This window comes from Moritella sp. F3 (assembly GCF_015082335.1).
Lineage (GTDB): Bacteria > Pseudomonadota > Gammaproteobacteria > Enterobacterales > Moritellaceae > Moritella.
This window is the reverse complement of sequence record NZ_BLRL01000003.1, coordinates 230,686-288,356: the sequence shown is the minus strand read 5'-3', so window position 1 is coordinate 288,356 and position 57,671 is coordinate 230,686. Positions and strand designations below refer to the sequence as shown.

The 57,671-nt window shown below is 39.8% G+C and carries 56 protein-coding genes and 1 riboswitch (2 of these 57 only partly in view); of the genes, 24 read left to right on the top strand and 32 right to left on the bottom strand.

The window, feature by feature from the left end; genetic code table 11:
- Nucleotides 1-102, bottom strand: partial view of a LysR family transcriptional regulator gene (locus JFU56_RS07555; RefSeq protein ID WP_198436675.1) — the 5' portion only. 828 nt of this gene lie to the left of the window's left edge; the window shows 102 of its 930 coding nt (coding positions 1-102); its start codon is at nucleotides 100-102; its stop codon lies beyond the left edge, outside the window.
- 182 nt (nucleotides 103-284) lie between these two features.
- Here JFU56_RS07555 and metE point away from each other — a divergent pair, with 182 nt between their 5' ends.
- A complete protein-coding gene (metE, locus tag JFU56_RS07550; RefSeq protein WP_198436674.1) occupies nucleotides 285-2,573 on the top strand; it encodes a 5-methyltetrahydropteroyltriglutamate--homocysteine S-methyltransferase in 2,289 nt (762 codons plus the stop codon).
- Between the two features lie 149 nt (nucleotides 2,574-2,722).
- Here the strand turns inward: metE and JFU56_RS07545 are convergent, their stop codons facing one another.
- On the bottom strand, nucleotides 2,723-3,022 hold the full coding sequence (locus JFU56_RS07545; protein WP_019442874.1) for a Dabb family protein: 300 nt from the start codon (nucleotides 3,020-3,022) through the stop codon (nucleotides 2,723-2,725).
- A gap of 400 nt (nucleotides 3,023-3,422) precedes the next feature.
- On the opposite strand from JFU56_RS07545, the gene JFU56_RS07540 reads away from it, so the two are divergent.
- Together JFU56_RS07540 and JFU56_RS07535 are read left to right on the top strand one after the other, a co-directional pair.
- On the top strand, nucleotides 3,423-3,836 hold the full coding sequence (locus JFU56_RS07540) for a hypothetical protein (protein WP_198436673.1): 414 nt from the start codon (nucleotides 3,423-3,425) through the stop codon (nucleotides 3,834-3,836).
- Between the two features lie 230 nt (nucleotides 3,837-4,066).
- Nucleotides 4,067-4,561 carry a hypothetical protein gene (locus JFU56_RS07535; RefSeq protein ID WP_198436672.1) on the top strand — a complete coding sequence of 165 codons (495 nt, stop codon included), beginning with the start codon at nucleotides 4,067-4,069 and terminating at the stop codon, nucleotides 4,559-4,561.
- Between the two features lie 103 nt (nucleotides 4,562-4,664).
- Here the strand turns inward: JFU56_RS07535 and yejK are convergent, their stop codons facing one another.
- Nucleotides 4,665-5,699, bottom strand: a complete 1,035-nt coding sequence (yejK, locus tag JFU56_RS07530; protein ID WP_198436671.1) for a nucleoid-associated protein YejK — start codon at nucleotides 5,697-5,699, stop codon at nucleotides 4,665-4,667.
- 80 nt (nucleotides 5,700-5,779) lie between these two features.
- On the opposite strand from yejK, the gene JFU56_RS07525 reads away from it, so the two are divergent.
- Both JFU56_RS07525 and JFU56_RS07520 read left to right on the top strand, forming a co-directional pair.
- On the top strand, nucleotides 5,780-6,010 hold the full coding sequence (locus JFU56_RS07525; RefSeq protein WP_019442879.1) for a DUF1414 domain-containing protein: 231 nt from the start codon (nucleotides 5,780-5,782) through the stop codon (nucleotides 6,008-6,010).
- Between the two features lie 83 nt (nucleotides 6,011-6,093).
- Nucleotides 6,094-7,980, top strand: a complete 1,887-nt coding sequence (locus JFU56_RS07520; protein ID WP_206759242.1) for a DUF3413 domain-containing protein — start codon at nucleotides 6,094-6,096, stop codon at nucleotides 7,978-7,980.
- Between the two features lie 16 nt (nucleotides 7,981-7,996).
- Here JFU56_RS07520 and JFU56_RS07515 read toward each other — a convergent pair whose 3' ends face one another.
- The gene (locus JFU56_RS07515; protein WP_198436670.1) at nucleotides 7,997-8,674 is read right to left on the bottom strand and encodes a metallophosphoesterase; all 678 of its coding nucleotides are present in this window, start codon (nucleotides 8,672-8,674) and stop codon (nucleotides 7,997-7,999) included.
- Nucleotides 8,675-9,032: 358 nt separating this feature from the next.
- Here JFU56_RS07515 and JFU56_RS07510 point away from each other — a divergent pair, with 358 nt between their 5' ends.
- Nucleotides 9,033-10,820 carry a GMC oxidoreductase gene (locus tag JFU56_RS07510; protein ID WP_198436669.1) on the top strand — a complete coding sequence of 596 codons (1,788 nt, stop codon included), beginning with the start codon at nucleotides 9,033-9,035 and terminating at the stop codon, nucleotides 10,818-10,820.
- 17 nt (nucleotides 10,821-10,837) lie between these two features.
- Here the strand turns inward: JFU56_RS07510 and JFU56_RS07505 are convergent, their stop codons facing one another.
- Nucleotides 10,838-11,110 (bottom strand): GIY-YIG nuclease family protein, encoded by a 273-nt coding sequence (locus JFU56_RS07505; RefSeq protein WP_198436668.1) that lies wholly within the window; start codon nucleotides 11,108-11,110, stop codon nucleotides 10,838-10,840.
- A 206-nt stretch (nucleotides 11,111-11,316) separates the two neighbouring features.
- Between JFU56_RS07505 and dacB the strand changes: the two genes are divergently transcribed.
- Nucleotides 11,317-12,756 carry a D-alanyl-D-alanine carboxypeptidase/D-alanyl-D-alanine-endopeptidase gene (gene dacB, locus JFU56_RS07500; protein ID WP_242065905.1) on the top strand — a complete coding sequence of 480 codons (1,440 nt, stop codon included), beginning with the start codon at nucleotides 11,317-11,319 and terminating at the stop codon, nucleotides 12,754-12,756.
- A gap of 150 nt (nucleotides 12,757-12,906) precedes the next feature.
- Here the strand turns inward: dacB and JFU56_RS07495 are convergent, their stop codons facing one another.
- The 5 genes from JFU56_RS07495 to JFU56_RS07475 all read right to left on the bottom strand — a co-directional run bounded on the left by JFU56_RS07495 (nucleotide 12,907) and on the right by JFU56_RS07475 (nucleotide 18,472).
- Nucleotides 12,907-14,208 (bottom strand): inosine/guanosine kinase, encoded by a 1,302-nt coding sequence (locus JFU56_RS07495; protein ID WP_198436667.1) that lies wholly within the window; start codon nucleotides 14,206-14,208, stop codon nucleotides 12,907-12,909.
- A 143-nt stretch (nucleotides 14,209-14,351) separates the two neighbouring features.
- Nucleotides 14,352-14,687 carry a hypothetical protein gene (locus JFU56_RS07490; RefSeq protein WP_198436666.1) on the bottom strand — a complete coding sequence of 112 codons (336 nt, stop codon included), beginning with the start codon at nucleotides 14,685-14,687 and terminating at the stop codon, nucleotides 14,352-14,354.
- A 90-nt stretch (nucleotides 14,688-14,777) separates the two neighbouring features.
- Complete coding sequence (locus tag JFU56_RS07485) at nucleotides 14,778-15,935, bottom strand: fatty acid desaturase (protein WP_198436665.1); 1,158 nt, start codon at nucleotides 15,933-15,935, stop codon at nucleotides 14,778-14,780.
- Between the two features lie 309 nt (nucleotides 15,936-16,244).
- Nucleotides 16,245-17,273 (bottom strand): L-threonine 3-dehydrogenase, encoded by a 1,029-nt coding sequence (gene tdh, locus JFU56_RS07480; protein ID WP_198436868.1) that lies wholly within the window; start codon nucleotides 17,271-17,273, stop codon nucleotides 16,245-16,247.
- A gap of 5 nt (nucleotides 17,274-17,278) precedes the next feature.
- Complete coding sequence (locus tag JFU56_RS07475; protein ID WP_198436664.1) at nucleotides 17,279-18,472, bottom strand: glycine C-acetyltransferase; 1,194 nt, start codon at nucleotides 18,470-18,472, stop codon at nucleotides 17,279-17,281.
- A 160-nt stretch (nucleotides 18,473-18,632) separates the two neighbouring features.
- Here JFU56_RS07475 and JFU56_RS07470 point away from each other — a divergent pair, with 160 nt between their 5' ends.
- Entirely contained in the window at nucleotides 18,633-19,544 is a 912-nt protein-coding gene (locus JFU56_RS07470; protein ID WP_198436663.1) for a LysR family transcriptional regulator, read from the top strand.
- Nucleotides 19,545-19,613: 69 nt separating this feature from the next.
- On the opposite strand, the gene JFU56_RS07465 is transcribed toward JFU56_RS07470, so the two are convergent.
- The gene (locus JFU56_RS07465) at nucleotides 19,614-20,387 is read right to left on the bottom strand and encodes a glycine betaine ABC transporter substrate-binding protein (RefSeq protein WP_198436662.1); all 774 of its coding nucleotides are present in this window, start codon (nucleotides 20,385-20,387) and stop codon (nucleotides 19,614-19,616) included.
- A gap of 437 nt (nucleotides 20,388-20,824) precedes the next feature.
- Here JFU56_RS07465 and ylqF point away from each other — a divergent pair, with 437 nt between their 5' ends.
- Complete coding sequence (ylqF, locus tag JFU56_RS07460; RefSeq protein ID WP_198436661.1) at nucleotides 20,825-21,742, top strand: ribosome biogenesis GTPase YlqF; 918 nt, start codon at nucleotides 20,825-20,827, stop codon at nucleotides 21,740-21,742.
- An 83-nt stretch (nucleotides 21,743-21,825) separates the two neighbouring features.
- Here ylqF and JFU56_RS07455 read toward each other — a convergent pair whose 3' ends face one another.
- The gene (locus JFU56_RS07455; RefSeq protein WP_198436660.1) at nucleotides 21,826-22,320 is read right to left on the bottom strand and encodes a DUF3085 domain-containing protein; all 495 of its coding nucleotides are present in this window, start codon (nucleotides 22,318-22,320) and stop codon (nucleotides 21,826-21,828) included.
- 109 nt (nucleotides 22,321-22,429) lie between these two features.
- A complete protein-coding gene (gene aroG / locus JFU56_RS07450; protein WP_198436659.1) occupies nucleotides 22,430-23,491 on the bottom strand; it encodes a 3-deoxy-7-phosphoheptulonate synthase AroG in 1,062 nt (353 codons plus the stop codon).
- Between the two features lie 193 nt (nucleotides 23,492-23,684).
- Here aroG and JFU56_RS07445 point away from each other — a divergent pair, with 193 nt between their 5' ends.
- The 3 genes from JFU56_RS07445 to JFU56_RS07435 all read left to right on the top strand — a co-directional run bounded on the left by JFU56_RS07445 (nucleotide 23,685) and on the right by JFU56_RS07435 (nucleotide 25,898).
- Nucleotides 23,685-23,999, top strand: a complete 315-nt coding sequence (locus JFU56_RS07445; RefSeq protein ID WP_198436658.1) for an HI1450 family dsDNA-mimic protein — start codon at nucleotides 23,685-23,687, stop codon at nucleotides 23,997-23,999.
- Between the two features lie 89 nt (nucleotides 24,000-24,088).
- Nucleotides 24,089-25,417: an amino-acid N-acetyltransferase gene (argA, locus tag JFU56_RS07440; RefSeq protein ID WP_198436657.1), complete on the top strand. Its 1,329-nt coding sequence runs from the start codon at nucleotides 24,089-24,091 to the stop codon at nucleotides 25,415-25,417.
- A gap of 175 nt (nucleotides 25,418-25,592) precedes the next feature.
- On the top strand, nucleotides 25,593-25,898 hold the full coding sequence (locus tag JFU56_RS07435) for a hypothetical protein (RefSeq protein WP_198436656.1): 306 nt from the start codon (nucleotides 25,593-25,595) through the stop codon (nucleotides 25,896-25,898).
- Between the two features lie 3 nt (nucleotides 25,899-25,901).
- Here the strand turns inward: JFU56_RS07435 and hemH are convergent, their stop codons facing one another.
- From hemH to htpG, 3 genes are all read right to left on the bottom strand, one after another.
- Entirely contained in the window at nucleotides 25,902-26,885 is a 984-nt protein-coding gene (gene hemH, locus JFU56_RS07430; protein ID WP_198436655.1) for a ferrochelatase, read from the bottom strand.
- A gap of 161 nt (nucleotides 26,886-27,046) precedes the next feature.
- A complete protein-coding gene (adk, locus tag JFU56_RS07425; RefSeq protein ID WP_198436654.1) occupies nucleotides 27,047-27,691 on the bottom strand; it encodes an adenylate kinase in 645 nt (214 codons plus the stop codon).
- Nucleotides 27,692-27,867: 176 nt separating this feature from the next.
- On the bottom strand, nucleotides 27,868-29,778 hold the full coding sequence (htpG, locus tag JFU56_RS07420) for a molecular chaperone HtpG (protein ID WP_198436653.1): 1,911 nt from the start codon (nucleotides 29,776-29,778) through the stop codon (nucleotides 27,868-27,870).
- Nucleotides 29,779-30,039: 261 nt separating this feature from the next.
- On the opposite strand from htpG, the gene JFU56_RS07415 reads away from it, so the two are divergent.
- The gene (locus JFU56_RS07415; protein ID WP_198436652.1) at nucleotides 30,040-30,519 is read left to right on the top strand and encodes a glutathione peroxidase; all 480 of its coding nucleotides are present in this window, start codon (nucleotides 30,040-30,042) and stop codon (nucleotides 30,517-30,519) included.
- 86 nt (nucleotides 30,520-30,605) lie between these two features.
- Nucleotides 30,606-32,579 (top strand): exoribonuclease II, encoded by a 1,974-nt coding sequence (locus JFU56_RS07410; protein WP_198436651.1) that lies wholly within the window; start codon nucleotides 30,606-30,608, stop codon nucleotides 32,577-32,579.
- A 60-nt stretch (nucleotides 32,580-32,639) separates the two neighbouring features.
- Here the strand turns inward: JFU56_RS07410 and JFU56_RS07405 are convergent, their stop codons facing one another.
- Nucleotides 32,640-33,209, bottom strand: a complete 570-nt coding sequence (locus tag JFU56_RS07405) for a GTP cyclohydrolase (protein WP_198436650.1) — start codon at nucleotides 33,207-33,209, stop codon at nucleotides 32,640-32,642.
- Nucleotides 33,210-33,454: 245 nt separating this feature from the next.
- Nucleotides 33,455-34,105 (bottom strand): GTP cyclohydrolase I FolE, encoded by a 651-nt coding sequence (gene folE, locus JFU56_RS07400; RefSeq protein WP_198436649.1) that lies wholly within the window; start codon nucleotides 34,103-34,105, stop codon nucleotides 33,455-33,457.
- Nucleotides 34,106-34,289: 184 nt separating this feature from the next.
- Between folE and moeA the strand changes: the two genes are divergently transcribed.
- Together moeA and moeB are read left to right on the top strand one after the other, a co-directional pair.
- Nucleotides 34,290-35,522, top strand: coding sequence for a molybdopterin molybdotransferase MoeA (moeA, locus tag JFU56_RS07395; RefSeq protein ID WP_198436867.1), 1,233 nt, complete (start codon nucleotides 34,290-34,292; stop codon nucleotides 35,520-35,522).
- The gene (gene moeB / locus JFU56_RS07390; protein ID WP_198436648.1) at nucleotides 35,522-36,304 is read left to right on the top strand and encodes a molybdopterin-synthase adenylyltransferase MoeB; all 783 of its coding nucleotides are present in this window, start codon (nucleotides 35,522-35,524) and stop codon (nucleotides 36,302-36,304) included. The genes moeA and moeB overlap by 1 nt, the downstream gene beginning before the upstream one ends.
- A gap of 96 nt (nucleotides 36,305-36,400) precedes the next feature.
- Here moeB and JFU56_RS07385 read toward each other — a convergent pair whose 3' ends face one another.
- Nucleotides 36,401-37,216 (bottom strand): hypothetical protein, encoded by an 816-nt coding sequence (locus JFU56_RS07385; protein ID WP_198436647.1) that lies wholly within the window; start codon nucleotides 37,214-37,216, stop codon nucleotides 36,401-36,403.
- Nucleotides 37,217-37,753: 537 nt separating this feature from the next.
- Between JFU56_RS07385 and JFU56_RS07380 the strand changes: the two genes are divergently transcribed.
- Together JFU56_RS07380 and JFU56_RS07375 are read left to right on the top strand one after the other, a co-directional pair.
- The gene (locus JFU56_RS07380) at nucleotides 37,754-38,020 is read left to right on the top strand and encodes an acyl-CoA-binding protein (RefSeq protein WP_019439256.1); all 267 of its coding nucleotides are present in this window, start codon (nucleotides 37,754-37,756) and stop codon (nucleotides 38,018-38,020) included.
- Nucleotides 38,021-38,777: 757 nt separating this feature from the next.
- The gene (locus JFU56_RS07375) at nucleotides 38,778-38,987 is read left to right on the top strand and encodes a cold-shock protein (protein WP_006030497.1); all 210 of its coding nucleotides are present in this window, start codon (nucleotides 38,778-38,780) and stop codon (nucleotides 38,985-38,987) included.
- 171 nt (nucleotides 38,988-39,158) lie between these two features.
- On the opposite strand, the gene can is transcribed toward JFU56_RS07375, so the two are convergent.
- The 5 genes from can to JFU56_RS07350 all read right to left on the bottom strand — a co-directional run bounded on the left by can (nucleotide 39,159) and on the right by JFU56_RS07350 (nucleotide 44,852).
- A complete protein-coding gene (gene can / locus JFU56_RS07370; RefSeq protein ID WP_198436646.1) occupies nucleotides 39,159-39,782 on the bottom strand; it encodes a carbonate dehydratase in 624 nt (207 codons plus the stop codon).
- A gap of 217 nt (nucleotides 39,783-39,999) precedes the next feature.
- Nucleotides 40,000-41,193 carry a Na+/H+ antiporter NhaA gene (gene nhaA, locus JFU56_RS07365; protein ID WP_198436645.1) on the bottom strand — a complete coding sequence of 398 codons (1,194 nt, stop codon included), beginning with the start codon at nucleotides 41,191-41,193 and terminating at the stop codon, nucleotides 40,000-40,002.
- Nucleotides 41,194-41,754: 561 nt separating this feature from the next.
- On the bottom strand, nucleotides 41,755-42,474 hold the full coding sequence (pgl, locus tag JFU56_RS07360) for a 6-phosphogluconolactonase (protein WP_242065904.1): 720 nt from the start codon (nucleotides 42,472-42,474) through the stop codon (nucleotides 41,755-41,757).
- Nucleotides 42,475-42,570: 96 nt separating this feature from the next.
- Nucleotides 42,571-44,052, bottom strand: coding sequence for a glucose-6-phosphate dehydrogenase (gene zwf / locus JFU56_RS07355; RefSeq protein ID WP_198436644.1), 1,482 nt, complete (start codon nucleotides 44,050-44,052; stop codon nucleotides 42,571-42,573).
- A 296-nt stretch (nucleotides 44,053-44,348) separates the two neighbouring features.
- On the bottom strand, nucleotides 44,349-44,852 hold the full coding sequence (locus tag JFU56_RS07350) for a type II secretion system protein (protein ID WP_198436643.1): 504 nt from the start codon (nucleotides 44,850-44,852) through the stop codon (nucleotides 44,349-44,351).
- 177 nt (nucleotides 44,853-45,029) lie between these two features.
- Between JFU56_RS07350 and JFU56_RS07345 the strand changes: the two genes are divergently transcribed.
- Nucleotides 45,030-45,695 (top strand): glutathione S-transferase, encoded by a 666-nt coding sequence (locus JFU56_RS07345; RefSeq protein ID WP_198436642.1) that lies wholly within the window; start codon nucleotides 45,030-45,032, stop codon nucleotides 45,693-45,695.
- Between the two features lie 121 nt (nucleotides 45,696-45,816).
- Here JFU56_RS07345 and JFU56_RS07340 read toward each other — a convergent pair whose 3' ends face one another.
- The 5 genes from JFU56_RS07340 to JFU56_RS07320 form a co-directional block, all read right to left on the bottom strand.
- Nucleotides 45,817-46,230, bottom strand: a complete 414-nt coding sequence (locus JFU56_RS07340) for a hypothetical protein (protein ID WP_198436641.1) — start codon at nucleotides 46,228-46,230, stop codon at nucleotides 45,817-45,819.
- Nucleotides 46,231-46,397: 167 nt separating this feature from the next.
- On the bottom strand, nucleotides 46,398-47,165 hold the full coding sequence (gene udp, locus JFU56_RS07335; protein ID WP_198436640.1) for a uridine phosphorylase: 768 nt from the start codon (nucleotides 47,163-47,165) through the stop codon (nucleotides 46,398-46,400).
- A 190-nt stretch (nucleotides 47,166-47,355) separates the two neighbouring features.
- Nucleotides 47,356-48,633, bottom strand: coding sequence for a BamA/TamA family outer membrane protein (locus JFU56_RS07330; protein ID WP_198436639.1), 1,278 nt, complete (start codon nucleotides 48,631-48,633; stop codon nucleotides 47,356-47,358).
- Nucleotides 48,633-49,904, bottom strand: coding sequence for a DUF4056 domain-containing protein (locus JFU56_RS07325; protein WP_198436638.1), 1,272 nt, complete (start codon nucleotides 49,902-49,904; stop codon nucleotides 48,633-48,635). Before JFU56_RS07325 ends, JFU56_RS07330 begins: the two co-directional genes overlap by 1 nt.
- 1 nt (nucleotide 49,905) lies before the next feature.
- Nucleotides 49,906-50,907: a virulence protein gene (locus JFU56_RS07320; RefSeq protein WP_198436865.1), complete on the bottom strand. Its 1,002-nt coding sequence runs from the start codon at nucleotides 50,905-50,907 to the stop codon at nucleotides 49,906-49,908.
- Nucleotides 50,908-51,139: 232 nt separating this feature from the next.
- Between JFU56_RS07320 and JFU56_RS07315 the strand changes: the two genes are divergently transcribed.
- From JFU56_RS07315 to JFU56_RS07305, 3 genes are all read left to right on the top strand, one after another.
- Nucleotides 51,140-51,706, top strand: a complete 567-nt coding sequence (locus JFU56_RS07315; RefSeq protein ID WP_198436637.1) for a type II secretion system protein — start codon at nucleotides 51,140-51,142, stop codon at nucleotides 51,704-51,706.
- Nucleotides 51,707-51,826: 120 nt separating this feature from the next.
- Nucleotides 51,827-52,855: an endonuclease/exonuclease/phosphatase family protein gene (locus JFU56_RS07310; protein WP_198436636.1), complete on the top strand. Its 1,029-nt coding sequence runs from the start codon at nucleotides 51,827-51,829 to the stop codon at nucleotides 52,853-52,855.
- A 117-nt stretch (nucleotides 52,856-52,972) separates the two neighbouring features.
- Nucleotides 52,973-53,075: riboswitch (yybP-ykoY riboswitch) on the top strand.
- An 84-nt stretch (nucleotides 53,076-53,159) separates the two neighbouring features.
- A complete protein-coding gene (locus tag JFU56_RS07305) occupies nucleotides 53,160-54,182 on the top strand; it encodes a calcium/sodium antiporter (RefSeq protein WP_198436635.1) in 1,023 nt (340 codons plus the stop codon).
- Between the two features lie 123 nt (nucleotides 54,183-54,305).
- On the opposite strand, the gene JFU56_RS07300 is transcribed toward JFU56_RS07305, so the two are convergent.
- From JFU56_RS07300 to JFU56_RS07290, 3 genes are read right to left on the bottom strand one after another with little or no spacing between them, the layout of a single operon-like run.
- Nucleotides 54,306-55,727: a hypothetical protein gene (locus JFU56_RS07300; RefSeq protein WP_198436634.1), complete on the bottom strand. Its 1,422-nt coding sequence runs from the start codon at nucleotides 55,725-55,727 to the stop codon at nucleotides 54,306-54,308.
- A complete protein-coding gene (locus tag JFU56_RS07295; RefSeq protein ID WP_198436633.1) occupies nucleotides 55,724-56,134 on the bottom strand; it encodes a DUF2249 domain-containing protein in 411 nt (136 codons plus the stop codon). The genes JFU56_RS07300 and JFU56_RS07295 overlap by 4 nt, the downstream gene beginning before the upstream one ends.
- A complete protein-coding gene (locus JFU56_RS07290) occupies nucleotides 56,134-56,568 on the bottom strand; it encodes a hemerythrin domain-containing protein (RefSeq protein ID WP_198436632.1) in 435 nt (144 codons plus the stop codon). Before JFU56_RS07290 ends, JFU56_RS07295 begins: the two co-directional genes overlap by 1 nt.
- Nucleotides 56,569-56,742: 174 nt before the next feature.
- Here JFU56_RS07290 and JFU56_RS07285 point away from each other — a divergent pair, with 174 nt between their 5' ends.
- Nucleotides 56,743-57,558: a sterol desaturase family protein gene (locus JFU56_RS07285; RefSeq protein ID WP_198436631.1), complete on the top strand. Its 816-nt coding sequence runs from the start codon at nucleotides 56,743-56,745 to the stop codon at nucleotides 57,556-57,558.
- Between the two features lie 93 nt (nucleotides 57,559-57,651).
- On the top strand, nucleotides 57,652-57,671 hold the 5' end (the start) of the coding sequence (locus tag JFU56_RS07280; RefSeq protein ID WP_198436630.1) for a hypothetical protein. It continues 388 nt past the right edge of the window; the window shows 20 of its 408 coding nt (coding positions 1-20); it begins with the start codon at nucleotides 57,652-57,654; the stop codon falls past the right edge of the window.

Below are 57,671 nucleotides of genomic sequence, written 5' to 3'. Positions count from 1 at the left end.
TGACAGAGCTGATTGTGTCATGTAAAGACTTTCAGATGCTTCAACTAACGAGCCTGTTTTTTCTAATGCGATGATGGTTTTCAAATGCTTAACTTCGAGCATCGTTAATTTCCTTTTAAACTGATGACTAAATTCAGCATAAAGCCAACTTCAATTAATTTCAACTTAATCAGTAAAAATATGAATTTGATTCACGTGATATAATAGTCAATACTTTAGCCATCTAAACGGCTTTACGTTTAAGAGTATTTATAACACATCAAACAAATCAAATGGAGTTGCAAATGGCTAAATCACACATATTAGGATTCCCACGTATTGGCGCAGACCGTGAATTAAAAAAAGCAATTGAGTCATATTGGAAAGGTGACATCACTAAAACTGAATTAGAAAGCGTAGGTAAAACCTTACGATCAAAGCACTGGCAGCAACAAATTGATGCAGGTTTAGATTTCATCACTGTCGGCGATTTTGCTTGGTACGATCAAGTATTAGCATTATCAGCGACATTAGGTGTTATCCCTGCCCGTCATCAAGAAGAAACAATCACGCTTGATACACTATTTAATATGGCGCGTGGTTCAAGCCCTTGTTGTGGTCAACAAGCTGCAGCGTGCGAAATGACTAAATGGTTTGATACTAACTATCACTACCTTGTGCCTGAGCTTAACGAAGATCAACAGTTCGCATTAAGCTACAACCAATTAATTGAAGAGATCCAAGAAGCAAAAGCACTTGGCTTCCCAATTAAAGCAACTCTGTTAGGGCCGTTAAGCTATTTATCATTAAGCAAAACGAACAGTGACTTTGATAAATTAGCGCTGCTACCTCAGCTCGTTACAACTTATAAGCAATTGCTCGCTAATATCGCTGCGGAAGGCATTGAATGGCTGCAAATCGAAGAGCCAATTCTAGTTCAAGACCTAACAAGTGACTGGAAAAAAGCTTTTACTACCAGCTATGCTGAGCTATCGCAAGGCACTAATAAGCTATTACTCACGAGTTACTTTGGCGCACTCGGCGATAATGCTGAACTTACATTCTCATTACCGGTTAATGGTTTTCACATTGACTTATCTCGCGCACCACAGCAACTTGAAACAGCATTAGCATTACTGCCTGCTGACGCGATTTTATCTGCGGGTATCGTTAATGGCCGTAATATTTGGCGTAATGATTTAGCAACATCGGTAAGCTCACTACAACAAGCAAAAACACAGTTGGGTGAACGCTTATGGATTGCTTCATCATGCTCGCTACAACATAGCCCGGTTGATCTTGATAACGAAACCAAGCTTGATGCAGAATTAAAGTCTTGGTTAGCTTATGCAACACAAAAGTTAACTGAAATAAGCAGTATCAATGCAGTGCTAAGCGGTATTAACAGTGAAGCATTAGCTACGCAGTTCGAAAGATCAACAGCTGTTGTATCCTCGCGCGCAACATCAACACGCATTCATAATGCAGCTGTTAAAGCACGCGTTGCGGCAATCACAGACCAAGATGCACAGCGCCATAGCGAATTTACTAAACGTATTGTTAGCCAGCAGCAAGAATTGAATTTACCGCTTTTCCCAACAACGACGATTGGTTCATTTCCACAAACGAGTGATATTCGTCAAACGCGTAATCAATTTAAACAAAACGTAATTAGCCAAGATCAATACATCACCAAAATGCAAGCTGAGATCAAAGATGTGGTCACCCGCCAAGAAGCACTGGGACTTGACGTGCTAGTACATGGTGAGCCAGAACGTAATGACATGGTTGAATACTTTGGTGAATTGCTTGATGGTTTTGCATTTTCTAAAAACGGTTGGGTACAAAGCTATGGTACGCGTTGCGTTAAACCACCTATCATCTTTGGTGATATTTCTCGCCCTGCACCAATGACTGTCGCTTGGAGTAAGTATGCTCAAGCACAAACGAGTAAGTTAATGAAAGGCATGCTAACAGGCCCTGTGACAATCTTATGTTGGTCGTTTACGCGTGATGATATTAGCCGTGAAGAACAAACTAACCAAATTGCCTTAGCTATTCGTGATGAAGTCGTTGATTTAGAACAAGCTGGTATTAAAGTCATTCAGATTGATGAGCCCGCACTACGCGAAGGCCTACCGCTACGTAGCAGCGAGCAACAGGCTTATCTAGATTGGTCAACAAAAGCGTTCCGTATCAGTGCGTCAGGCGTAAGAGATAATACTCAGATCCATACTCACATGTGTTACTGCGAGTTTAACGAAATTATGCCTTCAATCGCGGCATTAGATGCCGATGTGATCACGATTGAAACGTCACGCTCTAATATGGAATTACTGTCAGCGTTTACTGACTTTAGCTACCCGAATGATATTGGTCCTGGTGTTTATGACATTCATTCACCAAATGTACCGAGTGTTGAGTGGATGACGCAGCTAATCACCAATGCCAGTGAATACATTGACGTTGCGCGTCTATGGGTTAATCCAGATTGCGGCCTTAAAACCCGCGGTTGGCAAGAAACAGAAGCAGCATTACAGAACATGGTTACCGCTGCACATAACTTGCGCGATACCTTTTCACACAAGGCTTAAGCCATAGCGCTAAGCTGTAACCTAAAACTATGACTTTAAGCTATAACCTTAAACTATAAAATGCAAAAAGGAGAGCAAGCGCTCTCCTTTTTATTTATATGTTTCTCACTTTCTACAGTCTTCGCTTATATTAATAGCAAAAAATTAGATTAATAATCTACCGCTGCACGCTGACTTGTGATGCTTTTCATCATAGGTAATACCGCTTGATGTGCAGGATGATCTTGATATACATCTAATGTAGCACGAGAGTCTAGATCTGCAATCAATACTAGATCGTAAGAGCCCGCACCTTGTAGAGAATCAATACCCACTTCCAAGTGTTGTAATCCTGGGATCTGACCATTAAGCGCTTCAAGTGCTTCTTTCGCTAATTTAGCATTTGTGCTTTTATCATTACCATTAGCAGTGTCTAGCAAAGTCCACATTACAATATGTTTGAACGCCATGATTGTTCTATCCTTTTTTAACAAATTAAAATTCACCCACATTATTAACCCGAACTATTCATCCAAATAAGGTGGGGATTTGAAGAAGCAAAAGTATAACTTTAAATAACCCATTTAGCAGGATGAATATCAATGTTTCACAAAATTTTCATATAAGCATCACAAATGTGCATTACACCAACCTTATATTTAGACTGAAATAGAACTTCTCTGCAAGCCTTGTAACTTGGTTTCCTAAAAGACCGTTTCCTATAATGCCTCCCTAACAAGCCATTTAACTTTTATTCAGATAATAATCATTTTTATTTTGCTCTGGAATGTGATTTCTAAATAAAAGCAATATGATTAACTCAACTGAAAAGAAACCTTAATCTACATACTTTCACTAGGAGTGATAACCATGGCTAACTTACTAAACCAAGTAGAAACTATCTACAATGTCGCAAAAGAAACAGCAAAAACATCTATCACTGCAGGTTTTGGTGTTTATGGCACAATCGTTGATGAAGCATCAAAGTCATCAGATAAAGCAACGCAACTTTTTGAATCTTTAGTTGAGCGCGGTACACAAGTTGAACCTCAAGTAAAAGAGCAAGTTTCAGCGCTTTTAGGTAAAAAAATCTCTTTAGAAACAATTGAAACTAAAGCGCAAAGCATTACTAGCCGTTTTACTGGTGTTCAAGGTCAAAAACTAAATGAAGTTGAAAGTAAAATTGACCTTCTTGCACAAATGATCAGCGAATTAAAAACTGAACCAGCAAAAGTTCAAAAAGTAGTTAAAGCTGCAACAGCAAAAGTAACTGCTGAAGCATAGTCATATTGCTATAGTCGTTTGACTATTAGCTGACTAAATAATTGATATAAGGGGGCTCAAAGCTCCCTTATATAACCCCTACGTAATAGCAAAAATCCCATAGTCCACTTCCATCTAATCTGCATTTTAGTTACCCCAAAACTGTTTTTCATTTGTATTTGCACTTTGCAATGTAAAAACTAGTATTAAGTAATATCAATACATCGTATATGAACCTGTAAGGACTAAGAATGAGCCAAGTCAGCTTAACTTATAACCCTGTTGAAGATCGCATGCTACTCATCGTTTCTAATAATATAAATCATCCTCAATGGTGGCTCACTCGGCACATGTGCAAAAAGTTATTAGAAATGCTTAACGCAGAATTAACCCTCCAATATGAGTTAGATAAAATCCAATCTTGTTACAAAGAAAATAAAACGAATCAAGAAGCATCATTTGCAGATAAGCACCAGCAAGCATTACATGATGCAGCTGGCAGGACTGAGATACAGAAAAAATCGACGCCAGCACAGCCTGATGCACTACTAACCACACGTATATCTTTAGATAAAAAGCCTGATAACCTAGTCGCTTTATATATTTACTCTCGAGAAAATCACGGTATTTGTCTTGATCTAGATAACAACGGCTTACATATCTTCTTAGATATGATGCTAAAAGTAGCGATAAAAGGGGAATGGGGGCTAAAGCAAGTTAAGTCTATCGAAAACAAATTAATCTAATAACGAAATGATTGAGGCAGTACTAAGAAAAGAATATTGGTGATAGCTATACAAGATTAACTACCACCAGATTTTATTGAAGCAGTAACGAATAAATGAATGATTATTCGCTATCGTCTTCCGAGTTACTACGGCGAGTCAACTGTTCACGTAAATTCGGCGGAATACCAACAATTGTAAGTGTATCAGTTTGTGCATTGTAGCTAATGCGTTCGCCCATCAATTTCTGATCAAAGCTAACACTTAAACCACCGCCCTGTCCGACATACTTCGTCAGTTTACGTACCGCACCACGATCAGCAGGGAAGCTATCTTCAAGCTCGTAAGCTTCAGATGCGTACTGATAAAAGTCACGAGATGAAACATCCGCTAAATGATCTGACAGATCTTTAACTTCAATTTCATTACCTTCTTTAATTTGCTCATTACAGTATTGTGCAACTTGCTCACGTGCTTGAATTGCCTCATCAGCGTCTAGCTCGGCAACATGACAGAATTCATCTACAGCGCGCATTAGACCTGCGTTTTGTATTTTAGCATCCATACCTTCTGTACAGCCTAGGAAGTCGAGGAAGAAGTCTGACACCTTACGACCAGCGCGGCCTTTGATGAAAGATAAGTAGCGCTTTGAATCGCTATTTTGTCGCCATTCAGTCAAATCGATTTTAGCGGCCAATTGCACTTTAGACAGTTCTAGGTAATGTGAACTGTTCAGATCAAGCTGCTCAGTCACCATCACACTGTCTTTATTTTCTAATAACGCGACGATCAGATAGTCTGAAGCCATCCAGTTATAATGTACAAATGCCAAAATACCTTGGGTCACAAAGTCATATTTTAATAATTCGCCAACTAATAAACTCGACGCAGCGCTTGAAAAATCAACAAAGTTACTCTCTTCATCGATAAATTTACGCAATTCGCTCTCAAAAGGTAAACGACTATTGTCTTCTTCTGCGCATTTAAAGTAACCAAATCCTTTTGCTGGCTTAGCGTTATAAATACGGTGTAATTCGCTCGCAAGCTCTTCAACAGGCTGTGAATTAGCTAGCTCTTCATTACGTGGGTAGCATTTAAGCTCACCTTCGGTGTTAAAGGCTAATGAATGTAGAATAATGTTATTTAATTTTAGCTGCATATATTTAAAGTATTAGAGTTAATGAATTCTGTGAGGTATTATAATCATCTTTGCCCATTCATACATTAAAAGATTAAATTATGCCTATAGTTTCTAAATACAAAAGTGATAAAGTTGAAAAAGTAATTGATGAAGTTATCGATGTACTAGAAAAACACGATGCACCCTTAGACCTTGGCTTAATGGTTCTTGGTAATGCAGCTGCGAACATCATCAACGCATCTTTATCACCAAAACAGCGCCAAGCGGTAGCAGAGAAATTTGCTAAAGCACTTGTTGCGTCAGTAAAGTCTAAAGATACATCACATTAATTAAAATGATAGGCAAGGATGCCTTGTCATTTATTTTTACTCATTACACTATTAAAGTACTATTAGAGACTGCAGTTTAACTTATGCTAGAAACAGGACATCATTACCGCGATCAAGTCTCCAAGATTATTAGTTGGGGCCACTGGTTTAGCTTAGCCAACATCTTACTGGCGATCTTACTTGCATCACGTTACCTTTTCATCGCCGAATGGCCTGAAACGATGCTCGGTCAAGCCTATTCTCTCATTAGCTTGCTTGGTCACTTCAGTTTTATCATTTTTATAATGTATCTTGTGGTGATCTTCCCGATCAGCTTTGTCATACCCTTTCCACGAGCACTGCGATTCCTCACCGTTATCTTTGCCACCGTGGGATTATCGTTATTAATTATCGATACCGAAATCTTTAAGCTGTATAATTTACACATAAACCCAATTATCTTTGAGATATTACTCGGTGAAAGTGAACAAACACTTAACTCAGACTGGCAGACTCTCTTTGCTTTCGTGCCGTTCTTATTCTTACTTGAGTTACTTATTTCAAGCTTGCTATGGCACAGGTTAAGACCGTTAAGTCGTTTTAAACTTGGCCCTATTATCGCTATTTTCTTTTTCTGCTGTTTCTTAACTGGTCACTTATTACATATGTGGGCGGATGCCGCAGTTTATCGCCCTATCACAGCGCAGAAAGCAAACTTCCCACTTGCCTACCCGATGACAGCAAGAACCTTCCTCGCTAAGTATGGCTGGTTAGATAAAGAAGCTTTCAATAAACGTGTCAGCGACACCAAAAAACAATCAGATTCACGTCTCGACTACCCTAAAAAACCATTAGACGTGAACGATGAAAAACAAGATTTGAACGTATTATTAATTAATATCAGTGCACTTAGAGCTGATATGCTTAATGATAGTGTCATGCCTGAAATGTCTAAACTGGCGCGAAAAGGCCAACGATTCAATAATCATTTCAGTATCAGTAACGGCAGTTTACTAGGTAATTTCGGCATTATGTATGGGTTGGCGCCACAATATTGGGATGATATCGAAATATCAGCAAAATCCCCTTTCATGCTCGATTATTTTGTTCAGGCTAACTACAACCTAGGTATCTTTAATACCGAAGATTTATCAAAACATAAACAAAAACAAACGACCTTCATTAATTTAGATAGTCCCCAAACAACTATCGTAGAAGGTACTGAAAACGATAAAGAGACGGTAACAGAAACCCGTAAATGGATAAGAGAGCAAGACACCACAACGCCTTGGTTTGCCTATGTTAGCTTAGAATCAGTGCAAAAAATGGATACACCAGCAGGTTTTCCAGCCCTGTTCTATCCTAACATTCAAGACTTGAACAGCCAGGCAAGCAATCGCCAAATCGCGTTATTTAATAGTTATCGAAACAGCGTGAGTTATGTAGACAAAGCAGTCGCTAAAATTGTTTATCAGTTAAAACAATCGAAGAAATATGATAATACCGTGATTATTTTTACTGCGAACCACGGTAATGAATTTAATGATTCAGAAGATCACTCATGGGGTTATGGTAGTAATTACTCCATCTATCAAACGCAAGTACCCTTATTTATAGTGTGGCCGGGTAAAAAGCCAAGTGTAATAGAACAAGACACTAACAGTACTGATTTGGTGCCGACTATTTTGACCAATCTAAACGCCGTCAATAATCCAATATCAGATTACAGTAACGGTATTGATTTATTCGCTGGTGAGTTTAAATCATGGCAACTACTCGGTGATAAGAATAACTTTGTGATACTACAACAAGACACCATCACCCAGTTCTCTTATCAAGGGCTATTCACTAGCCAAGGTAATCATAACGTGAGAAGTCGAGATGACTACAAACCGATGCCACGAGAATCAATGCTGGATACTCAGTTTAATCAAATTCTGACTGAGTTAAATTATTTTTATAAAGCAACACCAGCGCAAGACCAGAACTAAACATTAAAAGCCAAAGCTAAGCTATCACCATATACGCTTGTTGTGCGGACAAGACTGTTAATCGTCTTGTCCGCATCAATGTATCTATCCAGAGCTGATTTAAGTTCGTCGTTACCCGCGCACAATTAACATGCCCATGAACCACAAATTTAACCCCTGAGATATTAAATAGCTCCCCTTTCTTCACCTGTTGATATTGCTTTGTCGACCAAGCACTATCTTGTAATAACTCGATATCATCAATTGTTGCAGTTTGTAATGCAGACCAGTTATGCGGTGAATTGGCATGGCAAACACCAATAGGGCCAAATTGTGACTCAATAGTAAACGCAAAAGGACAATGTGCTTCAACCAACATTTTCAATCTGCGTTGCTCTACTAATGAGCACTGAAAAAACCACTCGCCACCAGCACTGCGATGAATACGAGCCAATTCGCTATCCTCATCAGCGAGTAGCATTTCTTCATGATTACCACGAACAGCGAAAAACCACGGTTCATGTAACAATGCTAAGCATGCTATAGAGTCACTTCCTCTATCAACAAGATCACCAACAGAAAACAAACGGTCACATTCAAAGTTAAACTGACATTGCGTTAAGGTTGTAAATAACAACTCATATTCACCATGAATATCGCCAACAAAGAAATCCTGCCCTTTATGATTAATTGGTATATTTTTATGTATTTGCATTTCATACCTCGTTAGACATATTTAACAATGTTTCACTTTTGTGATCTATTTCACGTGGGCATTCCAATAAGTTAACGCTAACACGGTTTAATTGATGAAAGCGTCGCTAAACGAGACAGCCTAGTAATTTTACGAGTATTCTTTAAGTAAGGGTTAATACATTATTAACAAATAATTACATCAACCTTCCGTCAGTTACCTAGAGTATGGTACATACAACGAAGGTAGCATTTTGATAACATATTTAAGTCATTAGCATTCATTAACCTAATGGACACATCACAGATACTCTAGAATAAATATAGTGCTGGAAGCACAATGTTGATGTGAAATTAACGGATTAGCAGTAGGAGTATACATGTCGAGTACTAACTTTGATTTTGACCAGATTATTATCGGATCTGGTTTTGGTGGTTCAGCCAGCGCATTGCGTTTGACAGAAAAAGGATTTCGAGTATTAGTATTAGAACGCGGTAAGCGTATTGAAACGAAGGAATTCTCACGCACCAGCTGGAATTTAAAACGCTTCATGTGGTTACCGCAATTGGGGTTAACAGGACCGTTTACCTTCACCGTAACACGTAAAATCAGCCTCGTTCACGGCAGTGCTGTTGGCGGAGGTTCACTCGTTTACGGTAATACCCACCTTATTCCAGAAGCGAGTATATTTGCCGACCCATCATGGACAGGGATGCACGATGACTGGCACGCACGCCTATCTCCTTATTACGCATTAGCACAACGCATGATTGGCGTACAAAAAAATCGTTACTTTGGTCCAGCCGATCTTATTTTAAAAGACGTCGCAACCGATATGGGACGTGAAGATACATTTAAAACAGTATACAGCGGCCTACTCTATCCAAAAGGTGAAGATAAAGTTTCACAAAATATTAATGTAGAACGCTTAGGTGAAGACCGTGGAGACCCCTACTTTAATGGTGACGGTCCCAAGCGTAATAGCTGTACCTATTGTGGTAACTGTATGTCAGGTTGTCGCCATAATGCCAAGAATAGCCTGGATAAGAACTACCTCTACTTTGCTGAACGTAATGGCGCAGAGATCCGCCCTGAGTCAAACGTGACCAAGATTGAACCCATTGCTGATGAAAATGGCATTAAAGATGGTAGCGCGGGTTATACCATCCATATCACCGAAGGCCTTGGGCTATTTAATAAGAAAAAGTACACACTCACAACGCGTGGTGTTGTTGTTTCAGGCGGTGTATTTGGTACTATGCCGTTATTACTAAGAATGCGAGACGTAGAAAAAACATTACCGAATCTAAGTCCTAATCTAGGTCAGAATGTACTAACAAATTCGGAAACACTGTTAACTGTTTCACACAATCGTTTAACCCAGCAAGAACAAAAAGAAGAAGTTTGGAATGGTACAGCTATCACCTCGATCTTCTCACCTGATGAGGAAACCAAAGTTGAGATTGTGCGTTATGCCAAAGGCAGTGATGCTGCATTCACCGGAGGCATGTCAGTACCTCTGACATCAAAGCAATCCGGGATCCCCCGCTCAGTGACTATGCTGGCGAACATTGCCAAGCAACCCATTAAAACCCTAAAAATGCTGAACCCGGTTGGTAAGGCCAAAGACACCATCATTTTATTAGTCATGCAAACGGCACAAAATAATATCCACATTGAGAGTAAACGCTCTTGGCACTCCCCTTTCACTCCAACTTGGATACCTGTCCAACATAAAGGTGACGAGAAGCTCAGGAATTACTTCCCGATCGCGCAGAAAGTCGCGGAACATTACATTAAGCATTCAGGCGGTGACGCAGGTAATCTCGCCTTAGAGGTCATTGCAGGCACTCCTATCACGGCGCATATGATGGGGGGCGCTCGTATGGGTAAGGACCCTGCAACGGCAGTGCTCGATGATTCAGGCCAGACTTATGGCTATAAGAATCTGCGTATTCTCGATGGTTCAATTATCGCGGGTAATTTAGGCGTGAATCCATCGCTGACAATCCTTGCATTAACTGAACATGCGATGGCACAAATCCCAGTATTTGATGCCGATAAAGCCGCTAAAATTAAACCAGTTAATTTCTCAGCTGCGCTCGATGGTAACCCTTCAACACTACAAACGGCCGGCGTACCAGAGATTTTAGCTAAAGCCGTTTAATATGCACTAACAAATAACTACAGACAAAGACTCGCAGAATTGACCAGCGCGAGTTTTTGTTTGCGTGGTAACTGCTTAATCGCATATTCACGTTTACTTGCTGTACTTCTATCAGGCTGGGTTTCTGTATAGGCTATACGTATTGGTTTAGCACGACGAAAGAATTTAGCGCCCGTACCATTACAATGTTGTTTGTAGCGTCTTTCCATGTCCGTTGTAATACCACAATATAAGCCCGCATCAGTTTCAATCAGATACACAATCCATAAACTCGATTCCGTTTTAGTCACAACCTCACCTTTGTATTACTATTACAATTTTTATTCGTATTACGACTATTACTATTTATAAATAATAATGTAAAGCAGAACAAACCAAGTACATCATACTCGTGTTGATAGCGAATATTTTAGTGTTATTTAATGATTCGCATTCTATTAGAGCACAATGTCCGCTAGAATAATCGTCCACATCGCTTTTAGTATTAAAAAATAATATGTTACGAATTTATCTTTACAGCCTTACTCTCTACTTTATTAGCATGACTGTTCATGCCGATGAACTAGCGCCTTTACAAGCACTTTTGCCTTCAGGTACCAACGTCGCTTATATGATTGGCCAGCCTTTCAGCGCCACCGAAGACATAACCAGCAACATCATTAGTCAGCAAAATACCGAGTTACTGCTCACGCCAGCTTCAACCCAAAAATTACTGACAGCATTGACCGCGAAGCTTTATCTCACCGATAAGTATACCTTCAATACCAGTTTACATGGTGCAATCAAGCAACAAAGTATCAGCGACACTGAATTCAATTTCACCGGTGATCCTACTTTCACCAGAGAAGATCTACGTGGCATGCTTAAGCAGCTCAAAGCCAAAGGTATTACGCGTATTAATGGCGACATCAGCCTTAATCAAAGTCGCTTTAATGGTTATAATTGGGGGAACGGCCAGGTCTGGAACGATCAAGCCGTTTGCTATGCGACTCAAGCGTCAGCCTTAGTTATCAATGGTAATTGCGTGTTGGGTAATCTAAAACGCTCGGCAGATCTTAAAAAAGCAACCATCTATATTCCTGATTACGAGCCATTAAGCTTAGTCAGTGAAGTCGACATAATGACCAAAGAACAGCAACAAGCACAGTTCTGTGATTTAGAGGTAACACGTCACCCAGGTAATAATTACACCTTGTTCGGCTGTATAACACCTTCTAAACGCAATTTACCCTTGTCCTTTGCTATATCAGAGCCTGCGACTTATTTTTCCGCCGTGCTTAAAGCAGAGCTAAGCCACGCCAAGATTAAATTTACCGGTAATATTGTTGAAAACCAGCAAACAATAACATCAGCACTGGTGCTTAATCATGAGTCCGTGCCATTAGCCACGATTATTACCGAAATGATGAAAGAGTCAGATAATCTAATCGCCGATATTTTATTTAAAACCATTGGCGCAGAGTACTTTCAGCAGCCAGGAAACTACCGTAATGGCGCTAAAGCCATGCATGAAATTCTAGCGGATAAAGGCATATCGCTAACCTCTAGCGTCATCGCTGATGGTTCAGGCTTATCGCGTCATAACTTAGTCTCTGCTGAAACAATGTTTAGTGTGCTTGCTTATACCATCAAACACGATGATAAATTACAGCTATTAGCCACGATGCCAATCGCTGGTGTGGATGGTACATTGCAATATCGTCGCGGGTTACTGACTAAACAGCTGACAGGTAATATCGTGGCGAAAACGGGATCGTTGAAAGGTTTATCCAACTTAGTCGGTATTGTAAAAACTCAGAAAAATCACATGGTACCATTTGTACTGATGGTCAGTGGTTATAACCCGCTACCACGCGATGCAGAACAACCGAGACAGGCTTCACCGATCACGCAATATTCAGCCGCCTTTTTTAATATGCTCGTCACCGAATACTAGCTTAGCTAAATTAAGTGAGGCTCGACACTGAATACGCGCTTTGTTCGAGTGAATTATGGGCATAAAAATGGCGAGCAACTAAACTGATTACCTGTTTAGTTACTCGCCATTTTTAGTATTTATAAGCGTGAATATCAATAGCTAAAACTATTAACTAGACCAATAGCCTTCATCTAATGAATCTTCACGTTCTGGTAAGCCTTTTAACAAACGTGGAGAGTGCTGTGCTAATACTTCGTAGCTAACACGGTTTGCATATTTACATAACTGTGACAGAGATGAGTAAGCCAGACAGCTCGCGGTGTGCTTATCAGAATTAGGCACGATATCACGATGATAAGAGTTAGCTAGCATATCATGCAAGATTGCAGATAAAGCACCATCACCAGCACCATTGGTATTTTTAATTTCAACTGGACCACCTAAGTACGGTGCAATGTGTGAATACATTTTTACCGGGTCAGTTGTATCAGCTAAACGCATTGGACGGCTGTATTCATAACGGTTAAATTCAGCGATAGTACCAGGCAATAATTGACCACTTGTTTCACGCTTGTTTTCTTCATCCGTGTAACCAGCCATATACAGGCCTTCAGCACCAGCAGTACATAGAACAAGATCACACCATTCTAATGCCGCATCAGCAGCAAGCAGTGGATCAGTAAAGCCTGTTAATGCTTCACCTTCATCTTCATTCATTGCAATGACAGTCACGTATTCGTTAATGAAATCCTGCCACCACTTCTCATTACCTTCAATAATGAAACGTGTACCTAAAGTAAGGATAATTGGAATGTTAAGCAGTTTAGCTTGATCGACCATGTGCATAGCCGCTTCTTTAATTGGATCATCGTCTGCACAACGTAACAAATAAGCAGAGATCAGTAAGCCAGAGCTTTTTTGTAGCTGATCAACAGGTAAATGCTCTTTGGTTAATTTATTCATTAAACCAGCATTAATACCGAAACTACGATCACCATCCGCAGAGATGAAAGTAAAACAGCGACCAATTGGGCCTTTTACAGGTTGCAGGTAATTAAGGTTTACTTTACTGCTGGTATTACATAAATATTGATACGCATAGCTGCCAATTTTGATCTGATCACACATAGTACCAAATAGTAGCGACTGTGATTCAGATAGGATCGCATAGTTATGTAAAGTGTTTGCAACAGTACCGCCAGCAAATTCACTTACAATAAGATCTCTTTGTTTTAACTCTGTATAGATTTGCTCGGCGATGTCATCACTGATCATCAGTGATTCACCTTTTCTTAAACCAAAGCGAGTTAAAAAAGCATCTTCGACATGTGCTTCAATATCAACGAGGGTCTGATCAATACCACATAATACAGGCTGAGCTACATTTGCAATGTTTGCTGGTTTGACAAATGGATTACCTGTATTTACAGGGAAATAATGCTTAGACTTACGTTGACCGGGAAATTTCATATTTGAACCAGCATGAGAAAATAAAGGGGGCTGATTTTACCAGTCTAATTCTGAAATACCAGCAAAACCAAATTAATGATCCAATTATTAACCACATTTTAGTCGAACGCGTAGATTTAACCGAAATAAATGGCAAAATCAGCTTAAGCCTGTCGGATCCTCACGATAAAATCACCGCCCATTTTATTGAGATCATGGCCACGAATGACAAAACTACTGCTCACGAGATCAAATGTGCACTCATGCCAAGCGCAGGTAAAATTGAGCATATAGTCGATCTGATTTAGATCTTCATTAGGGTCGAGGCGAATAGTCCCTTCACAATAACCAGCAAGTACAAAACTAACAAGCGTCTCGACATGGCACTGGTGTAATGGACTACCATATTCAACAAGGGCGAAAAAAGTGGCGTTACCGAAGTCATTGGTGGGTAAATCATGGGCAAGTAAATACTTGCGCATATCTTTATGGGTTATCAAAATATCCTCCCTAATTATCTTATGCCATCCATGGCATTAAAGAGACTGTATTAAGATTACAGTCTCTTATTACTGCTTACTATTGATGTACTAGTGAGCAAAACTAAGCTGCATGTTATTCCATACTTTACGTTGCTCGTGGAACGCTTCTCTAAGTTGGCTTAACTGTAATTTAGTATCTCGAATTTGTTGCTCAAATTGGATCTTATCTAATTTTTCATTTAGAGACTTTTTCTTCGATTCAAATAATACGACTTTGGCTTTATAAAAAGCGTTAAGTTTCTCACATAACACATCGTATTCTTGATTAAGGCGTAAAATAACTTCTTCAGAGTTAGGAAGATGTTTCACTTTATCCTGACGACGTTTCAATTCCATCTTCAGTTTAGCCTGTTCGATACGTGCTTCAGGTACAGTACGTAAATCAGTGGCCAAATTACACCAAGCTAAAACATTAATTAACCATTTAGTCGGATCATATTGATACCATTTAATACCATTACGGTAATCGGTTTCAAAAATATGATGATAGTTATGGTAGCCTTCGCCGTGAGTAAAGATAGCTAACAATGCATTATCACGCGCGGTATTACGATCTGTATAAGGCTGCGTACCCCACATATGTGCCCATGAATTGATGAAGAATGTAAAGTGATGGCTTAATACCAAACGTAAAACACCTAGCAATAACATACTCGCCCAGACGTCACCGTATAGTAGGCCTACTAAGATAGGTACACCAACGTTCATCGCAAACGCGAGTACGTTATAGTATTTATGCTGCCAAACTGCGATACCATCTTTTTGTAAATCACGTACATTGCTGTAATCGGTATAAATCATCGCATTGTATTCACGCAACATCCAACCAATATGTGAGAACCAAAAACCATGACTTGCTGAATACGGGTCTTTGTCGTCATGATCGACATGCTTGTGATGACGACGGTGATCTGAGCTCCAGTGAATCGCACTATTTTGTAATGCAAAGGCACCACCTAGTGCAAATATAAGACGGACAGACCAATGCGCTTTATAGGTACGGTGCGACCAAAGTCTGTGGTAACCACCTGTAATAGACAAACCACATACAAATATACCAACAATCATTGCTACAACTTCGAAAGTCTCAAAACCGTATGTGACCCCATACCAAGGTACTAAAGTGATAGCAGCAAGGAAGGTTGAAGCAAAAACGAATACATTTAACCAAATTAACGGTGGTTTTTTCATAATATGATCTTTCATAATACTATCTCTAAAGCCTGATGAAGTAGTTTCATTGAATAATAGCGCACAAGTGTAAGCTGAGTTGTTAATGAATGCAATCCAATGTTACGTGATTAGCGATTAAATCGACTATTTTATTTGCTTAAATTAGATATGGGACACGGATCACGTTTTAATTTAATGATATCGAGGGCTTGAAAGACGAGCATAAAAAAATCCAAGTGCTTTAGACACTTGGATTTTGGTAACCGAGAATAGTCATTCAATCGATCACAGTTTACTTAACGGAGCGACATTAGGGTTAAACCCCCTTAATCAATCTATTTGTTATTTTTCCCAATCAAGGATCACTTTACCTGACATGCCTGAACACATCATATCAAAACCATCCTGAAATTGATCAATAGGGAAATGATGCGTGATGATTGGCGTTAGGTCTAAGCCTGACTGAATTAATGCAGCCATTTTATACCAGGTTTCAAACATTTCACGGCCATAGATACCTTTAATCACTAACCCCTTAAAGATAACATTGCCCCACTCGATGCTCATGTCATTTGGTGGAATACCCAACATAGCAACTTTGCCGCCATGGTTCATCTTGTCTAGCATATCGCTAAATGCAGATGGTACACCTGACATTTCTAGGCCTACATCGAAGCCTTCTGTCATTTTAAGTTCATCCATCACATCTTTAAGTGACTCAGTTGCTACATTAACAGCACGCGTTACACCCATTTGACGGGCTAAATCGAGGCGGTATTCGTTGACATCGGTGATCACAACGTTACGTGCACCTACATGCTTACACACTGCAGCTGCCATGATACCGATAGGACCAGCACCGGTGATTAATACATCTTCACCAACAACATCGAATGATAAGGCGGTGTGTACAGCGTTACCAAACGGGTCAAAAATTGCCGCCATGTCATCAGAAATATCATCCGGTAGTTTGAATGCATTGAATGCTGGGATAACTAAGTATTCAGCAAATGCACCTTCACGGTTAACGCCAACACCCGTGGTATTACGGCATAAATGGGTACGGCCACCGCGACAGTTACGACAATGGCCACATGTAATATGCCCCTCACCTGACACTCGGTCACCGATTTCAAAACCGCGAACTTCTTGACCAATACCAACAATTTCACCCACATACTCATGGCCAACAACCATAGGTACTGGGATCGTTTTCTGTGCCCATTCATCCCAATTATAAATATGAACGTCGGTACCACAAATGGCTGTTTTTTTGATTTTAATCAGAATGTCATTATGGCCGACTTCAGGTTTATCAACCTCAGTCATCCAAATGCCTTTTTCTGATTTCAATTTAGCAAGCGCTTTAATTTTCATTATATAATACCTATATCTTTACCGACTTGGATGAATACATCTATCGCGTTATCTAGCTCTTCTCTGCTATGTGCAGCAGACATCTGAGTACGAATTCTCGCTTTACCGTTTGGTACAACAGGGAAAGAGAATCCAACCACGTAAATACCTTTTTCAAGTGCGCGTTCAGCAAAGTCCGCCGCCACTTTTGCATCGCCAAGCATGATTGGAATGATCGCGTGATCAGCACCGCCCATCGTAAAACCAGCATCTTCCATACGTAGACGGAAGTGAGCCGAGTTAGCCCATAAAGTATCGCGCAAGCCATCACTTTCTGCCAGTAAATCAAGCACACGAATAGACGCTGAAACAATAGCTGGCGCAACTGAATTAGAGAATAAATAAGGACGAGAGCGTTGACGAAGCCAGTCGATTACTTCTTTTTTACCCGCAGTGTAACCACCTGAAGCGCCACCCATTGCTTTACCCAAGGTACCGGTAATAATATCGATACGGTCAATGACATCATGATGTTCATGGGTACCACGGCCATTTGCCCCCATAAAGCCAACAGCGTGAGAATCATCGACCATGACCAAGGCACCGTATTTATCTGCTAAATCACAAATACCTGGTAAGTCGGCAACAACGCCATCCATAGAGAATACACCATCAGTAACAATTAACTTATGACGGGCACCGGCTTCAGTCGCTGCGATCAGCTGTGCTTCTAATTCTTGCATATCATTATTTGCATAACGGAAGCGCATCGCTTTACAAAGACGAACACCATCAATAATTGAAGCATGGTTTAGTGCATCAGAAATGATTGCATCTTCTTTACCAAGGATGGTTTCAAAAAGTCCAGTATTAGCATCAAAACACGAGGTATAAAGAATAGTGTCTTCCATTCCTAAGAAGGTTGATAACTTCTGTTCAAGTTCTTTATGCGAATCTTGAGTACCACAAATAAAACGCACAGAAGCCATACCAAAACCATGGGTATCCATACCTGATTTTGCTGCTTCAATAAGTGCTGGATGGTTCGCTAAACCTAAGTAGTTATTCGCGCAGAAGTTTAAAACATTTTCACCAGTAGAGATAGAAACAGCCGCTTTTTGGGCTGAAGTAATAACGCGTTCTTGTTTATACAGACCCGCTGCTTTTACTTCTTCGATTTGCTCACTGATCTGATTGTAGAATGTAGAAGTCATGTCAATATTCCTTTTCTAATGTTTATTAAAAACAACTTGTATTAATCAACCTGAACAAGTCATGAAATAATTTATCCGATGAAACTATTCTAATTGATCCCATATAAGACTATTATCCCTGTAAATGGAAAAGCATTAGTGAAACATAGGCACAAATAGAATGACAATATCGCATAAACTGATCGCCTTGTTACCTGACCTAGCAAGTTTTACTTTAGTTGTTCAGGAAGGCAGTTTTACTGCTGCGGCAAAAAAAATAAATGTCACCCCTTCCGCACTGAGTAAAACGATTAGTCGGCTTGAACAAGCCTTATCCGTTAAACTGTTTGAACGCACCACCAGAAAACTGCTCATTACCGACGCTGGAAAAAAGATTTACGATCAATGTGTACCTATGGTTAATGCGGCAAAACAAGCAGTTGAAATATCAAGTATCGAGCATACTCAACCCGCTGGTTCAATCACTGTTGCGGCACCCGAGGCATTTTTAAATGTCGTGTTACAGCCTTTTGTCATTCCGTTTTTAAAGCTGTATCCGCAGATCCAACTCAAGCTACGTGCGATTGATGGTGCAATCGATATTTTTGAACATGGTATCGATATTGCCTTTCTGCTGACGGATAAACCGGATGAAAATTTGGTGCTAAAAGAGATAGGTAAGACCTACTTAGTGCTGTGCGCAAGTCCTGATTACTTAAAAGAGAAAGGCATTCCTTCCCATCCAGAACAATTAACGGAACACGATTGTCTCTATTTAGCAGAAAATGAAACCGACCACATCTGGGATTTTGTTAAAGACGATGAATCTCACACAGTAACCGTTTCAGGTCGTTACGCCGTTAACCATTCTCAGATGCGCTTGAATGGCGTAATCAATGGCTTAGGCATCGGTATTTTCCCCGATTTCGTCGTGCAAGAAGCAATCAGCAAAGGTGATGTGACCGAGGTTCTCTGCGACTGGACGGTTAAGAGTAATTATCAGGGGATTATTGCGCTGCAGTATGCCCAAACCAAATATATGCCAACCAAGCTCAGAGTATTTATCGATTATGCAATGCAACACTTCCGTTAGCGCTATGGGGCATTTTTTTTCACTCATGACAGTATAGCAAAGAATGAAAATCCAACCTCAGATTTAATTCTACTGATCTAACCAATTTCGGGTGACGACATCTAACGTTTGCCCTTCACGACACACTTTAAAATCAAGTTCAGCAATAATTTCATTTGAAAAACGAAGTTCATCTAGCAGAGCAAGTTGGTCACTCGTGAATTTTTCAGCGCGATCTTGACGAAGAAGAAGTACAGCTCGGTCAACGATCCCCAATAAAGCTTTTGGCTCTATAATTTCTCGAATTGTAAATTTGTGGTGTAAAAACTGTGGTTTCCACAGGGGCACAACTAACCATTCGTTATTTGCGACCGCTTGTTCATAAGCAGTAAAACAATCCTCTTCAGTGCCTGTATGGAATTGATACCCAGCTTCATTCAAATGATACTGTTCCATCATTTCAATCGAGAAGCGAGTGATACCAGCACCAGAATTGATACCTTGTATATCTTTATTCATACGCTCGATAACATCAGGCTTGAGTAAGTCATCAACTTCAGAAACTGCCTCTTCAGGCACATAATCTGGCACGCCCCATAACGCATAGGGAGCATAGTGCAAGCCGAGTTCCAACAAGGGCTCAACTTTTTCTACATCCGCTTTGTAGATACCATGACTTGAGGGTAACCATGCAGAAGACAATATATCAACGTCGCCTGATTTAAGTCTTTGGAAATTCTCTTGATGTGGAGAGTAAATACGCTTCACTTCAAAGCCCATATCTACTAATACATGGCTAACCAAAGAAGCGGTGACACGATGGAAAGAAAGATCGGTTACACCGATAGTAATTATTTTTGACATAATAGTTCACTCGTTAAGAATAGATTTTCACTTGTTAAGTACGTTTATTTTATTAGTGATATCCAATCAGGTCTGATGGCTTGCAACGTGAACGATATTATAATCATTCGTATTAATTTGATAATTGGGTTAAATGTAAATTAACTATTCAGCTAGTACGAACAATAGGAATGACATAATACGATGAAAGGCCGTAGGTCATATTAAGGTGATAGCTTAAAATCCAAGCGTATTTACAGCCCTGAATTAAAATTACTTTAATAGAAATTTCAACCATTGCTGATCAAAATCACGATTTGAGTTAAACTAGCGACAATGATCAGACTATCGCAGGAAAAGTTTACTCACTGCTTTAGCAACCAACTTTCAGACCAGCGCATTCTGTACCGAATTACGTACGCATGTGACTGTATATTAAAATAAAAGGTTATATTTAAATGTCAATTCAGTGGTACCCGGGGCACATGCATAAAGCCCGTAAAGAGATAGCGGAAGTAATGCCGCAAATGGATCTCATTATCGAAGTGCTTGATGCGCGTATTCCTTATAGTAGTGAGAATCCTATGATCTCCGACTTACGTGGTGATACCCCTTGTATTAAGATTCTTAATAAAAGTGACCTTGCGGACCCGATTATTACAGCGCAATGGTTAGAATATCTAGAATTAGAAGAAGGCGTTAAAGCCTATGCCTTCACGACGCAAGAAGTCCATGAGATCAAAAAGATCCCAGCCCTAGCACGTCAATTAGTACCGAATAAAGAAGGTGCACACCAAGTCATTAAAGCGATGATCATGGGTATTCCAAATGTGGGAAAATCAACCACAATTAATATCCTTGCTAACCGTATTATTGCTAAGACAGGTAATGAGCCTGCAGTAACGAAACAGCAGCAGCGTATCAAATTAGACAACGGTATCGTATTGTCTGATACTCCTGGTATGTTATGGCCAAAAGTACAAAACCCACTTTCGGGCTACCGTTTAGCATCAACAGGCGCAATTAAAGATACTGCGATTGAATATGATGACATCGGTATGTATGCAGCTGAATATATGTGTAAAACATATCCAGACGCAATGCGTGAGCGTTACAAACTCGATAATCTAGACAAAACAGATTTAGAATTGTTAGAAGATATTGGCCGTGGTCGTGGTTGTTTAGGTCCAGGTGGTTTTGTTGATTTAAACAAAGCAGCAGCGATTTTAATCAATGAATTACGTACAGCTAAAATCTGCCGTTTAAGCTTAGAAACACCAGCAATGGCCGAAGCAGAAAAGAAAGCCGTTATCGAACGATTAGCGCTTGAAGGCGAGAAAGTGAAGAAACGTAAGCCAAAGAAAAAGCGTCGTTAATCTATTCTAGCTAAATCAATGCAAAAAAAAGAGCCTCTCGTTACTGTAACGAGAGGCTCTTTTTATTCTTTTCATTTAATTCTTTATTTGATGATTAGACGTACATCGTCATCGTCACCCAATTCAATAATGAACTGCTTCTTGTCTGCTTTAACAGAACGACTCACCCATTCCAGTGGAATAGTGATTGAGCCCATTTCGCCATCAAAAATATCATCTTGATTCATTTCGAAATCAGCATCGTTCTCTGGGTGGCAGCCTTGTGCGTAAGCGAGTGTGCCACGCTCAATTGGCGAGATATCACTTGAAACGTTGTTCATAATGAAAACGCCGTGCTCTGCCATCAAGGTTAATTGTGCTTTAAGTTTCTTAGGATTAAGTTGGTTAACATCTGGCCAGAAGTTAAGACCCTTACTTAATGCTTCAACTTCAGTGTTGCCATGTTCATCGACAACTTTAGACCCTTTGAACTTACTCGCGTCCCAAAGGTCATCATAAGTAGGAGTAAAAGTCTTTGCAGCAAGTGCTTCCGCTTCAATCGGCAAAACTTCATCAAGAGAAAATATAATTCGTTTCATTGTTGTCCGCTCTTTAATGACAAAAGCACAAACCAAAGTTTGTGCTTTATAATATGTTCAGACTATATACCTAAACAGCGTTACAATGCAAGTCAGCTAGTGTGCTTGCTTATTTACCAGCTCGACGTGTCGCAACAGCATCTGATAACTGTGCCATCATCGTTTCAGTGTCAGCCCAACCGATACAAGCATCAGTGATACTTTGACCGTAAGTTTCTACTTTGCCATTCACAAGATCTTGGCGACCTTCTACTAAATGACTTTCAACCATCACACCGAAGATGCCTTTATTACCAGCACTAATTTGACCAGCAACATCCGTTGAAACATCCATTTGTTTTTGGAATTTCTTTTCGCTGTTAGCATGGCTAAAGTCAATCATGATATTAACATCTTGCTTCGCCGCTTCTAATTGCGTTGTAATTGATGCTACATCGTCTGCAGAATAGTTTGTCGACTTATTACCACCACGTAGGATGATATGACAATCTGGGTTACCTGCTGTAGAAATAATTGCAGAGTGACCGAATTTAGTTACAGATAAGAAATGGTGCGGTGCATTAGCACTACCAATTGCATCAATCGCTACTTTAATTGTACCGTCTGTACCATTTTTAAAGCCGACAGGACATGACATGCCTGATGCTAATTCACGGTGAACTTGAGATTCAGTCGTACGTGCGCCGATTGCGCCCCAGCTCATTAGATCGCCAACATATTGTGGTGTGATCATATCTAGGAATTCACCCGCTGTTGGTAGACCCATTGCATTCACATCAAGCAATAGTTTACGTGCAATACGTACGCCATCATTTAACTGGAAGCTATCATCTAAATACGGGTCGTTGATTAAACCTTTCCAACCAACAGTTGTACGCGGTTTTTCAAAATAAACACGCATCACAATCTCAAGTGTATCTTTATACTTCTCACGTAATGCCACTAGACGCTCTGCATATTCTAATGCAGCCTCTGTGTCATGGATAGAACAAGGACCAACGATCACTAAAAGGCGATCATCTGCTTGCTTAAGAATTTGGCTAATGCTATTACGTGATTCAAATACTGTTTTAGTCACATCATCAGAAGCAGGGTACTTTTCTAACACTGCAATTGGCGGTAATAATTCTTTTACTTCACGGATTCTGACGTCGTCTGTTTGATAATGCATACTAATAATATTCCTTTATTTGCCCTTTGGCATTCATACTCTAATGTTATATTGTCCGCATTCAATGTAACGCCTATTTCATTCGGAATCAATTAGAAATCACATAAAAATACAGTGGATATTGTCAGACATATTTTTATCTGATCGAGATTAAGGTAAAATCCAGTAAAAATACCCTCAATTTGGACATTCTATGCTATTAAAAACTGAAGACGAGCTAATCGATTTTGCCTACGATACATTTTTAAACGGTGCGCAAAAGGAATTAGAGCCAGCAGATCAAATCTTATTTGCCATGCAATTCGAAGATCGTGGTGCTGTTGATATCGTTGATTTAAGTAACGATTGGCCAGCAACTGTCGCGATGGGTATCAATGACAATGACTATTGCGAATTACATATCGGTCTTGTTGATGACAACGAAGAGCTAAATGATGTATTCGGGCGTGTACTGGTAAAGAAAAAAGCAAACGATAACTTTATCCATATCCTATGGAAAAGCGAATAATCAATCTGCTGTGACTTGATTTCATCTTCGATTTAAGGAATATTAGCTTTCAGAGCTATTATTTAGAATAAGCATTTAAATCCAAGGAGATGGAATTGAGTCAACAAGATAATCAGTTAGTACGTTGGTTTCGGCAGTCTGCGCCTTATCTCAATGCGCACCGCGATAAAACAATCGTACTGACATTGGGCGGTGAAGCCATCGCGCATGCTAATTTCATTAATATCGTTAATGACATTGCCCTATTAAACATCCTTGGCATTCGCATCGTCTTGGTTTTTGGCGCTCGCCCACAAATTAACAACATACTCGCGCAGAATAATTGCGAAAGTCAGTTTCACAAACGCCAGCGCGTCACGGATGAGCAAGCCTTCCCGTTAATTAAACAAGTTATTGGTCAACTCCAATATGAAATTACTGCCGCATTTTCGATGGGGCTGGTCAATACGCAAATGCACGGCGTTAAAATCAATATCGTCAGTGGCAACTTCATTACAGCGCAACCGATGGGCGTTGATAACGGCGTCGATTTTTGCCATACCGGCCGCGTTCGCCGTGTTGATACTGATGCATTAGAATATCAACTCGCTCAAAATGCCATTACAGTCGTTCCACCACTCGGCTATTCAGTCACAGGGGAAAGTTTTAACCTCAGTGCGGAAGAAGTCGCGACTAAAATAGCCATCAAACTCAGCGCCCATAAGCTCATTAATTTTTGCTCTTCGCAAGGTGTGTTAGATTATAACGGTGAACTCATTTCTGAGATGTTCCCAGAGCAAGCACAAGAACGCTTAACTGAACTTGAAGCACAAGGTGGGATAAATAGTGGTACGGCGTCTTATTTACGCGCTGCGATTAATGCCTCTTTTGCTGGTGTAACCCGCTGTCATTTGGTTAGTTACAAAACCGATGGCTCATTACTACAAGAACTGTTTTCACGTGATGGTGTTGGTACTCAAATAGTACGCCAAAGCGCCGAGCAAACACGCCCAGCTAAGATTGAAGATGTGCCAGGTATTATGTTATTAACGCAACCCTTAATCGACCAGGGTATGTTAGTACAGCGCAGCAGAGAACAGTTGTTACGAGATATTGAACACTTTACTGTGGTAGAACGTGATGGCACCATTATTGGTTGTGCATCACTGTACTGTTTCTCGGGCAATATTGCCGAAATGGCCAGTGTCGCAACCCATCCGGAATATCGACGCTTAAGTCGTGGTGACTTACTGGTTAAGGAAATCGAGAAACAAGCCAAACAGCAAGGCATGGATAGCTTGTTTGTGCTGACAACTCACAGCATCCATTGGTTTAGAGAACGTGGTTTTGAACCTGTCGAACTTGAGCAATTACCGGTTGAAAAACAAGAGCTCTATAACCTACAGCGTCGTTCAAAAATTCTGATGAAGGCTTTATAAAATCTGGCAGTAACCGAAGCACAGACTTTCACCTATCTGTTACTGCCTTCTCTCTTCCACAAGACAGCTTGTTACAATTCGGTACACTTGCCTTAGCCATAATGTGCGCGAACCGCTACAACACAACAAATATTTAGGGCTATAATTCCACCTCATTCTTTTCAGAGTTCAATACATGCTATTACGACGAGTCTTACAGCGAGGAAGAGCTAGTTTCAGTCAACTATTTAATCAATTCAGTCAGCGATTACTTTCACAACTCGACAGTAAAAAGCGCTTATGGATAGTGCAAGTAGATGAAGGAGGGCTAAAAAATCAATCATTTATTGTTGATGAAGATAACTTTCAGCAGCCTCTGGATTGGATGCTGAATAGGCACTATTCAATTACTGATTTGGAAAATGTAGACAAAATGAAACGTGCCGAAGTGGTTAGCGTCCAACTCGTTAACGCTAAACACAGCTTGATTCGAGCTAAATAGCGACTAACTACGTAAGTATTCACTCGCAACAGTATGTAGTGCACGAACGTGGGTTTCATCATCATTTAAACACGCGATAAAGCGATAATCTTCACCACCAGCTTTCACAAATACATCTTTATTTTCAATAGCCATTTCTTCGAGTGTTTCTAAACAATCGACTGCAAACGCTGGCGCGATCACATCTAACGATTTAGTGCCACTTTCAGCCAGTTTCACTAACGTTTCGTTGGTATACGGCTGTAGCCATTCCGCTTTCCCAAAACGAGATTGATAGCAATGCACGACCTCATTTTCAGCTAAGCCTAAACGTGCGCAAAGTAATGCCGTCGTTTCAACACAATGATCCGCATAGATATCGCCTTGATCAACCAAGAACTTTGGAATGCCATGATATGACAATAATAATTTCTCAGCTCTGCCCTGCTCTGCCCACTGACGCTCAATACTTAACGCTAATGCTTCAATATAAGCGTCATTGTTATGGTAATGCTTCACTAAGCTCACGCTTGGCACATCGATGGTTGCTTGAAGATAGTTAGCCACTTGATCAAAAACTGGTGCTGTAGTCGTTGATGAATACTGAGGGAACAAGGGTAATACCACGATATGTTCAACGCCTGCATCTTGCAATTTAGCAATGGCATTGTTAATACTACGCTCACCATACGTCATTGCCAGCTCGACATGCACGTCTTGCCCTGCTTGTTTAAATATTGCTGACAAGGCTTTTTGCTGTAATAAGCTGTAATGTAATAAAGGTGAGCCATCATCAAACCAAATAGACTGGTAAGCTTTGGCCACGCGTTTACAGCGCAAAGGTAAAATGACTCCATTTAACAGCGGTAACCAAAATAAGCGTGGAATACTGACAACACGAGGATCAGACAGAAACGGTTTTAGAAATGCTTTAACGCCCGCGGGGGTTGCTGATTCTGGCGTACCAAGGTTAACCAATAAAATACTTTGCTTAGTCATATTACACATAATCACTATGTCGTTTAACGAGTAACGCTATTCTATGTGATTAAGTGTATTGGATCCAATAACTCGCTGAGATTTAGGTATAAAAAAACCCCGAGCAGGCTCGAGGTTTAATAACAGTATACAAATTAATCGACAGAATACTCTCTCAATTAAGAGGCAGACTAGCCAAGTAATTCAGCTAATTGTTTGCTTACAACTTCAACAGCTTGTGTGCCGTCAAATGTAACATATTTGCTGTTACCTGCTTCCGCTTCTTTGCCATAATAAGCAATAAGTGGTGCAGTTTGATCGTGGTAGATACCTAAACGTTTACGAACAGTTTCTTCAACATCATCCACACGGATTGTTAATTCTTCACCAGTTTCGTTATCTTTACCTTCCACTTTTGGCGGATTGTAAACAGTGTGGTAAACACGACCAGAAGGAGCGTGAACACGACGACCGCTCATACGTTTAACGATTTCTTCATCAGGCACGTCAAATTCAAGTACGAAATCAACGTCAATACCGTTTTCTTTCATCGCATCAGCTTGTGGGATCGTACGTGGGAAACCGTCTAGTAGGAAACCTTTTGCACAATCTTCTTTCTTAACGCGATCTTTAACTAATTCGATGATTAGTTCGTCAGATACTAGTTGGCCACCATCCATAACAGCTTTAACTTTTTGACCTAACTCAGAACCTTCTTTAATAGCAGCTCGTAGCATATCACCAGTAGAGATTTGCGGAACACCATAATTTTCCATGATGAACTGTGCTTGAGTTCCCTTACCTGCACCTGGTGCACCTAATAAAATAATACGCATAAATTGCCCTTAAATTGATTTAGCTTGTTTAAATTGCTTAAATTTCAGAACCGCTAGACTACACGGGAAATCCGATGTGTTCAAGTACGGCCCTGAATTGTCGCTAATTCACATATAACTTTGTGAGTAGTTTAATAGAAAAACATATTCACACTGTTAAATTATGGAAACTGTACTTAACCGATTAAACGATTCATACGCGCAATAAATGCCGCTGGATCATCTAAACTACCACGTTCAGTCAATTGTGCTTGCTCTAGCAATAGCTGAATCCAGTCTGTAAATACAGCTTCATCAGCTTCATCAGCAACACGTTTAATCATTTCGTGCTCAGGATTTAGCTCAAAAATGTATTTTTGTGGTGGTACAGCTTGACCAGCAGATTCCATCAATTTAATCATTTGGCTGCTCATACCATCTTCGTTGGTAACAACACAAGATGGAGTCTCTGTTAGACGATGCGTTAAACGAACATCGGCTACTTTTTCACCTAATGTTGATTTAGCACGCTCAAGGAAACTAGCAAATTCTTCTGTCGCTTCTTCTTTCGCTTTCTTCGCATCTTCATCATCTAGTTCGCCAAGGTCTAAATCGCCCTTAGTAACAGATACCAATTGCTTACCATCAAAGTCAGTTAAGTGTGAAAGTAACCACTCATCAATACGGTCAGTTAATAGTAATACTTCAATGCCTTTTTTCTTGAAGATTTCAAGATATGCACTGTTTACTGCTGTTGTGTAATTGTCAGCTGTAATGTAGTAGATCTTATCTTGACCTTCAGGCATGTTTTCGATGTATTTACCGAAACCAACTTCCTGTGCAGGACCGCCAACAGATGTTGAAGAAAAACGTAATAAAGAAGCAATCTTCTCTTTATTCGCCATGTCTTCTGCTGGACCTTCTTTCAGTGCTTGACCAAATTCATTCCAGAATTTCAGATATTTTTCATCTTCGTTCTTCGCCATGCGGTCAAGCATAGTCAATACACGTTTAGTACAAGCAGTACGTAGTGATGTCGTGATTTTATTATCTTGTAAGATTTCACGAGATACGTTTAGTGGTAAGTCGTTAGAATCTAACACACCCTTCACGAAACGTAGGTAAGTCGGCATAAACTGCTCAGCGTCATCCATAATGAATACACGTCGAACGTAAAGTTTTAGGCCATGTTCTTTTTCACGGTTCCACATATCAAATGGGGCACGCGCAGGGATATAAAGTAGGCTAGTATATTCTTGCTTACCTTCTACACGGTTGTGGCTCCATGTTAGTGGATCTTCAAAGTCATGGGCAATGTGCTTATAGAACTCATTATATTCTTCATCTTTAAGTTCATTTTTCGATAATGTCCACAATGCGCTTGCACGGGTAATCGATTCCCACTCACCCGGTACTGCTGGTGTTTTTTCACCGTCTGGACCGTCTGATTCAGGTTGTTCTTCTTTCCACATCTCAACAGGGATGCTGATGTGATCAGAGTATTTGTTCACAATTTGACGCAATTTCCATGCATCAAGTAAATCATCTTCACCTTCACGTAGGTGTAAAATGATTTCAGTACCACGGCTTTCTTTCGTGATGTCTGCTAGACGGTAATCGCCTTCGCCTTCAGATTCCCACTGTACTGCTTGATCTGCTGCTGCACCCGCTGCACGCGTGTTAACAGTCATCATGTCTGCAACGATGAATCCCGAGTAGAAACCAACACCGAACTGACCGATTAACTGTGAGTCTTTCGCTTGGTCACCAGATAGGTTATCAAAGAATTCTGATGTGCCAGAACGTGCGATTGTGCCTAAATGTGAGATAACATCTTCGCGTGACATACCGATGCCGTTATCAGCAATCGTGATTGTACGGGCTGTTTTATCAAACGTAACACGTACGCGTAATTCGCCGTCATCTTCATACAAGCTATTATCTGATAATGCTTTAAAACGTAATTTGTCGGCTGCATCGGCCGCATTAGAGACAAGTTCTCGTAAAAAGATTTCTTTATTTGAGTATAAAGAATGGATCATTAATTTAAGCAGTTGCTTAACTTCAGCCTGAAAGCCGTGAGTCTCAGTATTAACTGTATCAGTCATTACTTGTTCCTTTGTTCTAATGGGGTGATTCAGATTACAAATTATCTGAATGTATTCGTTAATAGATAGATGGGTTTGTTATCAGTGTTTTCAAGGGCAATTAATAATTTTTATCTGTGAGCTCAAACGCAACAACTTAAAATCAAATGTAAAAAAGCCATATGAGACTCGAAAATGCTTGCATATTAATATCGCAATACGCATTATATTGCGCACAACCTATTTATTCTCTTTCTACTTAAACTTAAGAAGGTACTTATAATGACCAAGCTTTATGATTTCGAAGTAACAACAATCACAGGTGAACATAAAAAACTCAGTGATTATAATGGCAAAGTCGTATTAATCGTCAACACCGCGAGTAAGTGTGGTTTCACCAATCAATACGCTGAATTAGAAGAGCTTAATCAGACCTATGGCGATAAAGGATTAACCATTCTAGGTTTCCCTTGTAACCAGTTTAAGCAACAAGAAAAAGGTTCCGATGCCGATATCAATTCATTCTGTCAGCTTAACTTTGGTGTCACTTTTGACATGTTTAGCAAAATTGATGTGAACGGTGATAATGCCGACCCACTTTATAATTGGCTAAAGTCTGAGGCGAGAGGTTTATTAGGCAGTAAAGGCATAAAATGGAATTTCACGAAATTCTTGGTTAATCGTAACGGTGATGTCGTTGATCGTTTTGCACCAACAGTTTCACCAAAAGGCATGATTAAAGATATTGAAAAGCTACTATAGGCTTACAACAAACTGCCCGTATCAGGGGTGGTACTTAGCCCTGCTCTGTCGTATAGTATGCGCAATTCATTATAGGAAGGTTTTACATGTTTCGCGACAATCCACTACTATCTCAATTAAAACAAAATATGCGCCAAAACACGCCAAGTGTAGAAGGAACAGTTAAAGGCACTGAACGTGGTTTTGGTTTCCTTGAAGCGGATGATGGCGAAAGCTACTTCATTGCTCCGCCACACATGAAAAAAATCATGCATGGCGATCGCATTAAAGCATATATAGAAACCAACGGTGATAAAACATCAGCAGAACCAGATACTTTAGTTGAAGCTAAGTTAACCCGTTTTATTGCGCGTATCAGTATTGCTAAAAACAAACTGACCATTGTTGCTGACAGTCCTGTGATCAACATGCCAATTAAGGCAAAACTAGTTGGTTTAGGCGAACAAAAAGTAAGTAATGGTGACTGGGTTGTTGCACAACTTACATCTCATGCATTAAAAGACGGTAGCTTTGCTGCTGAAGTAACAAGTTTCGTTGCGACTGAAACCGATCCAAATGCACCATGGTGGGTTACATTAGCACGTCAAAATTTGGCTAAAGATGTACCAGCAATGCCTGATTCTGTTGAATTTAAAGATGATACAACACGTATTGATCTAACAGATAAGCCATTCTTTACTATCGATTCAGCGTCTACACAAGATATGGATGATGCACTGCTTGTTGAAAAAACAGCAGAAGGTAATTTAAAAGTGACTGTTGCGATCGCCGATCCAACATCATATATTCCAGCTGATTCAGAATTAAATAAAATAGCTGCAGAACGTGCGTTCACAGTGTATCTACCGGGCCGTAATATCCCAATGATGCCACGTGAATTAAGTGACAGTGTTTGTTCATTAGTTGCTGGCGAAAAGCGCCCAACATTATGTTGTACTTATACTATCCAAGAAGATGGTGCGTTAGCTGAAGAGTTTGAATTCTTCACCGCTTGGATCACGTCTCAGCATAAATTATCTTATACACAAGTATCAGATTTAATTGAAGAAGTATCAACTGAATGGCAGCCTGAAGCACAGCTTGCTGAGCAATTACAGTCATTGGCTACGTTTGCACGTCATCGTCAACAATGGCGCAAGAAGAATGCAATCGTATTCCCTGACCAACCAGATTATAGCTTTGAGCTAGACGACAGTGGTAACGTACTTGCTATTCACGTTGAGCATCGTCGTATTGCAAATCAAATGATTGAAGAAACAATGGTTGCGGCGAACATCACTGCAGCACGTTTATTCCGTCAACATGGCGATGTAGGTGTATTTAATACCCATGCCGGTTTTGATCCAGAGAAGATTGACTTAGTTGTTGAGTTACTGACTGAACACGGTATTGAATGCACAAAAGAGCATATCCAATCTCTACCTGGTTATGTTGAATTGCAACGTACACTTGCAGAAAAAGCCAATCCAGCATTAGACAGTCGTTTACGTCGTATGCAAAGCTACAGCATCATCAGTGCAAGTGCTGAACGTCACTTTGCAATGGGCTTAGAAGGTTACGCAACATGGACTTCACCAATCCGTAAATACGGTGACATCCTTAACCATCGCCTAATTAAAGCAACATTAACCAATGGCACAGCACGCTCTGCAACAGAAGATGAAGTTATCTTGATGTCAGAACGTCGCCGTCAGCATAGAATGGCTGAACGTGATATCTCGTCTTGGTTATATGTTGATTACCTAACACCTGCAGTAGAAAGCAAACAAGCATTCGAAGCTAGCATCATGGATGTTAACCGTGGTGGCTTACGTGTGCGTTTACTTGAAAATGGTGCGGTTGCATTTATCCCTGCTAGCTTATTACATGATAATAAGAAAGAAGTTAAATGCTTAGTTGAAACAGGTCAAATCAGCATTAAAGATCAGGTTGAATACAGCCTAGGTGACGTTATCTTCGTTAATATCGCTGAAGTTAACAAAGAAAAGCGTAACATAGTTGCGAAGCCTGTTGTTGCTAAACCCGTTGTTGCTACTCCAGTAGAAACAGTCGCAGTTTAATAACAGTTTATTTTAGCTAGGGTGAGTACAGCTTGCTCTAGCTAATAGAACTTATTCTAGTTAAATAATAAAGCCTGCCCCACCCCAATGCCTTTTTCGTTCTGTATGTAACTGCACTATCAACTTCAGCGCATTATTTGGATCTAATTGCCAATTAGCATTAATATCTGGATTTAGTCTCGTGAACTCCAACAACATAGTTTGTAAATGACTTAGCATCACCGTGGTAACTTGTTCACGCTGTGGCATATCGATAACAAAATTAAACGCCCCTAACTCCATCATTTGATATTGCTGTAATACAAACGCTAAATCGGCTAACGTTGCTTCAAATTTAAGCTGTTCCTTTACTAATGCCACATCAACACTTGCTTGGCGATCGATACTCACGGCATCGGCGTAGATAGCATCCACACTCACGATCCCTTGTGTTGTACTGTTATCATAAAGAGAGAAGATAGCCATATCATTAGCATAACGGCTAGTTGCATTAGTCAGGATCAGGCTCGTTGTTGCTGTCAAACAAAGTACAAAACAAATCAATAATGACTGCTGTGCCACGACCTGATGATTACATTTCCAGAGTTTATACCATTTATGAAATGTATTAGGTTTTAACATCGAATTCATTTTAGCCACTCATTAATTATCAATGAGGCTATTAAACTAAATAAGTATGACGATTAAATAACAGAAAAAAGATAAAAAAAGATAAATTATGACGAAATGTGGCAATCACTTAATGAGGGCGTTTAGGGGGTTAAAAAGTCCCCCAAACTACAACGTGGAAACACGAGAGAATTGTAGTCTAGGGTATCGAGATGAATCATGACGAAATGTAACTGCCATTATCAGGCATGACAGTTAGTTACTCACTAGCGACAGTGTAAGAACTCAGCTCTTGTTTCTGGACGTGATTTAAAAATACCGCCCAGTGATGTCGTTGTCGTTTCACTCGTTGCATCCATCACACCACGTGCTTTCACACAATAATGTGTCGCCGTAATACTGACAGCAACGTCTTGCGAATCAAGCAAGGTTTGCAGTGCAACTAAAATCTGTTGTGTTAAGCGTTCTTGCACTTGTGGACGACGCGAGAAAAATTGCACAATACGATTAATCTTTGATAGACCAATCACTTTACTACGTGGGATATAAGCAATTGTCGCTTTACCATCGATAGTCACAAAATGATGTTCGCAAGTACTTGTTAATGTAATATCACTTACCTTAACCATTTCATCCACTTGCATTTTATTTTCAATTAAAGTGATTTTAGGAAATGAAGCATAATCCAAACCTGAGAATATTTCATTCACATACATTTTAGCAATGCGATGTGGCGTCTCAGCTAAACTGTCATCCGTTAAATCCAACTCTAATAATTTTAGAATTTCGGTAAAATGCGATTCAATGCGTTCTTTTTTCTCTACGCTCGATAGCCCAGTTCCGATCATCGGTGTCTCTAACCCTCGCTCTTCCAATACTGAGCGAACTAATAAAGCTTCTTTACTTAGGCAGGTCATTACTTACTCCACAAACGGATCGACTTTAAAATAATGCCGCATAATAACACCTAACAATTAATAATATAAACAAATTAGCTTAAATAGCGTTAATTAAGCTTTTTATTGTTATAGATCCTATCGTCAACCTGCTGAGTTTGTCATAATTGACGATATAACTAAAAAATAACCACAAGGGTATATGATGGGATGTTGTGACGTACAAGGGCTAAAACCACTGGATTTAGCGATGCGAGAAATGTTAGACAATATTGATGCAGTAACAGAAACGCTGACATTAGACTTAGCTGATGCACTCGACTATATTCTCGCTGAAGACATTTCTTCGCCAATGAATGTTCCACCATTTGATAATTCAGCAATGGATGGTTATGCTGTTCGCATCACAGACCTGACTAAATCAATGACCCTACCGCTTGCAGGTAAAGCTTTTGCAGGCCAACCATTTACAGGTGAATGGCCAGTCGGCACTTGTGTTCGAATCATGACTGGTGCGCCAGTACCTGCTGGCTGTGGAGCCGTTATTATGCAAGAAAGCACACAAGTAGACGGTAATTTAATCACGTTTGATAGCATCCCGCCAATGCATGACAACATTCGTAATGCCGCAGAAGATATTGCTATCGGTCAAGCTGTATTAACGAAAGGTCGTCGTCTTACGCCACGTGATATTCCGATGCTAGCAACGATTGGTGTTGATAAAATCACTGTTTATCGTCGTCTAAAAGTAGCTATATTTTCAACCGGTGACGAGCTAAAAAGCTTAGGTCAACCACTTGGCAATGGTGAGATTTACGACAGTAACCGTTACAGCATCAATGCAATGCTATCGCGTTTGAATTTAGATATTATTGATTTTGGTATTGTCCCTGATAACGAAGATCTACTACGCGAAACGTTTATTAAAGCCGATGCAGTGGCAGATGCAGTCATCACCTCTGGCGGCGTATCAGTTGGCGAAGCTGATTACACTAAAATATTATTGGAAGAACTTGGCGAGATTGGCTTTTGGAAATTAGCGATTAAACCAGGCAAACCTTTTGCCTTTGGGTCATTACCAAACAGTAAGTTCTTTGGCTTACCAGGCAACCCTGTATCAGCTACTGTTACTTTCCATCAGCTTGTTGTACCAGCGTTAGCAAAAATGACTAATCAAGTGTTTACACCGACCCCCCGCTTCAATGCCGTTGCAGCCACTAGACTGAAAAAAGCACCAGGTCGTATGGATTTTCAACGCGCAATCTATAGCGTGAATGCGCAGGGGCAACTTGAAGTCGTATCGACAGGCAGCCAAGGTTCGGGCGTATTCAGCAGCTTGAGTCACTCAAATTGCTATGCGATCATCGAGCAAGATCGCGGTAATGTCGAAATTGGTGAAACCGTTACAATTGAACCATTTAACGAGATCTTAAATTAATGTCGAATCCATCTAATGATGGCGCCGCTTGCGAAGATATTTTATCTTCGCAAGAAGAGCTACGCTATAACCGTCAAATAGTGCTGCGTCACTTTGACTTTGATGGCCAGGAAGCCTTGAAACAAGCCAAAGTATTGTTAATCGGTGCCGGTGGTTTAGGTTGTGCTAGCAGTCAGTACTTAGCCTCTTCAGGCATAGGACAGATGACATTGGTCGATTTTGACCATATTGAGTTATCAAATTTACAACGTCAGTTATTGCACCGCGATAGCCGCATTGGTGAGTTTAAATCTCTGTCGGCTAAGTATGAGCTAGAACAGATCAATCCGCACTGTCAAGTACAAGCGATTACCACAAAACTGTCTGAAGATGAGATGCTCAAGCTGATAGAGCAGCATGATATTGTGCTTGATTGTACCGATAACGTCGATACTCGAGAACAGATAAACCGCGCTTGTTTCGCGTTACGCACGCCACTAGTATCTGGCGCTGCAATTCGTATGGAAGGCCAAATTAGTGTCTTTACTTATGCTGATAACGAACCCTGTTATCAATGCCTTAGCCAGTTATTTGGCAGCGGTACATTAAGCTGTGTTGAATCAGGCATTATGGCGCCGATGGTCGGGATTATTGGTGCGATGCAGGCGATGGAAGCGATTAAAGTAATTGCTAACTTTGGTCAGCCAATGACAGGAAAAGTACTGCTCGTTGATGGGTTAACGCTGTCTTTTCAAACGATGAAGTTACCAAAACTACCAAGCTGTTCTGTATGTAGTATGTAACACAGCACCACACACAAAATAGTATAGATAAACGAGTACGATGCTCCGCTGTATCGTGCTCGTTTTTTTTAGATTACGTGTTCGCTAGTCTTAACATTATAAGAAGATATGCGCCAAATAAGAGACTAACAAGCAATATACTAAATTAGCAATCAAACTCGCTTCCAACCCTACAAACCAGTATAGCAAGCCTAATGCTGACGCCGTGATAGCCGATATAATAACGATAAATACAATTAAATTTATCGAAAAGGTTGATGTCACTAACGCAACTGATAGCGCCATAAACAAAGACAATACAATCGATGAAATGATAATCGTATTTGTGGTTAATTTTAACTTAGAAGGTTTATTTTCAAAAACCATCAACTTTGACAATAAACTTGACAGCGGTAACATAAATACCGATAAATATAATGCGCTAGTTAAGACCGCAGTCAACGCAATAAGCATCAGATCTAACGAGTTAAATATTTGATGATACTGAAGAAACGCTTGTGGTAGATGCGGCTCTGCGATGACAAAAATTAGGCTGCATAGAATAGCCGTTAATAACCCAAAGCAAGCACCGAACACCAGTGTTAAGCGCAATTCTGATAAAATCCCAGACCCGCTTGTCGCTTGTCGCGATGATGGCGACAATTTATCTGTGCATATAATGCCAAAATAAGCAGTGCAAGAAATAGCTAACAGTACGATCGCTATTAATGGGGCAATAAAGCTGTTTGTTAATCCAATACCGAGCGGTAAATTAGAAAACAAAAATGATGCTATATTGGTTTGCTCTACACATAAAACAGCCCCCATCACTAATAAAGCACAAGTGAGCAGTAAACAGCGTTGCAATGTAGAATAATTATTCAATACAGCCTCAAATAATGATATCTGTCTATTCGATTGTGATTCGATCATATCTTACTTACAAAAAATGGGTTTAGTGTTACTGAATTTATAGTGTTAACGCTAAATATACGATTAACACCCACAAGGTCGTAACTACAAATGGGTAATGATATATATTCTGACATATATATCAAGTTTAATTATCCATTTCCCCCATAGACTCAACCTATTCCTGCGCCATATCAATTATTACCAGCTCGCTACATGATGACGCGCAACCTACGTGACACAAGCATTCGTCGCATGAACAACTGTTTCCACTCAGATAAGCTTCCTTTGTATTCAATCCTCCTCTTAACTTAAAATTTAGAATAATCATACTTATTTAAAAGTTATTAGTTTGAATACTAAGGATTTTTTATTATTTAAATTCATACCTAAAACTGAAATAAAAGGATGTATTAAGCAGAGAATAGAGGTAAGATTTGCCTGTGACCTAACTACTCATTAGTAGGTGTATCGCGACATTGCTCGTTGTAATGCTTTTACTAATGAATAGTTAAGTACTTTTTGATTCAACATTTTAGACAAATAAAGGAATATAAAATGACAGACCTACGCGCTAAATTCGAAGCTACAGTAGACCAAGTTCAAAATGGCACAGCGAAGAAAAAACCTTCACAAGAATTAAAATTAGAGTTTTACTCATTATTCAAGCAAGCAACAGAAGGTGACGTGGCAACTAAAAAGCCATCTATCTTTGATATGGTTGGTTTTGCTAAGTGGACTGCATGGGATAAATTACGAGGCTTATCTTCAGACCAAGCAATGGAAAAATATATTGCTCGTGTAGAAGAAGAAAATGCGGCTTAATTTTAAAAGCATCTAGCTAAGTGACTTGTTGTCAGTAAATAGCTTTATTTACTGACAATTCTTGCCGATATTACCGACTCAATAAGAGGTACACTTTAATTAATTACATACCTATCATGTATTTAATGACATTTTTTAATGGCATCATCTAATAACTTAACTTCATTACTTACTAAAAAATTTCACTTCTTTCTTCTGGCTGAAAAACCACTGCCTACGAACACCTTTACTCATCATCATTCCTTAATTTTTCTCTTGTTTATACCTGCACCCCATTACCAGGATACGATTACATTTATCTAAAACATTCGAATAAACCACTTATAAAGTTTTAATATCAAAAACTTACATTTAATTACAGGTGGTAAACACATATCTAACCTAGCAACAAATACCAACTTATCAATCATTAGAACGAAACCGATACTGTAATTTTAGAGGCCGACAATAATTGCCTGTTATATGAGCTAGGATTGAATAAAATAGCGGTTACTACGACGGAAAATCCAGCAGCTAGTCACAGACCATGTTGATTTTGCTAATGAAAACAGTAATTTTATAAAAATAACTCACGAGTGTGTTGCTATGAGTCTTTAACCATGTATAATTCGTCTTAAGAAATTAGGCTAGTTTATATCGGTAGAATAAACTTTAGTTAATACTTGTATTGATTATTGTGTTTGTATTGTTTATATAAGTTACACCCTGGTTTTTTAACAATTTTTTTAATAATATATATATATACAGGGTTTTTAATATGTCTAATACAGTAATCGGTAAAGTAAAATTCTTCAACGAAGCTAAAGGCTTCGGTTTCATCGAACAAGAAAATGGCCCAGATGTATTCGTACATTTCAGCTCTATCTTAGTAGATGGCTTTAAAGTACTTACTGACGGTCAAAAAGTTGAGTTCACAGTAGGCCAAGGCCAAAAAGGTCCACAAGCTGAGAACGTTAAACCTCTTTAATAGTTTACTATTAATCGGTTAAACAGATATCAAAAAAGGTGAACTAAGTTCACCTTTTTTATTACCTGGAATTTATGACATCCTAGATGCATTTATCGTTAGGTAATAAAAAAGCCAATGAGTTAACTCATTGGCTTTTTTTATACCCCTAGATTACGCTAAACCGTTAACCTATTTAGTAATGACTTCTAACTGTTTCTCACGCGAATCAATACTATCTGTTAAGCTCTTCAATACACCATTGCTGATGTTAAAGATCCAGCCGTGTACGGTTAGTTCAGCACCGTTGCGCCAAGCTCGCTTTACAACCGTGGTATTACAAACGTTACGCACCTGTTCTACTACGTTTAATTCACACATACGATCGATCTTATCGTCTCCGCACACGCCTTCTAGCTCATCCATATGGAAGCGTTCAACATCTTTAATATGACGTAACCAATTGTCAATTAAACCATGCTGACCATCGCCCATAGCGGCCTTAACACCACCACAACCATAATGACCACAAACTATAATATGCTTCACTTTAAGTACTTCAACGGCATACTGGATCACTGATAAACAATTTAAGTCAGTGTGTACTACAACATTGGCGATATTGCGGTGCACAAACACTTCCCCCGGAGGCAGGGCCATGATCTGGTTTGCAGGTACGCGACTATCCGAACAACCTATCCATAAGTAATCCGGTGTTTGCTGTTTAGAAAGTTGTTCAAAAAAGTCAGGGAACTGTTCATTGATCTGTTCTGACCATGCGCGATTACGTTCAAATATTGATTTAATAGTACTCAAGACTACGCTCTCTGATTGGAATAACTACATTTCGAACCTTTAAACTAGCTTGTTTAATCAATATATTCAACTGATAAATAAGTAATCTTAGGATATAAGTAACTGGACTTATGAGTGTAATAATTTAGGGCTTAGTGGATATAAGACGGGTATAAGGCAGATATAAAAAAGCACCCAATCAAGGGTGCTTAACATTTGAGCCAAGTCTAGCAGTAAATTACTTTGCTACTTTATCTTGTTTTGATAGACATGACTTCAGCATAAAGAAGCCAACAAAACCAGAGACCAATGAACCTAAGATAATACCAAGGCGCTCATCAAATAATAGATTAGTACCCGTTTCTTCAAACGCAAGTGAACCAATAAACAAGCTCATCGTGAAGCCAACACCACATAAGATCGCCGTGCTATATAAAGAACACCAGTCCATGCCTTTTGGCATTTGTGCAATCTTACATTTAATCGCTAACCAACATAAACCAAAGATACCAATTTGCTTACCAAAGAACAGACCTAACGCAATACCCATTGGCACTGGGTGCAATATTTGTTCTAAGCCAACACCCGATAAGTTAATACCAGCGTTTGCAAATGCGAAGATAGGTAAGATAACAAAGGCCACGACAAAGTGTAGTCCATGCTCCATCTTCTTCAGTGGTGAATGTGATTTATCTTTTGATTGCATCGGGATAAATAAAGCAAGGATAACACCGGCTAATGTTGCGTGAACACCAGACTTCAGCATTGCCACCCACATCACGATACCAACAATGATATACAAGGCTTTCGAATCAACATTACGCTTATTTAAATAAGCTAACACAGGGATACATAATGCGGTCACAATCAATGCAACAACAGAAATCTTCGATGTATAGAAGAATGCAATAATAAGGATCGCACCAATATCATCAAAAATAGCCAGAGATGTTAAGAATATCTTCAAGCTCACAGGTACACGAGAACCAAGTAAACTTAAAATACCTAACGCAAATGCAATATCTGTTGCAGCAGGGATAGCCCAACCACTTAACGCAGCAGGATCATCTATATTAAAGTAAACATAGATAAGCGCTGGGAATAACATACCACCGATAGCACCAACGCCAGGTAGAATGATATTTCGAGGATCAGATAACTCCCCTTCCACTAATTCTCGTTTTAGTTCAAGTCCAACTAAAAAGAAGAATACAGCCATTAAACCATCATTAATCCAAAGTAATAATGGTTTCGCAATTTCTAAACCGCCAAGTTTTATTTCAACTGGGGTATCTAAAAATAGAGCATAGAGTCCTTGTAAAGGGCTATTAGCTAAAACCATAGCTAATACAGCCGAGAACATTAAGATAATGCCGCCTGCTGATTCTAGTTTAAAGAAACTAGATAAAAACGAATCTTGTGTATTGTTCATGTTTTTCCTTATACCTACATATTCATCTATAAAACGGTCGCTCAATACAATACAACGCTAGTCCATTACACCGAATTAGGATGAAGATATGTCAGTATTATCAAATTCTATAAATTAAAGAATAATTAAAAATAATTATGTTTAATGCTATTAAGGTGTTTACTCACCTTCTCGTTAGACTCGACATAATATGACACATAACACTTATAAATCACACATATATATATTAGAACCAAGTCACATAAATAACCATAATTGGCTACTTTCAACCTTTAAATCAGTTTAAAACACTTTATTAACAATATAAAAACAAAGAATGGCAATAAAAGGTCGCTGATAAGGTGTCAAAACAGCTGTTTAAGAGACGATCAACACATGACTCGAACTAATATTAGCTGAATTCACAATTGTCGCCGTATAGGGTTGTTAAATTAATTTAATGAGGGAGGATTTTTTATCGTTGGTATAAAAAACAGACAAGTGAACAAAAAAAGACCTATTAGCGTGAACTAACAGGTCTTCGGTACTAAGAAAATGAAATGAAACCGTTTAGTCTCTATCTTAACTATTAATTAATCTTGCTGCTGCTGCATCCAGGATCCACTCAGTGCTACCTTGATTTGCTTTAACTTGTGCAGCGGGATAAGCAAGAGCAGCATCGTCATTATCGTGGATCTGCTTAATTACTTCAGCTTTACCAGCACCCAGCACTAAATAGCTAATGCGTTTTGCATTCGCTAACAGGCGCGCCGTTTTAGAAATACGGTATTGCCCTGATTCTGGATGTTGAGCAATGATAGCGATGTTTTCATCGTTATAATCAGTTTGGCCAGGGAATAATGATGCAGTATGACCATCGCCCCCCATGCCAAGTAGGATCCAATCAAAACATGGTAAGCCATTATGTGCAGGAATAACGGTTTGCATCTCTTGCGCAAAACGAATAACTTCTTGCTCAGGTGCATCTTCACCTAAAATACGGTGAATATTCTCTGTCGGCAATGCCACCTTCGAAAATAGTAACGCTTGTGCTTCACCAAAATTACTTTCGGCATCATCAGGTGCCACACAGCGTTCATCGCCCCACCAAAAATGTAAGTTAGTCCATGTAATGCTTGTTGCAAATGGCGCTTGTGCTAACACTTTAAATAAAAGCTTTGGTGTACTGCCGCCTGATAACGAAATATGTACAGGCTGATCTTGCTTGCTATATTCAACAAGTGAATGAGCCAATGACTCAACAACCTGTTCAGGTTTTTCAAAAGTACGATAATCCATCATATTCTCACGCTACTGTTAGTTGCTACGATTAATGCTGAGACAGGCTACTGTTTATTACTTAGCGACTGGCTCAGCCAGTAATGAACTAAGATTAACTTAGTTAATCACTTCTTCACTCGAAAAGCGCCATTCACGCCCATCTTTCTCAAGCATTTCATCTGCTTTGTTCGGTCCCCAGCTACCACACTTATAACCAAATAAAGATTTTGCTTCTTTTTTATAGTCTAAGATTGGCTGCACAAATTCCCAACATGCTTTAACTGCATCAGAACGAGCAAAGAGTGTTGCGTCGCCTTTCATGCAATCAAGTAATAAACGCTCATAAGCTGTTAATAGGTTATTTTCTTCTAAACTATTATAGTCAAAGCTCATTGATACTTGCTGAGCAGTGAAGCCTGCCCCCGGTTTTTTCAAACCAAAGTCCATTTGAATTGATTCGTTTGGCTGAATACGCAAGATCAATTTATTTTCTGGCGCGTTCTGACCAAAGATTGGATGTGGTGTCTTCTTAAAGTGAACCACAATCTCAGTCAAACGTTCTGGCATACGTTTACCCGTACGCACATAAAAAGGAACGCCGTTCCAACGCCAGTTGTCGATCATCATCTTCATGCCCACATATGTCGGCGTGCGTGAATCTTCATCAACGTCTTTTTCACTACGGTAACCAGGCATCTCTTCGCCATTAACAACACTTTTCGTGTATTGGCCTAAGACGAGATTATCACGTAGATCTTGTTCTTCAAGCGGACGTAAGCTTTGGATCACTTTAACCACTTCATTACGCATCGCATCTGCATTGATAACTGCAGGTGGCTCCATCGCAACTAGTGCTAGTACTTGTAATAAGTGATTCTGTAACATGTCACGTACTGCGCCAGAATGGTCATAATAACCACCACGTTCTTCAACGCCTAAGCTTTCAGCTGCTGTAATTTCAACATAGTCGATGAAACTACGGTTCCACAATGGTTCGAATAAACCATTAGAGAAACGATATACTAATAGGTTCTGTACTGTTTCTTTACCTAAGTAATGATCAATACGGTATACCTGGCGCTCGCGGAAACAAGTATGTAAATGCTCATCTAATTCGTTTGCAGACGCAAGGTCATAACCAAATGGCTTCTCAACGATCAAACGTTTCCAGCCATTACGATCTTTATTCAATTTATGTTTAGCTAGGTTCGCAGAAATTGCTGCGTATAAGCTTGGTGGTGTTGCCATATAATAAATAGCATTACCCACTGTATTGTGCGTTACAGATAATGTTTCTAAACGCTCTTTAAACGCAACGTAGCTATCTGCATCTGTCATATCCATCGAGATATAGTACAAATGTTTACTAAACGCTTCAGCTTGTTGCTGAGTAATGCCTTCACTTTGGATTAAATCATTAGTTACTTTTTCACGGAATGAGTCGTCCGTGTATGCTGTTTTACTCGCACCCAAAATAGAGAAATCTTCAGGTAACAGTTCATTGACATAAAGGTGGAAAAGCGCGGGAAGTAACTTTCGTTTTGTTAAATCACCCGAAGCACCAAAAATGACAATACTGTTATTCTCTGGTTTTACCATGGTTTTATTTCCTAAAGATTTGATCGAAAAGATTAGAACATTTAGCGCTAGTCGGTTCATGTTATGGATAGATAACGGACTAGGCGCGGCATTATCACTCAAAATGACTGAAATTTAAAATGGTTTCAGCAATATGTTTAGCAAATACCCACAAATAGGCACTCAACTAAAAATTTATGTCTAATTAAACGGACACTCACTTTCGAATGAAAGAAAATAACGAAAGTTCTGAAAGTGGGAAGCGTTAATTCGATGTTAACAGGTGTATAAATAATCAGCGTAAATTAAGTGCCAATTCACTCTAAACAGTCACCTGTCAATTTAATCTCAACATTCGCGATAGACTCATTATTATAATGGGCTGTATATGATAATGCGCAATCTGTCGATTCAAGTCGATTCATTCTAATCCAGCTCTGTTTAGGGCTGACATTTTTACAAGTATACATGCCATCACTTGAAGTAATAATGTCACCTTCAACAAGGGGGCCAGAGGTTAGCCCTAATATATGACAGATTTCAGTCGGGTCTAACAGCTTACCTGATACCAGATAGGATTGTCTGACGTCATATTGAACATATGTTTTACCGTTAATAGTCTGTTTACGTGATTCGATGTTTGAAGCTGTTTTCAAGGTGTCCACGGCATTGACTAATTTACCGCGTAGATCGGTTAGTACAGCGACTTTCGCTTCACGGTGCGTTTTGGTGTACTCGGGGATAGCAAACATGGCTAGAACTGAAAGAACCACAATAACAAATGTTAATTCCAGTAATGAAAAGCCCATTTTTTCATTCATTAAAATCCAATACCTTAAACTTGTGCAGTTAACTCGAATGGATACTAACATACCTACTGTATATACAAGACTAATAATATCATCATTTTAATGTATATATTGCGCCGATTTGATACAGTAAAACAAAGTTCGATAGTTTAATCTCTATATCTTAAATTTTCATGCTGGAGTCTATTAATGCGACCTACTCGCCCTGCTATTTTTTATTCGTTTCGACGTTGCCCATACGCAATGAGAGCACGACTCGCGGTTTGTTATAGCCAAGTGGAAGTTGAATTAAGAGAAGTGGTATTAAAAGATAAACCAATGAGCTTGTTAGCTTATTCACCTAAAGGCACGGTGCCGGTTTTAGTCACTCAAGATAAACAGATCATTGATGAAAGTCGCGACATTATGCAGTGGGCATTGGCACAAAACGATCGCCATGATTGGCTACGCCAAAATCAACCCCATTTACAAAAGCAGATAAGCTCACTGATCGACGAAAATGATAACGAATTCAAAGCTATTTTAGATAAATATAAATACGCCGATCGCCACCCAGAATGTACTGAAGCGCAATATCGTGAGCAAGGCAGCCACTTTCTAACTCAGCTTGAATTGTTACTCAGGTTACACAATAACCTGATTAGTGACGATGTGAGTCTCGCAGACATCGCTATTTTTCCCTTTATTCGTCAATTTGCCAGTGTGGATAAGACGTGGTTCGAACAATCTCCCTACCCTAAATTACGCGCTTGGTTAAACCGCCATACTAGCTCAACATTATTTACTGATATTATGTTTAAATACCCGCAATGGTCTGCTGGCGACAAAGCCGTATACTTTGCTTGTAGTAATTAAACAATAGCTATTTACGGGTTGTTATTAAAACAAAAAGCCAGCACTGCATAGGCAGACTGGCTTTTATCGTTATTTATAAATGCTTCGCTCATCACTCAGGTTTAATTATCTGATGTCCCCATTACGACTTCATGACAAGATAAACAGTATCATCTTTTTCATATACTTTAGATAGCTCGTCGCCTTCACCTAATATCACTACGTTTTGGCCCGATTCAGTTTTCGGCTCGCCACTAACAGCATCAATAATAATCGCAGCACCAATTGCCATTAATAGTGGATTTTGATACCAAGATGGACGTTGGTAGCCATTTACGATAACAACAGGTCGACCACGATAAATAGGCGCTCGATAGTTCGGTGTTCTGATTACTTTAGCTGGTGCTCTAACCACTTGGCCAGGCTTACCGACACGGCCATGCTCTTGACATTGAACGCCACCAGCACGTTTGCAACCTACTGCAGCGTCTGCAGTCGTAATAGCTGATACGTTAAGAGTAAAAAATGCAGTGATCATAATAAGTAGCTTTTTCATCGTAAATCCTTAATTGATTTGATGATGAAATAGTACGTGATAATAGGAGGGGGTAATATTTCGTTTGAAATTTAATTATTCCAAACGAAATATTTTGCTTAATTATTTATAAAGTTTTTTATAATACCTTTATATATCAATAATTAAGTTCTTACACCATGTTCAGATTAAGCAATTAACATACGGCGAGCTGCATCAACAACAACTTTAATCGATCTTGTTTCAACAAGTTTCATTGCTGCTTCATCAGGGATCTCTTTTTGTGTACGGTTAATAATAACACCAGCAACACAACCTGCTTTAAGGCCTTGGCTTGCACACATAGTAAAAAGTGTTGCAGATTCCATTTCAAAGTTAAGTACGCCCATGTCTTGCCATTCTTGCATAGAACCTTGGAAACGACGTGTTACACGACCCGAGAATGTATCGTAGCGTTCTTGACCTGGGTAGAACGTATCACTCGATGCAGTAACCCCCATATGTACCTTGATACCTTCAGCATCAACAGCCGCTTTCATCTCAGTCGCAACAGCAAAATCTGCTACTGCAGGGTATTCCATCGGCGCAAAATGAGAGCTTGCACCGTCAAGACGCACCGACGCTGTTGTTACAATCATATCGCCAACATTAATATGTTCTTGAATTGCACCCGTTGTGCCAACTCTTAAAAATGTATTCACACCAAGTTGCGCAAGCTCTTCAACAGCAATCGAAGTCGATGGACCGCCGATACCAGTTGAACACACAACCACTTTCTTACCTTCTAAATCGGCTAAATAAACCGTGTATTCTCGATGACTTGCTAAAAATTTTGGGTTTTCCATTTGCTGTGCGATCTTTTCGACACGCGCGGGATCACCTGGAATGATAGCCAATTCGGCACCTTGTAAGTCTGATTTATTGATACCAAGGTGAAAAACGTTTGCAGTAGTCATAGCATATTCCTTAAAACCGGAGAGAACCGTCATTATAAATATCAGTATTAAAAATGGCGGTAAATATTAAAAAACAATGATAAAGCAGCAGGCTTGCCTATAAAGTGATAATAATCACATGTTTCATATATAAGCTTGTTATATTTCACATATGATCATACCTATAAACGCTAGGCTTCAATAAATAGGCTTAAAACGCTTCATTCACATTAAAATAGAACCCGGAATCACCATTCCCAAATCCCATGTCTAAGCGTAGATTAACTTTAGGCTTAACTTCAAATCGATAACCTACACCCGCCGTAGGCAGTAGTTCATCAGTTGATAACTTATCAATGTTATCGGCAAGTCCACCAGCACCGCCCCAAAATACCATGCCATGACGACCCGGTAAGTTTAAACGGTATTCAACTTGTGCCAATAACATTTGCTCATCGCGATAACGCCCCGAATTATAACCACGTAATAAGCCACCTCCACCAAGCGCTGAAAGTTGATCCCAAGGTACATCTCCCTGCGTAAAACGACCATGAACTTGCCATGCTAATACATCCCCACTCTCACCAATACTCAGGTATTCGCTGTATAATAACGATTGAACATTAAAGTCACTTTGGCTACCAAACTCTTGGCGATACCACTTTGAATCAAGCTCGACAAGACGCCCAGAGCGAGGGCTAAGTACGCTATCACGGCTATCGTAATTGATTAATAAGCTAGCCCCAACACTACGACTGCTTTCCAACAACATACTGCTATCAACAGTCGATTCCAAGTTGTCGATATCATTGGCTGAGCTATAGTTAAAATCCATCCCAATACCAATAAAGCTTTGCGCAGAAATACGTTTTCGTAACGAAGGCGCTAGTGATAATTGCTGATTATCAAATGTGACTTTATTGTCATCTTGTCTATTTTCATCATAACCGCGGCCATAATATACTTCAGGCGCATCAGCTATAACGGCATCAACATAAAACCGTAACGTATCTTGCTGTAAAAAGGTTTTGTTAGCGACAGCAATCCCCAGCGCACCATTGGCAGAAGCAAAGCCATTAATAATTAATGTCGATAACTGGCTCACCTGGTCCTCTTTATCTACCTGATAGAGCCCAATTGCCGAAACACCGACACCAAATGACATTTCAGGGTTATAAAAAGGCCCAGGTAATACGCTAAAATCAATCACCTTATCTTGGTTATACTCGCCATCCGCGCCGAGGTTCTCCAACAGACCATCAATCCAACCGCCCTGCTTAACGTGAGCGCTTTCATCTACCTTGTTACTGTTGTCGAGATTATTACTGCTATCTACATAAGTACTGCTATTTACATAAAGAGTGTCATCAGTTTGAGAACGAGTCTCCGCAAAAGCACTTTGGCCAGTCATCAACAGCAATGAACTCGTGAGCAGTAGGTGTGTTCGATATAGCTTGGTTCGATGCAGTTTGGTTCGATTAAGCATCATTATAGATCACCCTCGCGCTTCGCTTTTAGCTGCTTGTCATCTTCAATCTTGTTATAAGCTGACAAGGCTAAAAATTGCGCACTGGTAAAACCGTTCGACCACAATTCTGCTGGGATATGACTAAAGTTAACTTTAAACTTATCATCAATAAATAACCATAGCTTGGCTACTTCATCTATATCCACGCCATGGCTGTAGCGTAGCAGGGATAACTGTTTAGCTTGATGATCTTGTTGCTTTTCTTGTAAATAGAGTGGCGCAAGTAAAGGCCAATGATCATGCGCTTGGGCAGTTTGTTTATCCACTAAATACGGCGACTGAACATCACCCAAGGCATAGTGACGTTTTAACAACATAAATTTATTTGGTAGTGGCTCATTTGAATCCCACCAATCGCCGTCAATCACATCAAACAGCGCGTTCGTTTGCTCGGCAGTCACAGGGTCAAGTTGATTGATTGCCGCGGTTAACCAGCCACTCATGTGCTGATTAAACAAGGTTTTGTTCATGGCTAAGTTATTACTGATTAATGCCACTGCGATCTTAGCACCAAGCATATTTGAGTAGATATCTTCCGGTGAATAAGCTGATACCTCTTCAGACCAAAGCGCCCAGCTACGATAGCCGTGCCATTGTGCTATTTCATGTGACTCTGCCATTAAGTAACCTAATCTTGCCGCTATATCAGCTGCTAAGTTCCAGCGCTGTAATGGATCAAGACGCTCTATATCAAAGGCTTTTAATTCGATGTAACGGGGGCCTATTTCAGGCGGTAACTCAATTTTTGCTTCTTTACCTAATTGTTTATAAATTTTATAAAACAAAATAATCGTGTTATCAGCGGTATCGCGTACATGGGCTAAATCAATGAAACCACCAAGCAGTGTATAAATTTGACCATTGTTTTCACCACTGCTGCTACCGTCTGGCGATACTTTTACATAACTAAATGAACCAGCGTCAAAGGCATGAGCGCCAATATCATCCGCATCAAGTGTATTAGCATAACGAAAGAATGGCACTTGTACTGTGCCTACTTTGACTTTTTGGGCATTACCAAATGCGCAGCAAGGCCTGACATCTCCAGGCATGTCTAGGCTTGAATAACCATTCAACTCGGTGCTTGCAAGTACACTCTTATCAGGCAGGGCCGTTAATGCTTCAGCGACAGCTGCATCTGTAGGTAATGCACGAACTTGCCAATCTTGGCTGCAAGCGGTTAACAACATTGCACCAAACGAAAAAATAACAACTTTAGCTAATGACATCATATTAGAAGCGGTATCCTAAGCTAACCATCATACTACGGCGAGTACCAACACCCGCTTCCATAAGCAGATCTACATTATTGGTTATTTGCGCTTGCCCACCGATTAAGGTATTCCACTTATCTTCAAGGTGTTGCTCTACTTTAAACTTACCATCACCAAGAGCCGGCACATATTTGCTAGAAATACCGATATCCTTTAGGTTACCCTCAAATGTTTGTTCTACATTCTGATACATAGCACCAGTCCATAACTGCATATCGTGGCCTTTGAACTTCCAGCGATAGCCTACACGTGGCGACACCACAATAGAACTGATTTCCCCATCGAGAATATCTAATGCGGTATTGGTGTAATTGACGTCGAGTAACGCAAACCAATTATCAATACCACCGACAATCGTCGTACCTGCGCCATAGGTAATGCCTTTAAAATTCAATTCAAAAGGCACTGGCCCATAATCTTTATCTCCCCCCAACCACCATGGAAAATGGACTACGGGGCTAACTTGCGCAGTACTACTACCTTGGGTATATCCGAGAATGCCATAGACATTTAAAAATGGTAATACCCAAACGTCACCACGAAAGGTTAATGTTTCAGATTCTTGTTGTGCAGTTGATGTTCCAATGCTGACAAGATCATCGATAAACCCCAACCCACTAAAGGCCACAGAATCCACAATCAATGGCTGTTCCATTTTCATGTAGGTCATGCTAAAACCATATGGCTTGGGGAGTTCATATCCTAAATCGATAGCTTCTTGTGCCCAAATCGGAAAGTTACGTTCGTATCGATCGTATTCTTCAGCACTGAGTAATTCACTTTCATCAGCAGTTAACGCTGTAGAGGCCACCTGCGTCTGTTCAATACCGACAATATGTTTCACGTTACTGTTGTTCGGTCCTAAATCTGTAGAGGTCAATAGATGATCATTCGCGGATACAGAAAACGAGCTGCTAATAAGTGCCGTCATTGCCACAGTGAAATGCCTGTTGTTGTTCATCATACTACCTCTAAAGACCAATAAGGCGCGGAGTCTAACAAACACATAAAGTAAAACAATAACGAGAAGAATAAATTACATTATATTACAATACCAAAAGACAACGTATGCACTAACAATGAACTTAATGTTTTCATTTAAACCATATAAACAACTAATTACTCAATATTTGATGGTAAATCACCCTGCATGCTATTAACATACCGATAATTGAACAGTCGGAAATTATACAATGAAAACAAAAAATGGTGGTTTCACCTTAATAGAGCTCGTCATCGTCATAATTGTGCTAGGAGTGCTATCAGTAACAGCGTTACCTAAATTCCTAGACATAGGTCAAGATGCCCATGATGCAACGGCAAAAAGTTCATTCGCGGCGTTTGATTCTGCTGTAAAGTTATATCATAGCTGCTGGTTAACGAATGGTAAGAGTGGTGCAGTACAAGATCTCGCTTGCTTTGGCGATGGTGACATAGATTCCAGCACTACTGGTTATCCACTTGCACAATCAGATATTAGTAATGGAACAAAATTACAAGGTGATTATTGTGAAGAAATGTGGACTGGATTATTAAGTCATAATGACTTTAAACTAGAAGGTCATAATAACTCAGGTGGTTATGATGATGATACAAGTATTGTTTATTGGTATGCAGGCAGTGAGATGAGCAACCCGAGGACTTATTGTTATTATAATTATATCGCCGATGACCGTAGTAAAGGCGCTGTTAATTGGCAATTACATTACTACCCTGCGACTGGCGAGACAACGATCACTCGTGGTGCACTCTCGTATTAACTTCTATATCAAATAGAATACCTCAGGCACCTGAGGTATTGTAAATACTTACTTGCCCCATCCTGCTAAGCTTGTTATAACCATAACAGTTGTTTTCCTATATTCTGGTATTCCTTACCTATGCTAAAAATTGCCACCTTTAATTTGTTCAATTACATCGAACCTCCTTATGCTTGTTATGACTTTGATCGTATCTATGATGAGCAACAATGGCAGAAAAAGCAGAAATGGATACGTGATTACCTTGCTGAACATCAACCTGATGTGATCGGCTTTCAAGAAGTGTTTAGCCCTGATTCATTAAAAACACTAGCAGCAGAATGTGATTATCCGTATTTCGCTGTTGTCGATAGCGCCGATGTCATTGAAGACTATATCTTTCGTAGTCCAGTCGTAGCTCTGGCATCACGTTACCCAATAACCGACATCACAGCTGTCATACCAGATAGTGAACTCGCAGTGGATATGGGATTGTCATCTGAATATCAATTTAGCCGTAAGCCACTACGCGCCAGTATTGAACTACCGCACTTAGGCACTACAGATTGTTATGTCGTGCATTTCAAATCTAAACGGCCAATGTTAGAAAGTGATGATACCGAACTAGCAACAACCAAAGCCGTACTAAATGCTTTTACTAAACAAATGTGCGGCACTTGGGGTTCATCGATACAGCGTGGTTCAGAGGCAGCATTACTATTCCAAAAAATGATTCAACGTCGACTCGCAACAAACAATCCAATGATGTTAATGGGCGATTTTAATGATCGACTCGATAATGATCGCGACGGTGTGCTGTCTCATTTAACCATGGACACTTTACGCTTTAATTCAGACCCACAAGCACAAGACATTGTTAAGCAATTTAGTCTACAAGATAGCTGGCATTTATATCAGCATGCAGCAAATGGAGTAACAGCAAGTAGTACCCCAGCGCCTCGCCCGCCGACACATTACTTTTTCAATAAAGGGTCTGTGTTAGATTATATTTTACTGTCGTGTGAGTTTAATGCTGAATATCAGCGTAGCCTCTATGAAGTCAGTGACTATCACACCTATGACCGTCATCTGATTAATCCTATCTATGCGCGTGATAGTGAAAGTACTGATCATGCGGTTGTGCAAATTAATCTAGCGCTTAGATCTTAGCGCATGACATCTAACGATAAACGGTTTGGAAAATACAATTAAAATTAATGTGTAATTAAATGGCATATTCTGCTTGCGTTAACCCGATTCTATCTTATAATGCGCCAATCTATTCGAGGGAGTAGTCGCTTCACGCATGTGAAGGAGTACATCAACATAACTGACCCACAGGTCATGGTGTATTCAACCTAATTCGAGATTAAGAATCCGATACTAGGTTTGATGAGACTTGAACAAGTAACCACCTACTTTCGAGGGCAGGGTGTCGCTTGTTTATGTCTAAATGCCCTCGTACGAGAATCCTATGTCTTTATTATTACCTATCATCGCTGTATTAGTTGGTTTTATCCTACTTACAGTCAGTGCTGACCGTCTTATCTTAGTGTCATCAACATTAGCCAAACAGTTTGGTGTGTCTGTCATGTTTATTGGTATGACCGTCATTGCCTTTGGTACTTCATTCCCAGAATTAGTCGTTAGTGCTATAGCCTCATTTAATGGCGCAGAAGGCCTTGCTGTCGGTAATGCTATCGGTTCTAACATTATCAACTGTGGTTTAGTATTAGCGCTTTGCGCCTTGTTTATGCCGCTGGTGATTCAAGTACGTTTTATCAAACGTGAATTACCTATTTTAGTTGTGGCACTCATTGCAACTATCGCATTAATGTCGAATGGCTCTATTACCATGTGGGATAGTCTTGTACTTATTCTATTATTGGCACTTTACTGTGTATACCTTGCGAAATCATCGTCTGCAGATGATGTTGAAAACGAACTTGAATTTTTAGACGTAAGCCAAACACGTGCATTAGTTGAAACTATCGCGATGCTTATCATGCTATTAATCAGCTCACAAATTATGGTTTGGGGTAGCGTACAACTTGCTAAAGCAATGGGCGTAAGCGACTTATTGATTGGTCTAACGATTGTTGCATTTGGTACTAGTTTGCCTGAATTAGCCGCAGCTATTGCTGGTGTTCGTCGTGGCATGCCTGAAATTGCATTTGCAACTGTGATTGGCTCAAACACCTTTAACTTATTAGGTGTACTGGCGTTCCCTGGTTTGATTGGTGATGGTCTACAACTACCAGCGGAAGTATTAACACGTGATATACCAATGCTTTCAATCATGACCGCATTCATGGTTATCTCGTTTACGATGACTTATTTTGCAGTAAATAAACGCCGCTCAGGTTTGAAGCCTGAACAACAAACAGATGCGCTAATCGCTGCAGACAGTAAACTTAACTACCGTTTCGGTCGCCTTTCTGGTGCTGTACTCTTGATTATGTTTATTGGTTATACTTGGGTACTTTTTACTTCTTAAGTTAAGTTACCTCTTTAGTACGGTTACGGCTTAAGTACAATTATGACTTAAGCCTATTACAAGTTAGCGATGTTAGTTAGCGAGTGCATTTAGTATTTACTGAATGCACTCATATCTAACATACTAAGTTAATAATGCCTCATCGATAGCCTTAGCTATATGATGATAACGACTACTCACCTTAGCCATCAACACCAACAAATAACCAAACTGCCCCACTATTGCTGATGATAACAACCAGTAATATTCAGGGTTATACAAAGTGATAATCAAAGCAAATAAACTAAATACATGACAATATAGTAAATACTGCATTCGCGATTTACTTAATAGCTCGTGCATATTAGGCAATAACGCAAATGCTTGCAGATGAAAACCGCATTGACGTTGTAGATGTAAATATGCCAAAAAAGGCACAATCTTGATGATCATCGCCATGATCACACTTAATATCCAACCATAGATAAATACCGATGCGAGTGTTAACGGTGACCAACCAAAACTCAGTAGCCCAGCCTCAACACTCGCCTGTGAATTGCTCATTAAGCTCATAACAAAACTCATCGCACAGCAAAGAAATAAGCACGTTAGGGCAATAAACCAACAAGTCACACTGGCATCATTAATTTTCCGCTTACGTCGATATAAACAATACATAGCCGTGACTGCATATACCATCAAACTAAGCTGCAATAAAGCAATGCTAATCGTCTGTATTAATTGCCACACCGCACTATCAACAATTGACTCCATGACAACGCTATCGATAACAGCAGATTGGGTTATAACCAAGGTCATTAACGTATAAATGAGTAATGTAATGAACAAAAATCCAGGGAGATAACGCGAACACCAGCTGGGGAAAGCAGGCGCAACATGAAACATCGGCAGTACTTGAAAGCTCACACCAATAATGATTAAGCTGATCCAACCAATTAGTCCCCAGCTCGCATGGCTATCTGTCAGTTGCTTGGTGATATTAAATTGGCTAGCGAATAAATAACCAGCTAAGAGTAAACTGGCAATAATGCCAACCACCAGCATAGCAATAAAACCTAAGCGCATCGTATTGATTGATACACAGGCCTGACTTCGTTGTCTAATCAACCATAATATTGCGCAGATGAAACCACCCAAACCAAGGGTAAATGAGATACCTGAAACAGCAAAAAAGAAATTGCTATTGCTTGAGTCCAAACCTAACACCAACATATTCGCTAAAAATGCGCGAATTAACGACAATGTGCCCACAGTCATCAAGCTCACCGTCAGCGTTGAAATAAGTTTAACCTTAGGTAAAGACTTGCCAGCCAGCACTGGTAGTAACTGTAAAATAGACCCACACATGATCATAGAAATCACACCCAGCACGATAGCATGGGTAACAGCGAGAGTGGCAGGATGCCAGCGGGTCAGCCACATTGACTCGCCAGCGACAGCAATAATCAACGCGCTAATGAATGCAAACACTGGTGCGACAAAAAAGAACCGCATCGGCACTGAAAATGACGGTATGTTATCAAAATCTAATCCCGCAAGATTCATTCTAATTCCAGCTCAGAAAATGCGGCTAATGCCGATGCATCCGCTTTGAAAGCAACTTTAATGATAACGGCTAAATCTTCACAACTGCCATTATCATAACCTTGATGACTAACAAGGGCGGATGATTGGCTAAAACCATAATCAATATCCACGCGGTAAACAAATCCTAACTCAACTAACTTGGGATATAACGGCACAGGGTTTTTACGGTGATAGATAATCAAACACTGACCAGGGGATAATTCCGCTAACGCCTGTAATACCTGACGCATTGGTTCAGGCATGGGGAACTCACTGACATCAAGCTTAATGACTTGCAGTTTAGTCGGTGGTATTTGAGTTGATGGTACGCCAATTGATTCTACGTCAGTTGGTAGTACATTAGTTGGTAGTAAGGTTATCGCCATTATGAGTACGCTTTTACTTGTAGTAATACCGCATCAGCATCCGGTAAATGCGCTTGTGTCATTGGGTATAACATTTGCTCTTCTTTCATATTATGTTGCTGCATTAAGATCATTAAGGTTTCTGATAACCCCAAGAATTGTGCTTTACTCTGCGCAGACAATTGTTGTGTCATTTCAGCCACCAATTGACGCATTTGTGCATGTTCAGCACGCATTACTTGCGTTGGCCCCATCGTCATCCCTGTCGCTTCTTCAAACGCTGGGAATAAAATCGTTTCTTCTTGTTGTAAGTGCGTTTCAAGGTCAGCGGTAAATATCGTCCACTGGCTATCAGCCTCAGCCCATTTACTTGCAGAAACAGATGATTCAGCAGCAATAAAAGCATCATCACAATGGCGATGTTGCGCAGTCATAAAATCAGGAATAGTGTGCATAAAGCCTCAAAATAAGAAACAATCATAATATGACAGCCATAGTAACGAGGCATAAGCAGGCTGTAATTGATATATGTCTATTGCAGCAATAAAGATTAAGTGCACTTTGCTTGGCAATAACGCACAATAATGCCTTAATACATCTTTGACGACAAAGACCTATCAGGAGAGGCTATGAGCGACTGGTTTATCATTAACAGCAATGCACTGCGACTGAGTGCATTTATCGGTTTGTTTATATTATTAGCCCTGTGGGAGCACTATCAACCGAAACGCGCGCTAACAGTGTCAAAACTCCAGCGTTGGGGCAACAATATTGCGATGGTAATGTTGAATAACCTCACGCTAAAACTACTGATGCCATTTTTAGCTATCGATGCCGCTTTGTATGTCCAGCAGCAACAATGGGGATTAGTCTCCTTAATGGCTGACGCAGACCTAATAACAAGTTCGTTCATCGCTATTTTAGCGATTATACTGCTTGATGCTGCCATTTATTTTCAACACCGCCTATTTCATAAAGTGCCTATGCTATGGCGCTTACACCGTATGCATCACAGCGATCTTGATATCGATCTCACCACCGCGATCCGTTTTCATCCTATCGAAATTTTGTTATCCATGTTGATAAAAATTGCCGTTATTATTGCATTGGGTGTCCCTGTCATTGCCGTCGTATTATTTGAAATGTTATTGAATCTGACTGCCATGTTTAATCACAGCAATATTAAATTATCAATTAAGATCGACCATTACCTACGTTACCTATTAGTGACTCCTGATATGCACCGGGTACACCATTCTATTAATGGCCGTGAAACCAATCATAATTTCGGTTTTTGCTTACCATGGTGGGATCGTTTATTTAACAGTTACCAAGTGCAACCGCAATTGGGACACCAGAACATGCAGATCGGTTTACCGTATTTTCGTGCTGCGAAAGAATGCAAAATACAGCATATGCTGACTCAACCGTTCAGAAACAAATAAACTATTTATACTTAGCCATTTAGATTAAACGATTAAACGATTAAATATCCTATTAAAAATAATAGTAATACAACATTCAAAGGTACAGATGACGTGACACATTCAACTCAGGC

What these genes read in the sequence shown, in the direction of transcription:
- JFU56_RS07340 (WP_198436641.1), bottom strand. Translation starts at nt 46,230, where the DNA reads ATGAAAAAGCTACTTATTATGATCACTGCATTTTTTACTCTTAACGTA.
- JFU56_RS07455 (WP_198436660.1), bottom strand. Translation starts at nt 22,320, where the DNA reads ATGAAACGAATTATATTTTCTCTTGATGAAGTTTTGCCGATTGAAGCG.
- JFU56_RS07535 (WP_198436672.1), top strand. Translation starts at nt 4,067, where the DNA reads ATGAGCCAAGTCAGCTTAACTTATAACCCTGTTGAAGATCGCATGCTA.
- JFU56_RS07350 (WP_198436643.1), bottom strand. Translation starts at nt 44,852, where the DNA reads ATGAATGAAAAAATGGGCTTTTCATTACTGGAATTAACATTTGTTATT.
- JFU56_RS07330 (WP_198436639.1), bottom strand. Translation starts at nt 48,633, where the DNA reads ATGATGCTTAATCGAACCAAACTGCATCGAACCAAGCTATATCGAACA.
- JFU56_RS07470 (WP_198436663.1), top strand. Translation starts at nt 18,633, where the DNA reads ATGACAATATCGCATAAACTGATCGCCTTGTTACCTGACCTAGCAAGT.
- zwf (WP_198436644.1), bottom strand. Translation starts at nt 44,052, where the DNA reads ATGGTAAAACCAGAGAATAACAGTATTGTCATTTTTGGTGCTTCGGGT.
- JFU56_RS07410 (WP_198436651.1), top strand. Translation starts at nt 30,606, where the DNA reads ATGTTTCGCGACAATCCACTACTATCTCAATTAAAACAAAATATGCGC.
- dacB (WP_242065905.1), top strand. Translation starts at nt 11,317, where the DNA reads ATGTTACGAATTTATCTTTACAGCCTTACTCTCTACTTTATTAGCATG.
- moeA (WP_198436867.1), top strand. Translation starts at nt 34,290, where the DNA reads ATGGGATGTTGTGACGTACAAGGGCTAAAACCACTGGATTTAGCGATG.
- JFU56_RS07465 (WP_198436662.1), bottom strand. Translation starts at nt 20,387, where the DNA reads ATGTCAAAAATAATTACTATCGGTGTAACCGATCTTTCTTTCCATCGT.
- ylqF (WP_198436661.1), top strand. Translation starts at nt 20,825, where the DNA reads ATGTCAATTCAGTGGTACCCGGGGCACATGCATAAAGCCCGTAAAGAG.
- JFU56_RS07495 (WP_198436667.1), bottom strand. Translation starts at nt 14,208, where the DNA reads ATGAAATTTCCCGGTCAACGTAAGTCTAAGCATTATTTCCCTGTAAAT.
- JFU56_RS07515 (WP_198436670.1), bottom strand. Translation starts at nt 8,674, where the DNA reads ATGCAAATACATAAAAATATACCAATTAATCATAAAGGGCAGGATTTC.
- JFU56_RS07345 (WP_198436642.1), top strand. Translation starts at nt 45,030, where the DNA reads ATGCGACCTACTCGCCCTGCTATTTTTTATTCGTTTCGACGTTGCCCA.
- hemH (WP_198436655.1), bottom strand. Translation starts at nt 26,885, where the DNA reads ATGTGTAATATGACTAAGCAAAGTATTTTATTGGTTAACCTTGGTACG.
- JFU56_RS07290 (WP_198436632.1), bottom strand. Translation starts at nt 56,568, where the DNA reads ATGCACACTATTCCTGATTTTATGACTGCGCAACATCGCCATTGTGAT.
- JFU56_RS07405 (WP_198436650.1), bottom strand. Translation starts at nt 33,209, where the DNA reads ATGAATTCGATGTTAAAACCTAATACATTTCATAAATGGTATAAACTC.
- JFU56_RS07525 (WP_019442879.1), top strand. Translation starts at nt 5,780, where the DNA reads ATGCCTATAGTTTCTAAATACAAAAGTGATAAAGTTGAAAAAGTAATT.
- JFU56_RS07325 (WP_198436638.1), bottom strand. Translation starts at nt 49,904, where the DNA reads ATGATGTCATTAGCTAAAGTTGTTATTTTTTCGTTTGGTGCAATGTTG.
- JFU56_RS07545 (WP_019442874.1), bottom strand. Translation starts at nt 3,022, where the DNA reads ATGGCGTTCAAACATATTGTAATGTGGACTTTGCTAGACACTGCTAAT.
- aroG (WP_198436659.1), bottom strand. Translation starts at nt 23,491, where the DNA reads ATGCATTATCAAACAGACGACGTCAGAATCCGTGAAGTAAAAGAATTA.
- JFU56_RS07485 (WP_198436665.1), bottom strand. Translation starts at nt 15,935, where the DNA reads ATGAAAGATCATATTATGAAAAAACCACCGTTAATTTGGTTAAATGTA.
- JFU56_RS07305 (WP_198436635.1), top strand. Translation starts at nt 53,160, where the DNA reads ATGTCTTTATTATTACCTATCATCGCTGTATTAGTTGGTTTTATCCTA.
- JFU56_RS07445 (WP_198436658.1), top strand. Translation starts at nt 23,685, where the DNA reads ATGCTATTAAAAACTGAAGACGAGCTAATCGATTTTGCCTACGATACA.
- JFU56_RS07380 (WP_019439256.1), top strand. Translation starts at nt 37,754, where the DNA reads ATGACAGACCTACGCGCTAAATTCGAAGCTACAGTAGACCAAGTTCAA.
- JFU56_RS07540 (WP_198436673.1), top strand. Translation starts at nt 3,423, where the DNA reads ATGGCTAACTTACTAAACCAAGTAGAAACTATCTACAATGTCGCAAAA.
- nhaA (WP_198436645.1), bottom strand. Translation starts at nt 41,193, where the DNA reads ATGAACAATACACAAGATTCGTTTTTATCTAGTTTCTTTAAACTAGAA.
- JFU56_RS07310 (WP_198436636.1), top strand. Translation starts at nt 51,827, where the DNA reads ATGCTAAAAATTGCCACCTTTAATTTGTTCAATTACATCGAACCTCCT.
- argA (WP_198436657.1), top strand. Translation starts at nt 24,089, where the DNA reads ATGGAATTGAGTCAACAAGATAATCAGTTAGTACGTTGGTTTCGGCAG.
- yejK (WP_198436671.1), bottom strand. Translation starts at nt 5,699, where the DNA reads ATGCAGCTAAAATTAAATAACATTATTCTACATTCATTAGCCTTTAAC.
- pgl (WP_242065904.1), bottom strand. Translation starts at nt 42,474, where the DNA reads ATGATGGATTATCGTACTTTTGAAAAACCTGAACAGGTTGTTGAGTCA.
- JFU56_RS07285 (WP_198436631.1), top strand. Translation starts at nt 56,743, where the DNA reads ATGAGCGACTGGTTTATCATTAACAGCAATGCACTGCGACTGAGTGCA.
- folE (WP_198436649.1), bottom strand. Translation starts at nt 34,105, where the DNA reads ATGACCTGCCTAAGTAAAGAAGCTTTATTAGTTCGCTCAGTATTGGAA.
- JFU56_RS07415 (WP_198436652.1), top strand. Translation starts at nt 30,040, where the DNA reads ATGACCAAGCTTTATGATTTCGAAGTAACAACAATCACAGGTGAACAT.
- JFU56_RS07375 (WP_006030497.1), top strand. Translation starts at nt 38,778, where the DNA reads ATGTCTAATACAGTAATCGGTAAAGTAAAATTCTTCAACGAAGCTAAA.
- moeB (WP_198436648.1), top strand. Translation starts at nt 35,522, where the DNA reads ATGTCGAATCCATCTAATGATGGCGCCGCTTGCGAAGATATTTTATCT.
- JFU56_RS07435 (WP_198436656.1), top strand. Translation starts at nt 25,593, where the DNA reads ATGCTATTACGACGAGTCTTACAGCGAGGAAGAGCTAGTTTCAGTCAA.
- JFU56_RS07510 (WP_198436669.1), top strand. Translation starts at nt 9,033, where the DNA reads ATGTCGAGTACTAACTTTGATTTTGACCAGATTATTATCGGATCTGGT.
- metE (WP_198436674.1), top strand. Translation starts at nt 285, where the DNA reads ATGGCTAAATCACACATATTAGGATTCCCACGTATTGGCGCAGACCGT.
- JFU56_RS07520 (WP_206759242.1), top strand. Translation starts at nt 6,094, where the DNA reads ATGCTAGAAACAGGACATCATTACCGCGATCAAGTCTCCAAGATTATT.
- JFU56_RS07385 (WP_198436647.1), bottom strand. Translation starts at nt 37,216, where the DNA reads ATGATCGAATCACAATCGAATAGACAGATATCATTATTTGAGGCTGTA.
- htpG (WP_198436653.1), bottom strand. Translation starts at nt 29,778, where the DNA reads ATGACTGATACAGTTAATACTGAGACTCACGGCTTTCAGGCTGAAGTT.
- adk (WP_198436654.1), bottom strand. Translation starts at nt 27,691, where the DNA reads ATGCGTATTATTTTATTAGGTGCACCAGGTGCAGGTAAGGGAACTCAA.
- JFU56_RS07295 (WP_198436633.1), bottom strand. Translation starts at nt 56,134, where the DNA reads ATGGCGATAACCTTACTACCAACTAATGTACTACCAACTGACGTAGAA.
- JFU56_RS07315 (WP_198436637.1), top strand. Translation starts at nt 51,140, where the DNA reads ATGAAAACAAAAAATGGTGGTTTCACCTTAATAGAGCTCGTCATCGTC.
- udp (WP_198436640.1), bottom strand. Translation starts at nt 47,165, where the DNA reads ATGACTACTGCAAACGTTTTTCACCTTGGTATCAATAAATCAGACTTA.
- JFU56_RS07475 (WP_198436664.1), bottom strand. Translation starts at nt 18,472, where the DNA reads ATGACTTCTACATTCTACAATCAGATCAGTGAGCAAATCGAAGAAGTA.
- JFU56_RS07320 (WP_198436865.1), bottom strand. Translation starts at nt 50,907, where the DNA reads ATGAACAACAACAGGCATTTCACTGTGGCAATGACGGCACTTATTAGC.
- JFU56_RS07300 (WP_198436634.1), bottom strand. Translation starts at nt 55,727, where the DNA reads ATGAATCTTGCGGGATTAGATTTTGATAACATACCGTCATTTTCAGTG.